General features: G+C 33.2%; 54 protein-coding genes, 2 tRNA genes, 1 pseudogene and 1 riboswitch. Of the genes and pseudogenes, 36 read left to right on the forward strand and 21 right to left on the reverse strand.

The annotated features are described in order from the left end of the window. Positions 1 to 101: 101 nt before the first annotated feature. From GSY47_RS25325 to GSY47_RS25335, 3 genes are all read left to right on the forward strand, one after another. A tRNA-Leu gene (locus GSY47_RS25325) sits at positions 102 to 184 on the forward strand. Between the two features lie 128 nt (positions 185 to 312). Continuing rightward, positions 313 to 385, forward strand: a tRNA-Lys gene (locus GSY47_RS25330). A gap of 146 nt (positions 386 to 531) precedes the next feature. Further along, positions 532 to 927, forward strand: a complete 396-nt coding sequence (locus tag GSY47_RS25335; protein ID WP_179006443.1) for a DUF5367 domain-containing protein — start codon at positions 532 to 534, stop codon at positions 925 to 927. Between the two features lie 102 nt (positions 928 to 1,029). On the opposite strand, the gene GSY47_RS25340 is transcribed toward GSY47_RS25335, so the two are convergent. Then, on the reverse strand, positions 1,030 to 1,719 hold the full coding sequence (locus GSY47_RS25340; protein WP_179006445.1) for a hypothetical protein: 690 nt from the start codon (positions 1,717 to 1,719) through the stop codon (positions 1,030 to 1,032). Between the two features lie 171 nt (positions 1,720 to 1,890). Between GSY47_RS25340 and GSY47_RS25345 the strand changes: the two genes are divergently transcribed. The 7 genes from GSY47_RS25345 to GSY47_RS25375 all read left to right on the forward strand — a co-directional run bounded on the left by GSY47_RS25345 (position 1,891) and on the right by GSY47_RS25375 (position 8,568). After that, positions 1,891 to 2,394 carry a tetratricopeptide repeat protein gene (locus tag GSY47_RS25345; RefSeq protein ID WP_246611390.1) on the forward strand — a complete coding sequence of 168 codons (504 nt, stop codon included), beginning with the start codon at positions 1,891 to 1,893 and terminating at the stop codon, positions 2,392 to 2,394. Positions 2,395 to 2,600: 206 nt separating this feature from the next. Then, a complete protein-coding gene (locus tag GSY47_RS25350; protein ID WP_219071619.1) occupies positions 2,601 to 3,500 on the forward strand; it encodes a MerR family transcriptional regulator in 900 nt (299 codons plus the stop codon). 39 nt (positions 3,501 to 3,539) lie between these two features. Then, a complete protein-coding gene (locus tag GSY47_RS25355) occupies positions 3,540 to 5,006 on the forward strand; it encodes a phytoene desaturase family protein (RefSeq protein ID WP_179006457.1) in 1,467 nt (488 codons plus the stop codon). A 4-nt stretch (positions 5,007 to 5,010) separates the two neighbouring features. Continuing rightward, a complete protein-coding gene (locus tag GSY47_RS25360) occupies positions 5,011 to 5,850 on the forward strand; it encodes a phytoene/squalene synthase family protein (RefSeq protein ID WP_179006459.1) in 840 nt (279 codons plus the stop codon). A gap of 247 nt (positions 5,851 to 6,097) precedes the next feature. Continuing rightward, entirely contained in the window at positions 6,098 to 6,538 is a 441-nt protein-coding gene (locus tag GSY47_RS25365) for a sterol desaturase family protein (protein WP_179006472.1), read from the forward strand. A 31-nt stretch (positions 6,539 to 6,569) separates the two neighbouring features. Then, positions 6,570 to 7,079, forward strand: coding sequence for an SRPBCC family protein (locus GSY47_RS25370; protein WP_179006474.1), 510 nt, complete (start codon positions 6,570 to 6,572; stop codon positions 7,077 to 7,079). Positions 7,080 to 7,272: 193 nt separating this feature from the next. Beyond that, complete coding sequence (locus tag GSY47_RS25375; protein ID WP_179006476.1) at positions 7,273 to 8,568, forward strand: cryptochrome/photolyase family protein; 1,296 nt, start codon at positions 7,273 to 7,275, stop codon at positions 8,566 to 8,568. A 243-nt stretch (positions 8,569 to 8,811) separates the two neighbouring features. Here the strand turns inward: GSY47_RS25375 and GSY47_RS25380 are convergent, their stop codons facing one another. Both GSY47_RS25380 and GSY47_RS25385 read right to left on the reverse strand, forming a co-directional pair. Continuing rightward, positions 8,812 to 10,116 carry an ABC1 kinase family protein gene (locus GSY47_RS25380; RefSeq protein ID WP_179006478.1) on the reverse strand — a complete coding sequence of 435 codons (1,305 nt, stop codon included), beginning with the start codon at positions 10,114 to 10,116 and terminating at the stop codon, positions 8,812 to 8,814. Then, positions 10,116 to 10,775: a TetR family transcriptional regulator C-terminal domain-containing protein gene (locus GSY47_RS25385; protein WP_179006480.1), complete on the reverse strand. Its 660-nt coding sequence runs from the start codon at positions 10,773 to 10,775 to the stop codon at positions 10,116 to 10,118. The genes GSY47_RS25380 and GSY47_RS25385 overlap by 1 nt, the downstream gene beginning before the upstream one ends. Before the next feature lie 98 nt (positions 10,776 to 10,873). On the opposite strand from GSY47_RS25385, the gene GSY47_RS25390 reads away from it, so the two are divergent. After that, positions 10,874 to 11,785: a TIGR01777 family oxidoreductase gene (locus tag GSY47_RS25390; RefSeq protein WP_179006482.1), complete on the forward strand. Its 912-nt coding sequence runs from the start codon at positions 10,874 to 10,876 to the stop codon at positions 11,783 to 11,785. Positions 11,786 to 11,789: 4 nt separating this feature from the next. Here the strand turns inward: GSY47_RS25390 and GSY47_RS25395 are convergent, their stop codons facing one another. From GSY47_RS25395 to rmuC, 4 genes are all read right to left on the reverse strand, one after another. Beyond that, positions 11,790 to 12,362 (reverse strand): YceI family protein, encoded by a 573-nt coding sequence (locus tag GSY47_RS25395; protein WP_179006484.1) that lies wholly within the window; start codon positions 12,360 to 12,362, stop codon positions 11,790 to 11,792. Positions 12,363 to 12,595: 233 nt separating this feature from the next. Continuing rightward, entirely contained in the window at positions 12,596 to 12,997 is a 402-nt protein-coding gene (locus tag GSY47_RS25400) for a VOC family protein (RefSeq protein WP_179006486.1), read from the reverse strand. A 40-nt stretch (positions 12,998 to 13,037) separates the two neighbouring features. Then, entirely contained in the window at positions 13,038 to 13,586 is a 549-nt protein-coding gene (locus GSY47_RS25405; protein WP_179006488.1) for an acyl-CoA thioesterase, read from the reverse strand. Between the two features lie 370 nt (positions 13,587 to 13,956). Further along, the gene (gene rmuC / locus GSY47_RS25410; protein ID WP_179006490.1) at positions 13,957 to 15,330 is read right to left on the reverse strand and encodes a DNA recombination protein RmuC; all 1,374 of its coding nucleotides are present in this window, start codon (positions 15,328 to 15,330) and stop codon (positions 13,957 to 13,959) included. Positions 15,331 to 15,525: 195 nt separating this feature from the next. Here rmuC and GSY47_RS25415 point away from each other — a divergent pair, with 195 nt between their 5' ends. The 5 genes from GSY47_RS25415 to GSY47_RS25435 are packed head-to-tail and all read left to right on the forward strand — an operon-like array spanning position 15,526 to position 19,613. Further along, a complete protein-coding gene (locus tag GSY47_RS25415; protein ID WP_179006492.1) occupies positions 15,526 to 16,404 on the forward strand; it encodes a protease complex subunit PrcB family protein in 879 nt (292 codons plus the stop codon). 7 nt (positions 16,405 to 16,411) lie between these two features. Then, positions 16,412 to 16,795 (forward strand): hypothetical protein, encoded by a 384-nt coding sequence (locus GSY47_RS25420; RefSeq protein WP_179006494.1) that lies wholly within the window; start codon positions 16,412 to 16,414, stop codon positions 16,793 to 16,795. 51 nt (positions 16,796 to 16,846) lie between these two features. Further along, complete coding sequence (locus GSY47_RS25425; protein WP_091497409.1) at positions 16,847 to 17,398, forward strand: RNA polymerase sigma factor; 552 nt, start codon at positions 16,847 to 16,849, stop codon at positions 17,396 to 17,398. Then, positions 17,395 to 19,050 carry a hypothetical protein gene (locus GSY47_RS25430; protein ID WP_219071620.1) on the forward strand — a complete coding sequence of 552 codons (1,656 nt, stop codon included), beginning with the start codon at positions 17,395 to 17,397 and terminating at the stop codon, positions 19,048 to 19,050. The genes GSY47_RS25425 and GSY47_RS25430 overlap by 4 nt, the downstream gene beginning before the upstream one ends. Positions 19,051 to 19,094: 44 nt before the next feature. Next, a complete protein-coding gene (locus GSY47_RS25435; protein ID WP_179006498.1) occupies positions 19,095 to 19,613 on the forward strand; it encodes a MepB family protein in 519 nt (172 codons plus the stop codon). A gap of 57 nt (positions 19,614 to 19,670) precedes the next feature. Here the strand turns inward: GSY47_RS25435 and GSY47_RS25440 are convergent, their stop codons facing one another. From GSY47_RS25440 to GSY47_RS25450, 3 genes are all read right to left on the reverse strand, one after another. Further along, positions 19,671 to 23,114, reverse strand: coding sequence for a T9SS-dependent choice-of-anchor J family protein (locus tag GSY47_RS25440; protein ID WP_179006500.1), 3,444 nt, complete (start codon positions 23,112 to 23,114; stop codon positions 19,671 to 19,673). 302 nt (positions 23,115 to 23,416) lie between these two features. Beyond that, positions 23,417 to 24,169 (reverse strand): SDR family NAD(P)-dependent oxidoreductase, encoded by a 753-nt coding sequence (locus GSY47_RS25445; protein ID WP_179006502.1) that lies wholly within the window; start codon positions 24,167 to 24,169, stop codon positions 23,417 to 23,419. Positions 24,170 to 24,325: 156 nt separating this feature from the next. Then, positions 24,326 to 24,700, reverse strand: coding sequence for a hypothetical protein (locus GSY47_RS25450; protein WP_179006504.1), 375 nt, complete (start codon positions 24,698 to 24,700; stop codon positions 24,326 to 24,328). A gap of 147 nt (positions 24,701 to 24,847) precedes the next feature. Between GSY47_RS25450 and GSY47_RS25455 the strand changes: the two genes are divergently transcribed. From GSY47_RS25455 to GSY47_RS25465, 3 genes are all read left to right on the forward strand, one after another. Then, positions 24,848 to 25,063 (forward strand): hypothetical protein, encoded by a 216-nt coding sequence (locus GSY47_RS25455; RefSeq protein WP_179006506.1) that lies wholly within the window; start codon positions 24,848 to 24,850, stop codon positions 25,061 to 25,063. A gap of 49 nt (positions 25,064 to 25,112) precedes the next feature. Then, positions 25,113 to 25,685 (forward strand): pseudouridine synthase, encoded by a 573-nt coding sequence (locus GSY47_RS25460; protein ID WP_179006508.1) that lies wholly within the window; start codon positions 25,113 to 25,115, stop codon positions 25,683 to 25,685. Positions 25,686 to 25,755: 70 nt separating this feature from the next. Further along, entirely contained in the window at positions 25,756 to 26,211 is a 456-nt protein-coding gene (locus GSY47_RS25465; RefSeq protein WP_179006510.1) for a tRNA (cytidine(34)-2'-O)-methyltransferase, read from the forward strand. Positions 26,212 to 26,322: 111 nt separating this feature from the next. Here GSY47_RS25465 and GSY47_RS25470 read toward each other — a convergent pair whose 3' ends face one another. From GSY47_RS25470 to GSY47_RS25480, 3 genes are all read right to left on the reverse strand, one after another. Next, positions 26,323 to 27,099, reverse strand: a complete 777-nt coding sequence (locus GSY47_RS25470; protein ID WP_179006512.1) for an ABC transporter ATP-binding protein — start codon at positions 27,097 to 27,099, stop codon at positions 26,323 to 26,325. 120 nt (positions 27,100 to 27,219) lie between these two features. Next, entirely contained in the window at positions 27,220 to 28,248 is a 1,029-nt protein-coding gene (locus GSY47_RS25475; protein WP_379786842.1) for a FecCD family ABC transporter permease, read from the reverse strand. 1 nt (position 28,249) lies between these two features. Then, positions 28,250 to 29,392 (reverse strand): ABC transporter substrate-binding protein, encoded by a 1,143-nt coding sequence (locus tag GSY47_RS25480; RefSeq protein WP_179006514.1) that lies wholly within the window; start codon positions 29,390 to 29,392, stop codon positions 28,250 to 28,252. Positions 29,393 to 29,501: 109 nt separating this feature from the next. On the opposite strand from GSY47_RS25480, the gene GSY47_RS25485 reads away from it, so the two are divergent. From GSY47_RS25485 to GSY47_RS25520, 8 genes are all read left to right on the forward strand, one after another. Then, entirely contained in the window at positions 29,502 to 29,849 is a 348-nt protein-coding gene (locus tag GSY47_RS25485) for a DUF5522 domain-containing protein (RefSeq protein ID WP_246611391.1), read from the forward strand. Between the two features lie 111 nt (positions 29,850 to 29,960). After that, complete coding sequence (gene cobU, locus GSY47_RS25490) at positions 29,961 to 30,470, forward strand: bifunctional adenosylcobinamide kinase/adenosylcobinamide-phosphate guanylyltransferase (RefSeq protein ID WP_179006518.1); 510 nt, start codon at positions 29,961 to 29,963, stop codon at positions 30,468 to 30,470. 124 nt (positions 30,471 to 30,594) lie between these two features. Then, entirely contained in the window at positions 30,595 to 32,274 is a 1,680-nt protein-coding gene (gene cobT / locus GSY47_RS25495; RefSeq protein ID WP_179006520.1) for a nicotinate-nucleotide--dimethylbenzimidazole phosphoribosyltransferase, read from the forward strand. A gap of 68 nt (positions 32,275 to 32,342) precedes the next feature. Beyond that, entirely contained in the window at positions 32,343 to 32,774 is a 432-nt protein-coding gene (locus GSY47_RS25500; protein ID WP_179006522.1) for a transposase, read from the forward strand. Positions 32,775 to 33,217: 443 nt separating this feature from the next. Then, positions 33,218 to 34,015, forward strand: coding sequence for an adenosylcobinamide-GDP ribazoletransferase (locus tag GSY47_RS25505; RefSeq protein ID WP_179006524.1), 798 nt, complete (start codon positions 33,218 to 33,220; stop codon positions 34,013 to 34,015). Then, on the forward strand, positions 34,000 to 34,533 hold the full coding sequence (gene cobC, locus GSY47_RS25510) for an alpha-ribazole phosphatase (RefSeq protein WP_179006526.1): 534 nt from the start codon (positions 34,000 to 34,002) through the stop codon (positions 34,531 to 34,533). The genes GSY47_RS25505 and cobC overlap by 16 nt, the downstream gene beginning before the upstream one ends. Positions 34,534 to 34,602: 69 nt before the next feature. Further along, a riboswitch (cobalamin riboswitch) is annotated at positions 34,603 to 34,804 on the forward strand. 29 nt (positions 34,805 to 34,833) lie between these two features. Further along, on the forward strand, positions 34,834 to 36,669 hold the full coding sequence (locus GSY47_RS25515; protein ID WP_179006528.1) for a TonB-dependent receptor plug domain-containing protein: 1,836 nt from the start codon (positions 34,834 to 34,836) through the stop codon (positions 36,667 to 36,669). Between the two features lie 4 nt (positions 36,670 to 36,673). Further along, positions 36,674 to 37,705 carry a YncE family protein gene (locus GSY47_RS25520; protein WP_179006530.1) on the forward strand — a complete coding sequence of 344 codons (1,032 nt, stop codon included), beginning with the start codon at positions 36,674 to 36,676 and terminating at the stop codon, positions 37,703 to 37,705. A gap of 70 nt (positions 37,706 to 37,775) precedes the next feature. Here GSY47_RS25520 and GSY47_RS25525 read toward each other — a convergent pair whose 3' ends face one another. Further along, positions 37,776 to 39,221, reverse strand: coding sequence for a S41 family peptidase (locus tag GSY47_RS25525; RefSeq protein WP_179006532.1), 1,446 nt, complete (start codon positions 39,219 to 39,221; stop codon positions 37,776 to 37,778). A gap of 166 nt (positions 39,222 to 39,387) precedes the next feature. Here GSY47_RS25525 and GSY47_RS25530 point away from each other — a divergent pair, with 166 nt between their 5' ends. The 5 genes from GSY47_RS25530 to yiaA all read left to right on the forward strand — a co-directional run bounded on the left by GSY47_RS25530 (position 39,388) and on the right by yiaA (position 42,021). Beyond that, positions 39,388 to 39,897: an RNA polymerase sigma factor gene (locus GSY47_RS25530; protein WP_179006534.1), complete on the forward strand. Its 510-nt coding sequence runs from the start codon at positions 39,388 to 39,390 to the stop codon at positions 39,895 to 39,897. After that, on the forward strand, positions 39,884 to 40,345 hold the full coding sequence (locus GSY47_RS25535; protein WP_179006536.1) for a hypothetical protein: 462 nt from the start codon (positions 39,884 to 39,886) through the stop codon (positions 40,343 to 40,345). Before GSY47_RS25530 ends, GSY47_RS25535 begins: the two co-directional genes overlap by 14 nt. A 16-nt stretch (positions 40,346 to 40,361) precedes the next feature. Then, entirely contained in the window at positions 40,362 to 40,889 is a 528-nt protein-coding gene (locus GSY47_RS25540) for a DUF4252 domain-containing protein (protein WP_179006538.1), read from the forward strand. A gap of 1 nt (position 40,890) precedes the next feature. Then, positions 40,891 to 41,430, forward strand: a complete 540-nt coding sequence (locus tag GSY47_RS25545; protein WP_179006540.1) for a DUF4252 domain-containing protein — start codon at positions 40,891 to 40,893, stop codon at positions 41,428 to 41,430. 192 nt (positions 41,431 to 41,622) lie between these two features. Further along, the gene (yiaA, locus tag GSY47_RS25550; protein ID WP_111424582.1) at positions 41,623 to 42,021 is read left to right on the forward strand and encodes an inner membrane protein YiaA; all 399 of its coding nucleotides are present in this window, start codon (positions 41,623 to 41,625) and stop codon (positions 42,019 to 42,021) included. Between the two features lie 72 nt (positions 42,022 to 42,093). Here the strand turns inward: yiaA and carB are convergent, their stop codons facing one another. Together carB and rpmH are read right to left on the reverse strand one after the other, a co-directional pair. After that, positions 42,094 to 44,949, reverse strand: a complete 2,856-nt coding sequence (carB, locus tag GSY47_RS25555) for a carbamoyl-phosphate synthase large subunit (RefSeq protein WP_179006553.1) — start codon at positions 44,947 to 44,949, stop codon at positions 42,094 to 42,096. A 148-nt stretch (positions 44,950 to 45,097) separates the two neighbouring features. After that, the gene (gene rpmH, locus GSY47_RS25560) at positions 45,098 to 45,259 is read right to left on the reverse strand and encodes a 50S ribosomal protein L34 (RefSeq protein ID WP_008464848.1); all 162 of its coding nucleotides are present in this window, start codon (positions 45,257 to 45,259) and stop codon (positions 45,098 to 45,100) included. A gap of 169 nt (positions 45,260 to 45,428) precedes the next feature. Between rpmH and GSY47_RS25565 the strand changes: the two genes are divergently transcribed. After that, positions 45,429 to 45,944: a hypothetical protein gene (locus tag GSY47_RS25565; RefSeq protein ID WP_011921618.1), complete on the forward strand. Its 516-nt coding sequence runs from the start codon at positions 45,429 to 45,431 to the stop codon at positions 45,942 to 45,944. Positions 45,945 to 46,244: 300 nt separating this feature from the next. On the opposite strand, the gene GSY47_RS25570 is transcribed toward GSY47_RS25565, so the two are convergent. Then, complete coding sequence (locus GSY47_RS25570) at positions 46,245 to 46,904, reverse strand: alpha/beta hydrolase (RefSeq protein ID WP_179006556.1); 660 nt, start codon at positions 46,902 to 46,904, stop codon at positions 46,245 to 46,247. Positions 46,905 to 47,196: 292 nt separating this feature from the next. Here GSY47_RS25570 and GSY47_RS25575 point away from each other — a divergent pair, with 292 nt between their 5' ends. Further along, positions 47,197 to 47,499, forward strand: a complete 303-nt coding sequence (locus GSY47_RS25575; protein ID WP_244165434.1) for a GNAT family N-acetyltransferase — start codon at positions 47,197 to 47,199, stop codon at positions 47,497 to 47,499. Here GSY47_RS25575 and GSY47_RS25580 read toward each other — a convergent pair. The 3 genes from GSY47_RS25580 to GSY47_RS25590 form a co-directional block, all read right to left on the reverse strand. Continuing rightward, positions 47,496 to 48,926, reverse strand: coding sequence for an anion permease (locus tag GSY47_RS25580; protein WP_179006558.1), 1,431 nt, complete (start codon positions 48,924 to 48,926; stop codon positions 47,496 to 47,498). The two genes, GSY47_RS25575 and GSY47_RS25580, sit on opposite strands and share 4 nt — an antisense overlap. A gap of 20 nt (positions 48,927 to 48,946) precedes the next feature. Continuing rightward, positions 48,947 to 50,098, reverse strand: a complete 1,152-nt coding sequence (locus tag GSY47_RS25585) for a porin (protein WP_179006560.1) — start codon at positions 50,096 to 50,098, stop codon at positions 48,947 to 48,949. A 232-nt stretch (positions 50,099 to 50,330) separates the two neighbouring features. Next, on the reverse strand, positions 50,331 to 51,965 hold the full coding sequence (locus GSY47_RS25590; RefSeq protein WP_179006562.1) for an ABC-F family ATP-binding cassette domain-containing protein: 1,635 nt from the start codon (positions 51,963 to 51,965) through the stop codon (positions 50,331 to 50,333). A gap of 244 nt (positions 51,966 to 52,209) precedes the next feature. Between GSY47_RS25590 and GSY47_RS25595 the strand changes: the two genes are divergently transcribed. Next, on the forward strand, positions 52,210 to 52,653 hold the full coding sequence (locus GSY47_RS25595; protein WP_179006564.1) for a PepSY-like domain-containing protein: 444 nt from the start codon (positions 52,210 to 52,212) through the stop codon (positions 52,651 to 52,653). Positions 52,654 to 52,732: 79 nt separating this feature from the next. Here the strand turns inward: GSY47_RS25595 and GSY47_RS25600 are convergent, their stop codons facing one another. Further along, the gene (locus tag GSY47_RS25600; protein ID WP_179006566.1) at positions 52,733 to 53,908 is read right to left on the reverse strand and encodes a GlmU family protein; all 1,176 of its coding nucleotides are present in this window, start codon (positions 53,906 to 53,908) and stop codon (positions 52,733 to 52,735) included. Positions 53,909 to 54,102: 194 nt separating this feature from the next. Here GSY47_RS25600 and GSY47_RS25605 point away from each other — a divergent pair. Continuing rightward, positions 54,103 to 55,303: pseudogene (locus GSY47_RS25605) on the forward strand (IS3 family transposase); the annotation flags it as partial.

The following is a 55,303-nucleotide window of genomic DNA, read 5'->3' on the forward strand; positions in this document are numbered from 1 at the left end:
TCGGTAGAGCACATCACTTTTAATGATGGGGTCCTGGGTTCGAGCCCCAGTCGGGTCACAAAGGTCGGGTAATTTATTTTACTCGACCTTTTTTCATTTTAGGCCACGTGGAGAAACGGTAGACTCGCCATCTTGAGGGGGTGGTGCTCGTAAGGGCGTGTGGGTTCAAATCCCACCGTGGTCACTAAAAAAAGAAAGAGTCTATTTTATTGTAAAATAAGTCATTAGAAATTATTCTAAAAATCATTTCAAAAAACACTTGAAAAACTAAATAAAGTGCTTATCTTTGCACCCTCATTGAAGAAAACAAAAGACTCGATAGCTCAGTCGGTAGAGCACATCACTTTTAATGATGGGGTCCTGGGTTCGAGCCCCAGTCGGGTCACAAAAAAGCAACTTTTAAAAGTTGCTTTTTTTATACCTTGTATTTTGTAAGTTTGTAATCAAAAAACTAAAGCTTAAAACTAGAACTGCAGAAATCACAAACAAACCATCTGTAATTCAAGACAATAACCAATTTATTGATTCCCAATGAAGACATATAAAGATAATTACCTTCTGATTAGTTTTATTGTTGGTTTTTTAGTGTGGTTTACAGCCACTATATTATTCAGAATTGCAGGTCACTATTTTTTTATAGTTGACAATCCCTTAATAATGCTTGTATTGTATATCATTCTCATCCCAGCATTAGGCTTCATCTCAACCTCAGTCTTTAACAAATTTAACCTAAACAATCCTGAAAGTATAAAAGCGGCAGTCGCCATGGTTTTACCAGGAATGTTGCTGGACACATTATGCATACAGTTTTTTGAAAAGTTATTTCTCAATATGCCTGAAAGCTACAGCAAAACTTTCGCTTCATGGCTAATGTTTGCATATTCTGTTGTTTTACTTTTTGGGCTTTTTAGAAAAAATAAAAAATAGATCAAAATAAAACTTCTTTTTTACCACTGCCCAAAAGACGCTATAATTCATTTTCTTTTAAAATCTTTACTTTAAAAACAGAAACGGCATAGTGACTAAAAATCAGATTTTTAACAATTTATTTTCATACAACAATTCTAACTGCGTTTCTCTCATATCAATTCCCACAATAAAACCAAGCTTGTTCTTGTATGCAACATCCAGTAATTCAAGAAAAGTGTCTGCCCGTTCATTATCTTCAAAATGCAAATTTTCTTTGTCGTAAAAAAGAAGTTCTACGTCTTCATATGTAATCCAATTTGCAATTCCCATTCTGTCTTGAGACAAAAAATCATTCCAATTATCAAGCTCTCCAATGATGTCACAAGAAAGAGTTTTCATAGGAATATTAAAATTTCGGAATACTCCACCCTTACCCAGCCCTAAATGCGGATTATAGTCGGCACAAGTCTTAAAAATATAATATTCCAGGAATTTGCAAAACTCATAATGACCATCGAGCTTTCCTATAAAACTAATCTGAGCATCATAATTATTAATCTTGTGAAATTCATGATGAATTTTAAAGGACTCATCAAGAGAATTTGAAATGAAAACAATTTTTCTAATATTCTCTTCAATAAGACTATTGATTTCCCCCTCAGAGAAACGAGAAATACCTCCAACAAGATAATATTTCAAAAATTCCCGACAAGCTTCGGTCAAATCTCCAATTTCTCCTTTTAATTCTGGAACCACTTTACTATAAAATTTCTTATCGTCAAATAAATGCAGACTGCACCAATATCCCATTTTAATAATTTTATTACGAATGTATAAATAATATACTCCGCCTAACACATTCTCTTTCCATCAAATGTTTAATTTTTCTAATGATAATTTAAAAAAGAAATTATCTGACAAAATAAAAACTTTCCTAAATTCGTTTAGAAAATAATGAATCACTAATCCCAAATTAGTCTTATGAAAAACCTACTATTATTATCATCTCTTCTGATGATGACGTGCTCTGTATGGGCACAATCTGCCACTGGCTATTTTGACAAAGCCATGAAAAAAGCTGAGGCTGGAAACAACAAAGGCGCTATCGTCGATTACACTAAAGCTATCAGCATGAATTCTAAATTTGTCGAAGCATACCAAAATCGCGGTGTTGCAAAATACAAACTAAACGATTTAAAAGGTGCTGAAGCCGATTTTAGCAAAACCATCGAATTGGACAACATGAATGCCGATGCTTTTACTGGCAGAGCCAATGTGTATTACAAACTAAAAAATTACAAAAACGCCATCGATGATTGTACATCTTCTTTGGGTTTAAATCCGAAAGATTATATCGCTTACAATTTAAGAGGTTTGGCGTATAATGAAAATGGCGATAAAAGAAATGCCTGCAAAGATTTTACTAAAGCAATTGAATTAGGAAGTCAGAGCGCCATAAAAAACAAAGCGAATTACTGTAAATAATCAACTTTAAAAACAGCCTTCAGATAAAATCGTGAAGGCTGTTTTCATTTTATTGCCAAAGTAATAATTTTCTTAAGAAAAAAATACCTGATTTTAGGTAAAAAATATATTTTAAATACATAAACCTCTAATTCTCTATCTTTTTAATGTGGTTTTAAGGTTGTTTATTAGATTTTGTTTTACATTTGTCGACCTAATCGCGAAAAATGATAAACAATATAAAAACTGTTTTCAGCATAAAAGATCTTGAGAACTTATCTGGAATTAAAGCGCACACCATACGCATCTGGGAAAAGAGATACAATATCCTTGAACCAATGCGAACGGATACCAACATAAGATTTTATAATCTGTATAACCTACAGAAACTTTTAAACATCACGTTATTACACGAATATGGTTATAAGATTTCTAAAATAGCAACATATCCGGAAGAAAAGATACCCCAATTGGTACGCGAAATCATTTCTAAGAAAAATTCACAAAACTACGCCATCACTTCATTCAAAATGGCGATGATGAATTTCGATCAGGAATTATTCTTTAACACATTTGACTGGCTTATTTCTGAAAAGACTTTCAAAGAAGTTTTTAAAGAACATTTTTTACCGCTTTTAAAAGAGCTTGGGTTGTTGTGGCAATCTGAAACCATCACACCTGCAAATGAACATTTTATGAGTCATTTGATCAAGCAGAAAATATTGATTTACACCGAAAGTCTTCAAATCAGAAAACCAACCAAAACCGATAGAATTTTTGTTTTATCGCTTCCGCTAAATGAAATTCACCAAATCGGATTATTGTATCTGCAATACGAAATTCTTGACAGAGGTTACAAAACCATTTATTTAGGCGAAAGTATGCCGATTGAAAACCTTCAGGATTTAACGAGACATTTTGAGAATATTACGTTTATTTCTTTCATGACCGTTCAGCCGGATCGAAGCGTAATCAATCAGTACGTAAAATCGATGGGACAGAAATTGTTGCAGAAAAACAACGAAATCTGGCTTATGGGTAAAATGGTAGAACATATTGATCAAAATGGCTTATCAGAAAGAATCCGCATTTTTGATTCGATGGAAGAAACTATTAACATGATCTAGTTTTATTTTGTTTAAAGTTTTTCTATATTTGTTAAACAAATGAGAAAAACAATCAAAATAATAGGATCTGGCTTTTCCTCCCTAGCCGCCGCTTGTTATCTTGCCCATCAAGGAAACAGCGTCACTATTTATGAAAAAAATCCAACGATTGGAGGACGTGCCCGTCAATTCAAAAAAGACGGTTTCACTTTTGATATGGGACCAAGCTGGTATTGGATGCCTGATGTTTTTGAACGTTTCTTTCGGGATTTTGACAAGAAACCTTCCGATTATTACGAACTAGTAAAACTCAATCCAGCTTATCGTGTTTATTTCGGCGTAAATGATTTTATCAGCATTTATGATAATCTGGCAGCAATTAAAAACACATTTGAGAAAATTGAAAAAGGAAGCGGTCAAAAACTAGAAACCTTTATCAATCAATCCAAAAGCAATTATGATATTGCCATAAAAGATTTGGTTTACCGTCCGGGAGTTTCTCCATTGGAATTGGTTACAAAAGAAACCGCTCTAAAACTCAATCAGTTTTTAGGAAATGTCAGTACTGATATTCGCAAGAAATTCAAAAACAAAAAACTGATTCAAATTCTAGAATTTCCGGTTTTATTTCTCGGAGCAAAACCAACCAAAACACCTTCGTTTTACAATTTTATGAATTATGCCGATTTCGGTCTCGGAACCTGGCATCCAAAAACGGGAATGTTTGATGTTATTCGCGGCATCGAAAAATTAGCTTTAGAACTAGGCGTAATCATTAAAACCAATTCTCCAATTGAAAAAATAATCGTTGAAGATAAAACCGCAACCGCAATTGTAATTAATGAAGAAATACTAAAAGCCGATATTATTTTAAGCGGCGCCGATTATCAGCATACGGAAACTTTATTAGAAAAAGAACATCGTGCTTATTCCGATGAATATTGGGAAAGCAGAATCTTTGCGCCTTCTTCGCTCCTATTTTTTATTGGCTTCAATAAAAAAATCGAAAACATTTCGCATCACGCTTTGTTTTTTGATACCGATTTTAATCAGCACGCCATTGATATTTATGACTATCCAAAATGGCCTGCTGAACCATTGTTCTATGCCAATTTTCCATCCAAAACAGATTTGACTTGCGCGCCAGAAGGAATGGAAACTGGTTTTTTCTTAATTCCGCTTGCACCTGGAATTGAAGATAATGAAGCACTAAGAGAAGAATATTTCGAAAAGATAATCACTCGTTTTGAACAACTTACGCAACAAGAAATTAGAAATAACATTATCTTTAAGGAATCGTTCTGTAAAAATGATTTTGTAGCCGACTATAACGCTTATAAAGGAAATGCTTACGGAATGGCTAATACTTTATTACAAACAGCTTTTCTGCGACCGAAACTAAAAAGCAAAAAAGTTCGTAACTTATATTTTACAGGACAATTAACTGTTCCCGGCCCAGGTGTTCCGCCTGCGTTAATTTCTGGAAAACTAGCCGCTGAATTAATTCAAAAATCTTTAAGATCGTAAAAAAATGAAATCACTATTCGACGCCGTTTCTTTCAAATGCAGTAAGCTGGTTACCAAAAGCTACAGCTCCTCTTTCTCGATTGCAGTAAAAATGCTGTCACCAAGTATTCGCGATGCTATTTATAGTATTTACGGATTTGTTCGTTTTGCTGACGAAATTGTAGATTCTTTTCACGATTATGAAAAAGAATATTTGATAGACGATTTCGAAAAAGAGTATTACAAAGCAATGGAATTAGGAATCAGCCTGAATCCTATTTTAAACTCTTTTCAGCATACTGTCAAAGAATACAATATCACTGATGATCTCGTTCAGGCGTTTCTAAAAAGCATGAAACTCGACCTGATTAAATCAACATACAACACCCAAACAGAATATGCCGATTATATTTACGGTTCTGCCGATGTTGTGGGCTTAATGTGTTTGAAAGTTTTTGTTTCGGGGAAAGAACACAAATACGAACAGTTAAAAGAAGAAGCCATGCGTTTGGGATCAGCATTTCAGAAAGTCAATTTTTTGAGAGATTTAAAAGACGACAGCACGATTTTAAACCGCGCTTATTTTCCGGGAATCAACCTCAACAATTTCAATGAAGATTCGAAAGAACAAATCATCAAAGAGATTGAAGAAGATTTTCGCAATGCTTATCAGGGAATTGTAAAATTGCCAATCGAAGCCAAATTTGGTGTTTATACGGCTTATGTTTATTATAAAAAACTGCTCAAAAAACTAAAAAACACGCCATCACATGAAATTGGAAATTCGAGAATTCGGGTTTCTAATTATACCAAAGCGGGACTTTTAGCGCAATCTTTTGTGACTTATAAGCTGAAGCTTGTATAGTTTTTTTTTAAAAACACATAGAAACATAGTTTTCATGCCTTAGAAAAGGCGTTTCACTTTCATAAATACACATAGCTATGTGTTAGAAACTAGTTTCTTTCAATATTCTCCTTGCAAGAAAAATAAAATCTATGTTTCTATGTGTTTAAAAACTAATAAATAAAAATCTTTTAGAGTTAATCTTTTATCATCTAAGGCAAAACTCAAAAGAAATAAAATCATAATTTTAATTTACAACATTTATAAAATGATTTCTTTTTTAATCTTTATAGGCGTTTTTCTGTTTATGGAATGTGTTACCTGGCTTACGCACAAATACGTAATGCACGGTTTTATGTGGTATTTTCATGCCGATCACCATCAGCCGAAATACGAGGATACTTTTGAACGTAACGACATTTTCTTTGTCATTTTTGCCATTCCGAGTATTCTCCTGTTTTATTTTGGTGTTCAGGGCGGATTCAATTATTTGTTTTTCATTGCCTGCGGTATTACGCTTTACGGTGTCTGTTATTTTTTAATTCATGATGTCTTGATTCATCAGCGTTTTAAATGGTTTAAAAACACCAAAAACAAATACCTCATCGGACTGAGAAAAGCGCATAAAATACACCACAAACACCTTGGAAAAGAAAAAGGAGAATGTTTCGGAATGTTGTTTGTGCCGTTTAAGTATTATAAAATGTAACTGAATAAGTAACATTTACAACAACTGATTTATGAAATTATACAAAATAGCAACCGTTCAATATGTAAATGCCAGCGTTGAAGACTGCTGGGATTTTTTCTCCAGTCCAAAAAACCTGCAAACAATCACGCTTGACAATATGAATTTCACCATTAAGGATTTTGACGACAAGCGAATGTATCACGGACAAATAATAACTTACACATTAAGACCACTTTTAGGAATCAAAATTTCCTGGGTTACCGAAATTACGGCTTGTAAAGAAAACGAATACTTTATCGACGTGCAGCGTTTTGGTCCTTATAAATTATGGCATCACAAACACTTTTTTGAACGAACTTCAGATGGCGGAACCAAAATGACAGATATTGTTCATTATGCTCTTCCTCTTGGAATTTTGGGACGTTTAATGAATAAATTAATTGTTAGAAATAAACTGAAAACCATTTTTGATTTCAGATACAACAAAATCGAAGAATTATTCAATTCCAAATCACAACCCAAGATTATTCAAATTAACGCAGAGCAAAAGAGTATATAAATTTATTTTAAACACATAGAAACATAGTTTTCATTGCGTAGAAAAAGGTGTTTCAATTGCATAAAACATCCCGATAGCTATTGGGACTATGTGTTAGAAACTAGTTTCTTTCAATATTCTTTTACAAGAAAAAATAAAACCTATGTTTCTATGTGTTTAAAAAACAACCATTCGCTGAGCGAAAACATACACAATGACAAAACAAAAAGTTTCCTTTTTCTGGTTTAGACGTGATTTACGTTTAGAAGACAATACCGGATTATTTCACGCTTTACAATCTGATTTTCCCGTAATTCCATTATTTATTTTTGATGATGATATTCTGGATAATTTACCAAAAAATGATGCGAGAGTTAGTTTTATTTATGATTCCCTTCAAAAAATAAATACCAAATTAAACACTTTCGGATCGTCCATTTTAATCAAAAAAGGAAAAACTACAGTAGTCTGGAAATCGCTTTTAGAAGAATTTGATATTCAAAATGTATTCTTCAATAAAGATTACGAACCGTTTGCCATCAAACGTGACATTGCCATTTCTTCTCTTTTAAAAGAAAACAATATCGAATCTTTCTCTTTTAAAGATCACGTCATCTTCGAAGAAAAAGAAATCACAAAAGCTGATGGACTTCCATATACCGTTTATACTCCATACAAAAATAAATGGCTTGAAAAGTATCATTTTTCAGGTTCAGCTCCAGAATATGATTCAGTTTCATTGCATTCTAATTTCGCAAAAAATCAATTTAAATTTCCTGATTTAGCTGAAATTGGCTTTGAAAGAAGTGCAATAAAAGTACTTCCTCACAACTTAACTCAAATTGCCAATTATAAAGAAACTCGTGATTTTCCGGCTTTAGACAGCACATCTTATCTTTCGCCACATTTACGTTTTGGAACTGTAAGCATTCGTAAACTGGTAAATTGGGCCAATAAAAAAAATCAGACTTTTTTAAGTGAATTGATTTGGAGAGAATTCTTTATTCAGATTCTTTTTAGTTTTCCGAATTGCGTTAATCATAATTTCAAGTCGGCTTACGACGGAATTCAATGGCGAAATAACGAAGACGATTTTAAACGCTGGTGCGAAGGAAATACAGGTTACCCAATGATTGATGCCGGAATGCGTCAGCTTAACGAAACAGGCTATATGCACAATCGTGTTCGTATGGTTGTGGCTAGTTTTCTCTGCAAACATTTATTAATTAACTGGCAATGGGGTGAAGCTTATTTTGCTGAAAAACTTCTAGACTTCGAACTAGCATCAAATGTAGGAAACTGGCAATGGGCAGCGGGAACGGGTTGCGACGCCGCACCCTATTTCAGAGTTTTTAATCCCGAAATCCAACAAAAGAAATTTGACGAAAAAGGCGAATATATCCGCAAATGGATTCCTGAGTTTGATTTTGGTTACGCTGAACCTATGGTTGATCACGCTTTTGCGAGAGATCGCGCAATTGCCACTTATAAGGCGGGGATAATTAAGTAAAATTCCAATTCTTTAAATTCCAAATTCCAATTATGCGCAATCTCGTTATCCTGACGGAGGAAGTATCACACAAGAAATTCCGTGCAGTATGTCGTTAATCTTTGTAGAGCTACGTGTGTGATCTCTCCTTCGTCGAGATTGACAAACTGGGTAAAAAAAAACTTTGTCAAAGTTTTGAACTTTGACAAAGTTGTACAGTATATGATTGGAATTTGGAATTTAAAGAATTGGAATTTTACACTTCTAGTATTTCAAATAATTCTCCACTACAATTTTCGCTTTCAAATCGAACATTAAATTATAAAGTCCAAAGAAAGTGCGGTTCATGTAGATAAAATGTTTAGAACCACGATTTCCATTCATTTTTTTCAGATTGGTGTCTTCAGAGAAACGTTTTCCTAATTCGGCTATTGCGTTGAAAAAAGTTTCATCGGCAAAATCGAAAGTTTCGTTTTGGAAAGGCCTTGTAAAAAGCGATAACAAATCATGAAACATATCAGTAAAATATTCTACCTCAGCAGGTGTATCGTCTGGACGAAGAATTTCTAACTCGAATAACTTTTTGTTAAACAACGTTTGGTCTGTAATTACATTTTTGTTGATTAATTCAAAGTATGGTGTGTAGAACTCTTCTGGAATTTGTTTCATACAGCCAAAATCCAAAGCTATTAATTGATTTTGATCGTCAACCAAGAAATTTCCCGGATGCGGATCAGCGTGAACTTTTCGCAAAACATGAATTTGGTACATATAAAAATCCCAAAGTGCCTGCCCTATTTTATCGCCCACTTCCTGATCTGTATTTTTGGCTGTGAATTCAGAAAGATGAATTCCTGTCATCCAATCCATTGTAATGATTTTCTCTGATGAAAACTCTGGATAGTAATTCGGGAAAGTGATATTTTCAATTTTACTACAGGCATCAACTACTTCCTGACTTTGTTTTAATTCCAGCAAATAATTGGTTTCTTCAATCAATTTATCTTCAACCTCTTTAAAATATTTATCCGAATCTTTTCCCTGCAGATTAAACATTCGAATTGCAATTGGTTTTACCAAAGCCAAATCCGAAGAAATACTATTGGCAACACCCGGATATTGAATTTTAACCGCTAGTTTTTTATCATTTTTCTTAGCCAAATGTACCTGACCAATACTCGCTGCATTTACCGAATTTGGATTGAACTCATCAAAGATTTCATAAGGTGTCTTACCAAAATTATTTTTGAACGTTTTTAAAACCAAAGGCGCTGACAAAGGTGGAACAGAAAATTGCGATAATGAAAATTTCTCTACATAAGCCTGAGGCAGGAAGTTCTTGTCCATGCTTAACATCTGCGCCACTTTAAGAGCACTTCCCTTTAAGCTTTTTAGTCCGTCGTAAATATCTTCGGCGTTATTTTCGTTTAGTTTATCTCGGGTCAAATCTGGATTAACTACTTTTTCAGCATAATGCTTAATGTAGTTTACTCCAATTTTTGCTCCGGTTTGAACCAGTTTTCCGGCTCTTTCTATTTTTGAAGTTGGAATATAATCGATTGTTTTCATTATCTGCTGTGTATTTTTTCTTTAAATAGAAATTTTCCAAAATCTATTAAATGATTCATTGGCGCTACATTCATCAATTCAAATGAAGCATTAACCGATTTTTCGATAAAAATATCTGTTTTCTCAAATCCAGCCGATTCGTCTTCCATCCAGAATTTAATCGTCATCATCAATTGTAACCAGGCCGATTCCTGAATGGCTTTTTCCTGAAACTTCTGGAATTTTTCCTGTTCCAGTCTGTAATCATCGGTAAGGATTTCAGAAACATAATCTTTAAAGCTTTCGCGAAGTGTAGTTAGCTGCACTAAATTTTTAAGCGGATTTCGGTCTATTTTAAGCGTCTGCAACACATAACTTCTGTTTGCCGTTAAAACTTCAAAGAAAGTAAAATAAAAACTCAGCATTTTATTTTTCATATCATATTGCTGATATTCTTCGTTCTTGTGAAGCAAACCAACTGTGTTTTCAAAAAACAGTCGGAATATTTCTTTTTCTAAACCTTCAAGTGTTCCAAAAAAGGAATAAAACTCAGCTTCTGTAAAATCATTTTCTTTGGCAAAATGATAAACCGATTTTGGCTTTTGTCCTTTTTCTAAAACTTCTTCCATGTATATTGAAACGATGTCATCTTTGGTAATCACCTTTTTTTTAGTCGCCATTTTATTAAAATTTAGAATTTGCCATAAAGGTAAACATTGTTTAAGTACCTTTACTAATCCTTAAACAAGTTAGACTGTTAAATATATTATAAACTATTATGTCTCAAAATGTTCTACTAACAGGCGGAAGCGGTTTCATTGGAAAACATTTAACAGATGTTCTTCTTGAAGCTGGTTTTACTGTGTCTGTTTTGAGTCGTTCTGCAAAAGAAAATTCTCCTGCCATAACGTATTATAAATGGGATTTAAATAAAAACTACATTGACGAAAATGCGGTTTTAAATGCCGATTATATTATTCATCTTGCCGGCGAAGGAATTGTAGAAAAAAGATGGACGGATAAAAGGAAAAAAGTCATTTTGGAAAGCCGTGTAAAACCTATTGATTTAATTCTTTCGGTATTAGAAAAAAACAATAAAAAACTGGAGGCTTTTGTCTCAGCTTCTGCAGTTGGGATTTATGGCGCTGTTACCAGTCATAAAATATGTACCGAGAATACGCCTCCGGCAGATGATTTTTTAGGCACAACCTGCCAAAAATGGGAAAGCGCCGTGGATAAAATTGGCGCTTTAGAGATTAGAACTGTTAAAATAAGAACCGGAATTGTTTTTGGCAAAAACGAAGGTTTTTTAAAAAAACTAACTCCGAGTTTTAAATCGGGTTTTGGTGCCGTTTTAGGCACTGGAAAACAATATCTTCCCTGGATTCATATTGACGATTTATGTACTATTTATTTAAAAGCTATCGAAAATACTAGATTAGAAGGTCCATATAATGCCTGCATTACTGACAACACTACAAACTCAAGATTTTCTAAGACATTCGCCAAATTGTTTGACTACAGTATTTGGTTACCCAAAATTCCTCCTTTCTTTTTAAAAATAGTCTTAGGCGAAATGAGTGAAGCTGTGTTAACAGGACAACGAGTTTCTTCTGAAAAAATCCAGAAAACAGGTTTCGAATTTCAGTTTACCGATTTAGAAAAAACTCTGATAAACTGCCTGAGATAATTTCTTATTTTAAAGTAGCGTACATTCCTTCCTCCTTGCTATGAACTATTCCCGTCAATTCTGTATTGGCCGTTTGGGAAATTTTCGACGCTATTTTACTTGGAATATTAATATTGAAATCTGAAACCGTTATCGGAAAATCTGAAATTACCTGAATTCCTTCGGGAACTCTTTTGATCAAAGCATTTACGACAATTTCTTTTGACTTGCCTTTCATATTTAATTTTCCTTTGATCTCGTATTTCTTTTCGATTTCATTAATATCTTTTAAATCGAATTTTTCGATTTTACCTTTAAAAACCGCTTTTGGATAACGGTCACTTTCTAAATAATTTTCGTTGAAATGCTCCTGCATTAAATCTAATTTAAAACGAAAGTTTTTGATCATAACCGTACAAATAAATGTACTGGTTTTAGGCTCCAAAAGAATTATAACCTGTCTGTTTACTGCTTTTATCTCTTCGAATAAAGGAACGGAAGCTTCAAAATTTACGGTTCCGGTATTGGTAAAAAATCTGTCCTGAGCGAGTACAGAAAAAGCAGTTAAAAGTAAAAATAATAAGGTAGTTGTTTTCATAATCGTCTGCATTTAAACAATTATGTCATTCAATTTGTCTTGGTTAACAGAAGGTAAAAAATTAGATTCCGACTAATCTGGAAAAATCGAACGGCAGTACTCCGTGAATAAATTTCGTAACCCTAATGATTACACTTAAAGTTACGAAATTTATGCTTGAAAAGTTCTCTGTTAATGCTAAATATTTGTGAATATTTTTAACCTAAAGTACCTTTAGTCGATGTAAAATGTATTTAAACTACATTTTCAACTTCTGTACAAATTTCAATCAAAAAACCATTCAAATCTCTTACGTAAGCAACGACTTGTCCCCATGGTTTTTCTACTGGTTCTGAAATAATTACGGCTCCAAAAGAAGTAGCTTTTTGTAGAACTTCAGGAACATTCTCTACAATAAATCCAATTTCTATAGCAAAAGGTTTGTCTTCCAAACTACTTTCTATAAAACCATCTGCGAAATTTTGCGATGCCAGACTTTTTGATGCGAATGCAAGTGTGGTTGTTCCTGTAATTAATTCACCATAATCATGTTCCGGGCTTATAAATTTTCTGTGAAACCCAAATGCATTCTCGTAAAATGTTACTGATGCTTCTACATCTTCAACGTACAATATTGTATATCCAAACTTTATCATGATTTCTTTATTTAATGTGTTTGAATTAAATATAAGAAATTTAACTGATTTCTAAAAGAACATTATACTTTTCTAAACTTGCCAAATCTTCAATCGAATTGATATTAGTCAGTTTTTCGTGTTCTTCTACTTCTTTACGAACTTCGATATGTTTGATGGCTTTTCTAAAACGGCGCACTTCTTCCAGATTGGATAAAATTAATCCTGGAACCTGAACGCTTTTTCCTTCTTTATCTTTGGCAACCATTGTAAAATAAGAGGAATTACAATGTTTGATTACGCCTGTCTGAATATTTTCTGCTTCAACTCGTATTCCAACAATCATCGAACTTCTTCCCACATAATTTACAGAAGCTTTCATAGTAACTAATTCTCCGACTTCAATCGGTTTTAGAAAGTTTACCGTATCAACAGAAGCTGTTACGCAATAATTACCGCTGAATTTTGATGCCGAAGCAAATGCAATCTGATCTAACAATTGTAAAATATATCCTCCGTGAATTTTACCGCTGAAATTGGTATGCGAAGGAAGCATTAATTCTGATATACTAACTTTTGATGAGGAAACGGGTCTAAAATCTGTAGTCATGCTTTTTTGTTTTTTGGAATGGTTAGTTTTTTTTAAAAACACATAGAAACATAGCTTATTGGAATCTACAATAGGGCGTTTCACTTGCATAAATTCACATAGCAAACTATGTGTTAGAAACTAGTTTCTTTCTTTATTCTCTTAAAGACAAAGTAAATCTATGTCTCTATGTGTTTAAAATATTTTTCTTACTTCAATTTTTTTTTCGATGTTTAGTTTTTTAAACACATAGAAACATAGCTTATTGGAATCTAAAAAAAGGCATTTCACTTGCATAAATCCACATAGCAAACTATGTGTTAGAAACTAGTTTCTTTCTTTATTCTCTTAAAGACAAAGTAAATCTATGTCTCTATGTGTTTAAATATTTTTAATTTAATAATTCATTTTCATCTGAATTTAAAGCTCTTGAAATAATGTTCTCTGGAAGTGATTTCTTGGCCTTCGCTCCCATTTTTTTGAGTCTTTCGACACTTGTAATTAGGTTTCCTTTTCCCTCTACCAATTTATTCATAGCACTTTCGTATTCTGTTTTGGTGTCTTTAATTTTATTTCCAATTCGGACTAAATCCGAAACAAAACCTTCGAATTTATCGTATAAAGCTCCTGCCTGTCTTGCAATTTCAAAAGCATTTTCCTGCTGTTTTTGGTTCGTCCACATGCTGTCGATTGTTCTTAAAGTTGCCAGCAATGTACTTGGCGTTACAATAACAATATTTCGGTCGAAAGCTTTTGTGTATAAAGCTGGATCTTCGTTTAAAGCAATCGCAAAAGCAGGTTCCATCGGAATGAAAAGCAATACAAAATCCGGACTTTCCATTTGATACAAATCGTGGTAATTTTTACTGCCAAGCTGTTCCACATGTCTTCTTATCGAATTGACATGTTCTTTTAAAAATTCAATTTTTAAAAGTTCCGACTCTTCGTTAATCCATTTTTCGTAAGCAGCAAGCGAAACTTTCGAATCGACAATCATTTTCTTTCCATCCGGCAGATTAATGACAACATCTGGTAAAACACGATTTCCTTCGCTATTCGTAAAACTCTGTTGTACTTCGTATTCTCTTCCTTTCTCTAAACCTGATTTTTCCAGAACGCGTTCTAAAACCAATTCGCCCCAATTTCCCTGCATTTTATTATCACCTTTTAATGCTTTGGTTAGGTTTAAGGTTTCTTTGCTCATTTGCGCGTTCATTTCGCTTAAGCCTAAAATCTGCTGACGCAGCGCGGCATGATAATCAATGCTTTCTTTGTGCGTCTGATCTACTTTTTGTTCGAAAATATGGATTTTATCCTGAAGTGGCAACAGAATACTTTTCATATTCTCACTATTCTGCTCTGTAAACTTCGCCGATTTTTCTTCTAAGATTTTATTAGCCAAATTTTCAAATTCCTTGGTGAATTTTTCCTGAAGTTCGTTGATTTCGCTTTTTTGTTCTTTATGGCGTTCCCATAAATTTTCAAAATCAACTTCTTTTTTAGAAAGCTGAATCGCTAAACTGTCTTTTTCTGTTCGAATGCTTTCCTTTTCTGAAATATGCAATTGTAATTGTCTCTGAAAATTATTTTTTTCATTTTCAAATTGGTCTTTCTGCATCTGCAATTGCGCATTCAAAGCATTTAATCTTTCTTCAAAAATGCCTTTTTCTGACTGATTTTTTGAGTTCGAAAGTACCTTTCCTAAGTACAAACCAATAAATAGCGCTACAACAAAACCCAATAAAAATGGTAGATAATCAAACATAACTAAGTTTATTTTACGTAAAAGTACGCAATAATACGTAGTACTTAGTTTTAAAAATAGAAATTTCACGAATTCATAATCAATCCAAACTAAACCAACATTTTAGTTAGAATAAAAAAATAAAAAAAATTACATCCTCACGCAACCTTTTTTTAAAAGCACTATCTACAAAATATAAACCTATTAAAATAAATTATGAAAAAATTAATGCTGAGCTTGTTTGTAGCTTTTGGATTTAGTGCCTGCTCACTTAACAATGGAGATAGTTCTTATATGGATTGCGGTACCTATGCTAATGTAGAATTTACTGGATTTCCATTTTCATGCAATTACACGGTAAAAAGCCCGCCGTCAATTGCATCTGTAACTGTTGTATCTTCTGAAGAGAAAATGAATGCCTTGTTTACAAAAACTGCTGGCAGTTGTCCTGTTGCAAGCGATCCTAATATTGATTTTACAAAACAATATTTAGTTGGAATTTTTGCAGGCACCAAAACAACTACTGGTTATGCAATTAAAATTACTTCGATTGTAGAAAATAACTGCCAGATTATCGTTAATTATTATGAGAAGTCTCCAGCAGCTGGTGAAACTGTAAGCCAGACTCCAACCAATCCAATGGATTTTGTACTAGTACCAAAAACTGCAAAAGGCTTTATATTCAATAAGACAGACGAAAACCCTGATAACATTGTTATTGGAAGTTTTTACAATCAATGTACTGGGGCAGATTGTCAAAAATTCTATCAAATTAATGATTACAGCACTTTAAAATTCTTAAATGTTGTTGCTGGACAATATGAATTCAACCAATACAAATACACTCCAACAATTAAAAAAGGAGAATACTCTTTACTTTTAAAAGAAGTTCCTAATGAAATTCTAACTTTAAAAGGTCAAACTAAAACGTATGGTTCTCCAGATGCTGCAGATCAAGGTGGTATTTATTTTGAATTACGCCAAGGTGCTGCTGTTACTAAAATTTACATTGATAACAACGACACTGACGATCAAAGTGCTGCAATAAAAACTTTCAAGAAAGTTATTCAAGATAAAATCACAAGTTTAAAATAATTCGATTATGAAACATCTTTTTATATCTTTTACTGTCTTTTTTCTTTTTGCCAGTTTTAACACAGCAGATTCAAGCTCAATTATAAACACTTGGACTTGGGAAAAATCTGTTGGAGGGTCTAGCAATCCTTATTTGGCGACGCCAAAAACGATTGGTTTTACTAAAAAAGTAATCTTTACTTCTAATGGAAGAGTTATTACTTATAAGAACAATGTTGAAATTAGAAACAGCGCTTATCAGATAGAAAAAGGAATAGGTTATGTAGATCAGGCAGAACACGACTTGGTAACCTTTGAAGGCAAGACTTATGTGATAGAAAAACTTGATAATCAAAACCTAACGATTGTAAGTAACAATCAAGATGGTTCTAGAACTATATTTAAAAGATAGTTTTGTAAGCTATTTAAAACTATTTTTGCAAAATCAAATTTGAACCATTTCTTGAAAGACAATTTAGAAAAATACATCAAACTGTGCATAAAAAATGACAGAGAGGGACAACTGAAAATTTATCAGTTGTTCTCTCCTGTTTTGTATGGTATCTGTTTGAAGTATATGAAAAATGAAGATGATGCTAAAGATGTTTTTCAGGAAGCTTTTGTGATTGTATTTCAGAAAATAAGCCAATATAAATTTGAAGGAAGTTTTGAAGGATGGCTCAAACGAATATTCATCAATAAACTCATAGAGACTTTAAATAAAAAGAAAAAGGAGAGTTTCTTTTTAGATGTTTTTGATCCCGACACCGATTTTATTGAAGAAGAGGAATTGGAAGTGATTCCGATGGAACAGGAAAAGCTTCTAGAGTATATTCGGGATTTACCAGATCAATACAGGACCGTTTTTAACTTGTATGTTTTTGAAAAAATGAAACACAAAGAAATAGCCGAACTATTAAAAATCTCCGAAGGAACATCAAAATCAAATTTAAATCGCGCCAAACACATTTTACAAAAGCGAATTTTGAGCATAAAAAATTTTAAGACAGCATGAAGAAGCATAAAATAGAAGATATTTTTTCATCAATGGAAGACTTTTCGAGTGTTCCGCCTCCAGAATTGTGGGCACAAATTGAGGAAAAATTAGATAAACCTAAAAAGAAGAAGAGAGCTATTCTTTGGTGGTCGGCTGCTGCATGCTTATTATTAGGGCTGCTTCTGCCTTCAATTTTACATTTTACTTCTCTTGATAATAAAAACTTTAATACAAACGGATCTGATACAAACAGTGTAGTTTTGGAAGAAAAAGCAAAGGATGCTTCTAAAAACAATAATACTGGAAAAAATGAAAATACGAATGAAACAAAAGACGCTCTAAAAAATGTTTCACCATCTGAAAAACAATTAAATAGTTCTGATACAAAGGGAATTCAAGAACAAGAAACGGCTGTTGCAGTTAGCAATTCTAAAAACAAAACCAGCAAAACTGGTTCAGAATCTAAGATGCAGATGCCAAATAGTGCAAACACACCAAATCAATCACTTGCGATTCAGAATTACAATACTTCTGAGGATAAATCTAAAACTGCCTCTTCTAAAAAATCTATTTTAGGGAATAGTAAACAAACCAATATCAAAGGAATTTCAGAAGAACGAATTGTTTTTGGAAAAGAAAACAAATTTAATGCTAATGCTAAAAAACAGCTTTCCAATTCAATCTTTGAAGACTTATCTGGTGTAAAAAACAATAACAATATCGCTTTTTCAAAACAAAACAATGCTTCAAACAATTCAGCATTTAAACAAAATTCGGTAAAAACACCTGCTGAAAATACCTCTACAGAACTGGCATATAAAACCAATCCAAAAGAGAATAATACTAAATTTAACAACAATGCTTTAAGCAAAGTAGATTCAATGCAGCTGGCAGAACTTCAAAATCTGGAAAAAGGCATTTTGACTCCTGAAGCTAAAAAGGAAGAAAAAGAGAAAAAAGATAAACTAATCGACAAAAAAGAAAAATGGGCTGTCGCTGTTTTTGCTGGTGTGGCTAGTTCTGAAAATACTAAAAACGAAAAAACACTTGGTAATACAGTAGATTCTAAACAATCCAATTCTTATGGCGTTAGAACAAAATACAGTATCAATAAAAAATGGGCTGTAGGTTCTGGGCTAAAAATTAATGAATTGGGACAAAGTGTTGCACATGTCTCTTATGTAAGTGCAAAAAGCAATGCACTTTTTATTCCTGGCGTAGCTGCATCAAATGTAGCATCCTCACCTGTAGTAAGCAATAATGCAGATTATCTTTTTGTTTCTAACAGTACAAAAGAAGCATTAAAAAATGATAACAGCGTACAAACTGGAAAATTAGATCAGAATTTACGATATATCGAAATGCCTCTTGAAGTTTCTTATTCTGTTTTCAACAGAAATAAAGCCAGCATTAACTTAAATACAGGAGGTTTTGTAGGGAAATTAATTTCGAACAATGTTGCTTTGGACGGACATTCGATTGGTCAAAACGTAAGTGCAAATGATTATGTTTATGGTTCAACTCTAAGTAGTACAGTTCAATATCGTGTTTACAAAAAGACCAATGTATTTGTAGAGCCGGCTATGAATTATTATATCAATCCGTTAAACAGTCAGTCTTTCAATCAATTTCAATGGGGATTAAATTTTGGTTTAAATGTTTCATTCTAAATTTAGTTTAGCGTAATTTTCTAGAAAAATTAATGCTTGCTTTTATGAATGATATTATTTCTCCCTCTATTCCAACTGATTTAAAATTAGCTAAAGAAGTTGTTTTTGACAAAGCACATTTGGAACTGACTAATCTTCAAAAAGAAGATGAAAGTGACGAATACAGTGCTTATCGTTTTCAAGTAAACAACAGTAAAATCTGTTATAGAGAAGCTAAAATTACTCCAACTAAAACAGGACAATTTGTTACTTTATGGAAAAGAAATCAATCAGGAATAATTGAACCTTTTGATCATTCGGACCCAATTGATTTTGTAATTGTGAGTGTTCGAAAAGATTTAAACTGGGGACATTTTATATTTCCAAAAAATGTACTCTTAGAGAAAAGCATTTTTTCAACTTCAAATAAAGAAGGAATACGAGCGACAAGAGTTTATCCGCCATGGGATGAAACTACGAGCAAACAAGCTCAAAAAACTCAAAAATGGCAATTAGATTATTTTATAATGCTTACTAATTCAAATGAAATTGATTTCAATCAATTGAAAAAAATCTTCGCATAGATTTTTAATAAAAAAGGCTTCCAAAATCTAGAAGCCTTTCTTTTACATTGAAATTATTTATTTCTTGATAATCTTATCTTTAAAAATAACCTTATTATTCTCTGAAACAGTATAGAAATAAACTCCCGACGCTAGATTATTAACCGAAACTACTGCTGTACTGATTTCTGATTCATTTTTAACACTTATTGGAGTTCCAATTGCTCGTCCGTTAAAATCATACAATCTAATTTTTAAGTCTCTTCCTTGTGTCGTTTTTACATCAAAGCTTACAAGATCAGTTGCTGGATTTGGATACGCTTTTACATAATATTTGTTTTTTCCAAAATCTGGAGTAGAAAGCACATCTTGTTTCAATTCGAAACGAGCAATTACAGGTGCATGATCTGAAGTTGTGCTTGTATAGTTTGCAATGTCATTTCTTGGATCATAAACTTGAATCGAATTAGTGATATATTGATCTGACAATTCATTAGAAACAATGATATGATCTAAGAAACTAGGTGGAGTAAAATTTAAATAAGTAACAGCTCCTAAGTGGCTAATGCCTAATGTCAATGGATTATAATTTGTAGTATCCTCCACATATTTTTCATATGACGAAGGTGTACTTGCATTTCCTACCCACGCTTTTACATCATCATTTAGATCTCCTAACAGAATTAAATTTGAGTCTGCATATTGAGAATCTAAAGCATCTTTTAAATATTCAACATCATATTTACGTTGGTTATATTCTTTTATACTTGTACCGCTATTGGCACGCGCATGAAGATCGATCAAAGTAATGTCTTTTTTAAATCCTCCAATATTAGTTTCTAATTCCACTACATAAGGCAAACGTCCAGATGAGAAAAAACTGTTATCATTCACTTCAGGAGTATCAGTACCAGGATAATTAGGCAAAACTAAAGTATTGTCTAGAACTTGATCATAAATTTCTTTAAACAATACTTTTGTGCTTTTTACAGAAGTTGTTTGCGTATTATAAAGCACAACTAATTTCTGAGGCGGAAACTTTGGATCAGGAAGTCTCCATGAATAAGACCATGAAGAACAAATTACTTTATCAAAAGTTTTTCCGTTCACATTTATTTTTTGAATTAAAACATCAATTGAAGGATCATCTGAAACTTCTTGAAGAGCATAAACATCTGCATTCAATTTATTCATCACTTTGGCTACATTCTCAATTTGTAATGGATCATTTACTGGACCAAATTCTTGTCCATTACTTCCCACTACATCTGTCCCAAAAAACGACACATTATAAGTCACTACATCAAAAGTATCAGCTTTAAGCCAAGAAGAAGCTGTAAATGCCCCTATTTGTTTATTTAACGAAGTTCCAGTAATGGTTAAAACACCAGAAATTATTGGTTCTTTTGTTGTTGGCGCAAATCTTGCGTAAATTGTTTTTCCTACCTTGGCATCTGCAGAAAAAACTACTACGTTTGAAGCAAATGAAACATTATCTAATGATAGTTGATACGAAGCTGGAGCCTGAATCGTAATATCATCATAACCTGCTGCTGTAAAAACAAAAGACTGGCTTGCTGAGAACGAATTTGGACTTACATCTGCAAAATCTAAAATTGGATTTGAGTCTACATATTTCGTTTCATTGGTAATAGCAAAATCATCAAAAGACCATTCTGCCGCATTACCACTTCCACCAGAAGCTGTTTCGTAAACCCAAGCTAAATAAATAGGGCTTGTTTTATAAGCAGTTAAATTTATGTATTCAGACTTTATATAGGTTTCTTTAATTTTTGGAAAACGTCCATCAAGCTCCGTCCATGTTGCTGTATTAGGGGCACTTACACCATCATAATCTGTAGAAACCATTAATTTTAAAGAGGGACCATCATAATATTGACGAGAATAAAAAGATAATAACGGAATTTGTGTAAAACTATCTAAACGTAATTTTGGTGAAATCAGCCAGTCTTTACTCGCTCCAGAATCAGAAAAACCATTCATAAGAACTGCACCCGTTCCTGAATTTATATTTCTTGCTTGAGTAGTGTGAGACCATTTGTTAGTTGGTCCAGCCTCATTGTATTGCGTCCATACATTCTTTAAAAGTACATTTGGATCATCAAAGTTTTGTACGAAAGGATTTATTCCATAAGCTGTTATAGTAACTGTTTTTGTTGCACCTCCAGTAGTTTCATGAGTGATTGAGCCCGTAAAACTGCCAATTGCAGCTGGAGTATATTTTACATAAACTGTTGGCGTTGCATTAGAAGCAAAATCAGCAGGAATGAATGTTAAAGAGGAGGAGAATGCAACCTTATCTTTTGAAATTAAAAAATCAGATTGAGCAGTAACCACAACATTCCCAGTAAGATTAGAAGCGCCTATTTGGTAACTTCTAATTACAGATTCATAATTTGGTTCAAAACCACCTAAATTTAATTCATCAACTGTTGTAGATATAGCAGGAGGAATAACACTTAATGTTGTAGCATCAACCTTATTTACTACTGTTTGAATATTCCCAACCTGATCTTCTGAAACAGAAAAAACAGAATACGTTGTCCCTAAACTTAAGTTTGAAAAAGTTTTTACATATTCCTGAGATGCATTTGTAATATCTAAAACTCCTGACTGTAAAGCTGAAGCTCCGTTTGAATCTTGACCCGCTTTTACTTGTACTGCCGTTGGTGCAGCACTTCCATTTGGAAGTAATACAAAATAGGTTTTTCCAATTTCATTTATTTTATTGATGAAATCAAAACCTTGCGCCAAGATATTATCTGTTTTTGGATAACCAGAAACATTTACTGGCGGATTTTGATCATTACTTTCTCTAACATCAATATCATCAATTGCAAATGATGGACGAGATCCTCCTCCTGAAACTTGTCTCGTAATCCATCTTATCTGAACTATTTCTTGATTGTTACATGCTGCAGGAAGCATTACCGTTATATGCTCACTTTGTAATGTGGCGCTTTCACTTGTTCGTGTAGTTGTATTATTTTGAAAATAAGTTCCATCCAATGTTATAAAGTTTCCTGTTACACCCACTCGATATTGTAAAGCCATTTCATTAATACGAGTATTTGTACCAGTACCATATGGATTACGAATTACCATTACATCATATTGCACCTCTATGTCAGTATTACCAGTAGTTTTTAAAGCCAGAGCTATACATTGATCAAGAAAATTCCCAGCATTTAAAAAACCAATTCTCTCATTAAAATTATAAATATTCCCTGATGCAGAAGTAGCTGAACCGCCAGCAGACATGGTTTTATCTGATAAAACTGTAGTAGTAAAAGATGAAGGTGTAGTTATAGCTGAGCTTGAAGGCGTGCTTGCATTCCAGCCTTGTATCCCAGCTGGATAATCTGCCGCTAAATTAGTAAATTCTTGTCTATAGGGTAAAGTCTGCGGCTCTGGCATCGTCTGTGCAAAAAGATTTCCAGAAACACAGCCAAAAAAACATAGTAAAGCCAAAAAAAGGCGTGATAAGTAAAGTTTTTTCATACGTTAAATAATAGAGTTTTAGAAGTCAAATTTATCTCCTTTAAAGTTAAGCCAATATTATAAAACCATAAACTTAATGGTTGATGTTTTATAAATATTACACAATAAACTTCAACATTACTTTAAATATACTAAAATAAAAACAACAAAAAGCAAAATATTCAAAACATAATTCAAAACAATCTCATCTCATCTCAATTTTCAAGAACACCATGTTTCCTACAAATGATGAGGTTTTAAAACAAAAAAGCAGTAAACTTTCGCTTACTGCTTCTTCATTAGTCATGTATTTATATAAAATATTATACCGCTGTATAACCTCCGTCGGCAATAATATAACTTCCTGTTGTGAATGATGATTTATCAGAATTTAAGAAAACTACCAATTCAGCAATTTCTTCGGCTGTCCCTAAACGATTCATAGCCGATTTTGCTGCGACAGCATTCATCATATCTTTATTTAAATTGTCTTTTAAAAGAGCTGTTTCAATATATCCAGGTCCAACAGCATTACAGCGAATGTTTTTCTGTGCATATTCAACAGCAATATTTTTGGTCAACCCCACAACACCGTGTTTACTTGCTGTATATGCTACGCTGTTTGGTGCTGCAACTTGTCCGTGAATAGAGGCAATATTAACAATACTTCCTCCCCCATTTTTTTCCATTTGTTCCAATTGATAACGGCACGCATAGAAAACACCGCTTAAATTCAACGCAATCACTTTGTCCCAAGCTTCTGGTTCATATTCTCCAGTTGGTTTTGCAGGACCTCCCATTCCAGCATTGTTGCAGGCGATGTCTAGTCGGCCGTATTTTGAAACTACAACCTCAACCATACGCTTGTTGTCACTTGCGCTTGACGAATCCCCTTTTACGAAAAAAGCTTCTCCGCCTTTTTCTTTTATAATTTTTACGGTTTCTTCACCGTGTTCTACGTTTATATCAGATACTACTACTTTTGCTCCTTCTCGGGCGTAGGCTTCTGCCACTGCGCGTCCGATTCCGGAACCTCCGCCTGATACAAAAGCTACTTTATTTTCTAAAAGTGCCATTTTATATATGTTTTTAAATTGATATCTTAAATTTACGAAGATATCCCAGCATTTTCAAGCTTTGACAAGAGTTTACAATAAGATTAACGCTTAGCGCTAATGTTATGTTATTTGATATTAAAATGACCGTTATTTCCTGAAAATTTCGTATTACTATTACTTGTCTTCATCCAATTTCATGTTGCCTCTGTCTTTATGACTTTCAGGGTTTGAATTCGGATATCGATTTGGCGTTATATCAGAATTACGGTCTTTGTTTTCTACTGTTTTTTTTGCCTCTTCATCTGTACCAACTCCTCTATTTGAATTTGGATTATCTGATGTTGTATTTGAAAGTTTGGTTTTGATATCTTCATTCTCGTTTCGGGCGCGATCTACTACCTTTTTATTTCCATCGGTATCAGTTACCACTTCTTTATTCAGTTTAGTATCTTTCAGTTCTTTATCGTGAGAAACATTTTTTCCTTTAGATTCATCAATGTTTTTCTGAGTACCGTTTATTTTTTTCGTTCCTAAATTATTCGTTTCCATGGCTTTATTTCTTTTACATTATACATTGATAATATTACGAATTCCAGCTATGAAAAAATTATGATTTCGTAATTCTTTTCTTTCATAATTGCCATCTGCTTTTTTTTATTTATTACCTTTATTCCACGCAACTTAACAACCTTACTTATGAGTTTCTTCAAAATCACAACCACCTGGTCTAATGCCGAATTTATTCTTATTAAACTTTGTATGGCTTCTGCCTATATTTTAATTGGAAGTTATTTTCATGATTTTTTCGACAATTATTATGCTGTTTTAATTGTCATTTTTATTATTACCGCAATTTGGTTTGTGTATCAGTGGTTAAAAAAAATGAAATCCCATTCAGACTTACCATATTAAATGTTCGCTTTTTATTTTATGAAAGAACTATCTTTGCAAAAAATTAAAAATGCACCGACACTTCATTCTTTTTAAACCTTACGGCTATCTGAGCCAATTTATTTATGAATTAAAAAGAAAGAAAAAGCTTTTGGGCGAATTACACAATTTCCCCGAAGGAACAATGGCAATTGGAAGATTAGACGAAGATTCTGAAGGCCTTCTTCTCCTGACGACCGACGGAAATATGAGTGAACTCGTGCGAAGCAAAAAAGTCGACAAAGAATACTACGTTCAGGTTGACGGATTAATTACGCCCGAAGCAATAGAACAATTGCAAAAAGGTGTCGAAATCGGACTTGACGGAGGAAAATATAAAACCAAACCCTGCAAAGCTTTTATCGTAAACGAAATTCCTGATTTTGGGGCAAGAGCTAAAAAAATCCGAGACGAACGTCATGGTCCAACTTCTTGGGCTTCGATTACAGTTAGAGAAGGAAAATTTCGTCAGGTCAGAAAAATGACCGCTGCAGTTGGTTTTCCAACCTTGCGTTTGGTTCGTGTACGAATAGGAAATGTATATTTGCAAAACTTAAAAGCGGGAGAAGTTCTTGAAGTTTCCGATTTTCAATTAGATAATTAGAAAATATGTCAATTTTATAATTTTTGAAAACTTATAACTTTTACCCCATAACTTATAACTTTAAAAAAAAATGCTAAACGTAGTTCTCGTAGAACCAGAAATACCTAATAATACCGGAAACATTGGAAGGTTGTGTGTGGGTACAGAAAGCCGACTTCATTTAATTCATCCTTTCGGATTTGTCATTAATGATAAAAACTTAAAACGTTCGGGATTGGACTATTGGGTACATCTTGATGTTACCGAATATCAAAACGTTGAGGAATGGATTGCACAGATTCCGGATCAGTCTCGTGTATTTTTAATGAGTTCCCATTCTGAAAAGTCGTATTTGGAAAATGAATTTCAGGATGGCGACTGGCTGGTTTTTGGAAAAGAGAGCGTTGGTCTAAGCAAAGAATTTATGGGGAGATTCGAAAATCATCTAACAATTCCGATGTCATCACTGATTCGTTCTTTTAATATTGCAAATTCTGTGGCTTTTGTGGTTGGCGAAGCTAAGAGACAAATTGGATTGAAGAAATAGTCAACTACATTCCTGCAAGGTTTTCCAAACCTTGTAGGTATTTGTTATTTTCCATCAAAATCTAAAATTTAAACCTACAAGGTTTGGAAAACCTTGCAGGAAGAGTTGAAATTAATTCACAATAAACTTTCCTTTTTCTGCATCAAAAATTATATGTTCGTCCTTGAACAAATTATTAAAACTACCATTCGAAATTAAATTACAAGGCTGGTCTTGGACAATGCTTTCAGGTGTCATAATAATCATTTCGTCACTTAACTGAATGGCCAGATCAATATCGTGAGTTGAAAACAAAATACATTTCTCAGTTTCTTGTGTTAGTTTCTTCAATAATTTAAATAAAGAAACTTTATGCAATAAATCCAAATGTGTTGTAGGTTCATCTAAAATAATCAGCGGAGTATCTTGTGCTAAAGCTCTTGCAATTAAGACTTTCTGCAATTGTCCGTCACTAATTTCGAAATGTTTTTTTGAAGCTAAATGTTCTATCTGTGCCAATTTCATCGCTTCATGAACTTTCTCAACATCTTCTTTTGACAAACTATCTACCCAATTGGTATATGGCTGACGCCCCAGCGCAACTAATTCAAAAACCGAAAGATTACTTGGAGGTAGTTTTTCTGTTAAAACTAAACTTAGATTTTGAGCCAGTTCTAAAGGTTTATAGTGTGATACTTCTTTTTCATTCAAGTAAACATTTCCTGATAACGGTTTCTGAATTCCGGTTATAGTACGAAGTAAAGTCGATTTTCCAATTCCGTTTGCTCCTATTAAAGTAATCAGCTTTCCTGACCCCAAATTTAAATTCAGATCTTTAGCAATGGTCGTAACACCTTTCTTGGATTTATATCCAATATTTAAGTTTGATGTTTTTAAAATGTTTTTCATTTTTTAAAAGATGCTAAGATTCTAAGATACTGAGGTTCTAAGTTTTTTATTTTGCCACAGATTAAGGGATTAAAATGATTAAAAAATCTGTGCAAATCTTTTTAATCTGTGGCAAAAAAATTATTGAAAATTTCTTTTCCTTACTAAAAGCCAAATAACAACCGGAGCTCCAATAATAGACGTTATAGCATTGATTGGAAGCGTAACTTCAAATCCTGGCATTTGCGAAACAATATCGCAAAACAACATTATAATCGAACCAAAAAATAAAGTGCTCCAAAATAACACGGTGTGATTGCTGGTTTGAAAAGTCAGTTTGGCAATGTGTGGCACTGCTAATCCAATAAAAGCGATTGGACCCGCAAAAGCCGTAATCGCTCCTGACAATATACTTGTGGCAAAGATGATTATTAATCTTGCTTGTTTAAAATTCAGTCCCATGCTTTTAGCGTAGTTTTCTCCAAGAAGCAATGCATTTAAAGGTTTTATACTTTTGGCACTTAAAAGCAACCCGATTCCAACGCAAGTTGTCAAAATACCAATTGTTGGCCATGAAAGATTTCCTAGACTTCCCATTGACCAGAAAGTGAATTTCTGAAGCTGTTCGGCTGTGCTGAAATAAGTAAGCACGCTTACAATTGCTGTGGTGAAGCTTCCAAACATTAATCCTACAATGAGAATAGCCATCGTGTCGCGCAATCTTTGTGAAACTATTAAAACCAAAAGTAAAACCAATGTACTTCCGGCTGTAGAAGCTAAAACAATTCCGTACGAAGACAAGGCAATTACACTTAAAAAAGAAGGCAGAAATCCTGCTCCTAAAATCACAAAAGCAACTCCTAAACTCGCACCAGAACTCAATCCTAAAACATAAGGGCCAGCCAGCGGATTACGGAATAAAGTCTGCATCAAAAGTCCGCTGATTGAAAGTCCGCTTCCAACCAAAACTGCAGTAATCGCTTTTGGCAGGCGATAATTTATAATAATATATTCCCAAGTTGATTTTGTCGCATGTCCTCCTGTTAAACTGGTTAAAACATCTTTTACAGGAATCATAACAGAACCTAAACTAATGCTTGCGAAAAACATCAGCAAAAGTCCCAACGCCAAAATGACAAATAAAATGGTATTTCGTTTTTTATTCGCCAATTTAGTTCAATTTTGATGCGAAAGTAAATTCGTAACCTGATAATAAATCAGGATGAAAAATTTTGATATAATCCTTTAAAACCAAATCCGGACGGCTTGGAGCCAATTCATAATAAACTGTACCTCCTTTTGCTCCCAATTTACCTTCGAAACTGTAAATACTTTTATTTTTAAAAGCATCAAATTCTCCATAATGTGGATTTGCTTTCTGTAATTCTTCTAAACTTTTAAATGAACCAGATGCAATCCAGATATTAGCCGTTTTCGCTTTATCCAAAACCTTTTCAAAAGATAAACCTTCGCTTCCAGTTCCTTTTAAATCAGCCCACAAATAATTGGCTTTTGCATCTTTCATAAACTCGGCAACCCAACTGTTTCCTTTAGCCACATACCAAACATCCTCATACATAGAACCGTATAAAACTTTTGAAGTTGCAGGTTTATCTGCCACCATTTTTTTCGCCTGATTATAACTTTGAACAATTTTATCAAAAAGTTCTTTTGCCTGCTCTTCTTTACCAAATAAAGCACCGTAAAGTTTAATCCACTCTGCTTTTCCAAGCGGAGATTGTTCCATCCAGTCGCCTTGGATTAAAACATTTAATCCGCTTTTTTTCAGATTATCCAACATTGGGTTATTGTTATCTACTCCAAAAGTGACAATCAAATCCGGAGATAATTCGATTAATTGCTCAATATTTAGTTTTTCATTTTGTCCAACGTTTTTCACAGAACCTTTGTCAATTAAAGCTCTGGTTTTTTCTGAAGAAATATAATCAGTGTGTGGAAAACCAACTAAATTATTTTCTACTTCCAACATTTCTAAAAAAGGAATATTAGTAGTTGAAGTTACCACAACAGAAGTTAACGGAACTTGAATTGTAGTATAACTTTGAAGGCTGTCCGGAACTTTTGCTTCTTTTTCTTTTAAAATGTATTTGAAATCTTTATTGGCATTTGGCCATGGATTTGAGACAGTTACAACGGAATAATCATCATATTTTAAGATAGAAAGTCCGCTCGCATATTCGATACTGTTTTTTGCGTCTTCAGTTTTTACAGTTTCCGTTTTTTCATTCTTCTTACAACCTGTCAGGATAAAAAAAGAAGCTACAAAAACCATTTTCGGTAATAAATGTCTCATGTTTCATGTTTTGGATAGTGACAAAGGTAAAGTATTTTATATTTTTTTTGTTTACCTTTATTCTTACAAATTTAAACAATTGTATCTTTACAACATGAATACCACAAAAATGAAAATTTGCTCAAGCTGTGAATCTGAATTCAGCTGTGGAGATATATCTGTAGAAAAAAAATGCTGGTGCAACGACTACCCGCCCATTTTTTCTCTTTCTGAAGGAGGAGATTGCCTTTGTCCAACATGTTTTAAAGAAGCGTGTGAAGACAAAATTGATGCTTATGTAGAAACCATAAACCCATCAAACGCTCCTAAAAACAAAGCTATTTCCTTACCCAAAACAAACACATTAATTGAAGGTATTGATTATTATATTGAAAATGGAAATATGGTTTTTAAAACCTGGTACCATTTAAAAAGAGGAACCTGCTGTGGAAATAACTGCCGACATTGTCCTTATTAAAAGTAATTTAGGTTAAGAGTTATATGTTATGGGTTGAAAAACTCTTCGTTATCTTTGTCTCACAGTCCAACACTTAACCCATAACTTTTAACTTATAACTTCCCTAAAAAAATGATTTATCTAATTACTGGCGGCGAACGCTCTGGAAAAAGCAGTTATGCACAAAACTTAGCCTTAACACTTTCCGATAATCCAATATACGTTGCAACTGCGAGAAAATGGGATTCTGATTTTCAAAACCGAATTGACAGACATCAGCAGGAAAGAGACGAATGTTGGACGAATATCGAAGAGGAAAAATATTTAAGTAAAATTGATTTTTCCGGAAAAACAGCTTTAATAGATTGTGTTACACTTTGGTTGAATAACTTTTTTGTGGATACTAAAAATGATGTTCAACTAAGTTTAGAAGAAGCCAAAAAAGAATTCCTTGCCATTGCCAATCAAGAAAACGCTAATATCATTATTGTAACAAATGAAATCGGAATGGGAGTTCATGCAGAAACTCATATTGGAAGAAAATTTGTAGAACTGCAAGGCTGGATGAATCAGTTTCTGGCGTCAAATGCTAATGAAGTGGTTCTGATGGTTTCTGGAATTCCAGTGAAAATTAAGGGTTGATGAAATTCAATGACAATATCAAAAAACAAATTCTAAATTTTTAAATTTCAAATTCCAATATCGTGGAGTATCTTTACATAAAGTGAAAATTGATATTTATATTGATTTTTGAAATTTGAAATTTATGAGCAATCTAGACGAAATACTAAAATCACGCCGAGACACCCGACATTTTACACCTGATGACGTTCCTGATGAAGTAATTCAGAAAGCTTTGCAGGCTGGTCATTGGGCGCCTTCTGTGGGGTTAACTGATGCGACTAGATATTTTCTCATCAAATCTAATGAAGTTAAAACCTCGATTAAAAAGCTGTTTTTAGATTATAACAAAAAAGCGGCTGAACTTACCGATAACGAGGAACAAAAAGAATTATATTATTCGCTTAAACTCGAAGCTATTGAAGAAGCGCCAATCGGACTTATTATTGCTTACGATCGTTCGGTTTTGAATCAATTTACGATTGGAACAATCGGCAGTAACGAAGCTGTAAAATTCAGTTCCGTTTGTGCAGCACAGAATATCTGGCTTTCGCTAACAGAACAAGGTTACGGCATGGGCTGGGTTTCGATTTTGAATTACTACCAATTTAAGAAAATCCTCGATTTACCTGAAAATATAGAACCGCTGGGTTATTTCTGTATCGGAAAACCGGCGACGAATTATAATAATCAACCAATGTTGCAGCAATTGCATTGGAAGCAAAAATCAGAAGCTCCAATCTGCAAAGAGATTTCGGAAATTCATAAAATAAGCATTGCTGATTTTGGGTTAAACACAAAAACTGAAAGCGAAAATAAAATTGATTTTCAAAAGCTTTTACAAGAAAAAATAGATTCAAAAACAAAACCTATTGGTTCACTGGGAACTTTAGAAACCTTAGCTTTTCAAATAGCAACTGTTTTTGAAACTTTAAATCCAAAAATCACCAATCCCAACATTGTAGTTTTTGCAGCAGATCATGGAATTGCTAATCACGGTGTAAGCGATTATCCACAAGATGTGACACGTCAAATGGTCAACAACTTTTTGGAGGGCGGAGCGGCAATAAATGTTTTCTGCAAACAAAACGATATCAAATTATCGATTGTTGATGCTGGTGTAAATTATGATTTTCCAACTAATACAAAATTAATAGATTGTAAAATTGCAAAAGGAACTCAGTCTTTTCTTCATGTTCCTGCTATGAGCGAAACTGAAGTGCAATTGTGTTTTGAAAAAGGAAAATCTATAGTCGAAACTATTTCAAAATCAGGTTCAAATTGTATTGGTTTTGGCGAAATGGGAATTGGCAATACCTCAACAGCTTCTATTTTGATGAGTCTTTTAACTGGTTTACCTATTGAAGAATGCGTTGGAAAAGGAACGGGAATTTCAGACGAAAAATTAATTCAAAAGCAAAACATTCTAAAAAAAGCAATTGAAAGTTATTCCGGTCAAGCGGAATTATTGTCACATCTTTCTTATTTCGGAGGTTTTGAAATTCTTCAAATGGCTGGCGGAATGCTTTCTGCTTTTGAAAACAAAATGCTTATTCTAATTGATGGTTTCATTTGTACTGTAGCCTATCTAATTGCTTCTAAAATCAATCCTAACATTAAAAATAATGCTGTTTTCTGTCATTGTTCTGTTGAAAAAGCACATGTAAAACTGCTTGAATACCTTGAAGCTAAATCTATTTTAAATCTTGATTTGCGTTTGGGAGAAGGAACCGGCTGTGCTGTAGCTTTTCCTATTTTAAAATCGGCTGAGGCTTTTTTGAATGAAATGGCTAGTTTTGAAAGCGCGGGAATAAGTAGGAAATAACTTTCTTTTTATTGTTAATAGTTTTTAAATTTGAATCAAACTTGAAATAATTTTAAAACTATTTATCTATGCCATTTACTAAAATCTATGTTCATTGTGTTTGGAGTACCAAAAACAGATTTCCATTTTTGAATTCAGTCGATTTACGTGAAAAAGTCTGGAATCATATAAAAGAAAATGCCTTAAGAAAAGATATTTATCTAGATTTTATAAGTGGCTATTCTGACCATTGTCATTGTCTAATTTTACTAGGAAACGATCAGACAATTCAAAAAACAATACAATTATTAAAAGGAGAATCTTCTTATTGGATCAATAAAAATCAATTAACAAATAATAAATTTGAATGGCAGGATGAATACTTTGCAGTTTCTGTTTCACAATCAATTGTAGATAAAGTTCGAGATTACATCAAAAATCAGGAAGAACATCATAAAAAGAAAACATTTCAAGAGGAATATGATGAGTTTATGATTAAGTTTAGCTTTAAACATACTTAAAAAAAGTTTGGCTAAAGCCTTTATCTTTACCTATAAACCAACCAACATCTAAAGATGCTGGCAACTCAAACTATAAAATCCTCCATTTTTAGAATTTTTCTTCTTTGAATTGCCTCCAGATTTATCTGGAGGTCACAAATTTATTCACATAAATAGGCTTTAGCCAAATAATTACATTCCAAACAACAAATTAATTATCACCATATTTAAAACATCTATGAAAGTATTTACTCTATAAAGAATTCCAGCTAAACAACTTAAAGAGTTTGGCTGAAGCCTTCATCTTTGTCTACAAACAAACCAACATCTAAAGATGTTGGCAACTCAAATTGTGAAATTATTTATATTTTTTTATAATTTTCTTCTTTGAGTTGCCTCCAGATTTATCTGGAGGTTATAAATTTGGAAGATAGAAAGCCTTTAGCCAAACAACTAAAAACTAAATGAAAAAAGAACTCCATATTTTTTTTACCTGTTTAATGTTTTACACCCGAATCCCCTGTCCAAAAAACATTACACATCATCCAGATTATTTAAACAAAGCAACCAGATATTTTCCTTTTATCGGATGGATTGTTGGAAGTATTTCTTTTATCATTTATTCTCTATTTGCTCTGTTTCTTTCTACAGAAACGGCTGTTATTTTTTCAATTATCATTTCAGTTCTTACAACAGGAGCTTTTCACGAAGACGGATTTGCGGATGTCTGCGATGGTTTTGGCGGTGGCTGGACAAAAGAAAAAATCCTCATGATTATGAAAGACAGTGCAATCGGTGCGTATGGAGCAATTGGATTGGTTTTACTTTTTCTACTAAAATTCAAACTGCTTTCAGAATCTATTTTGCTATTTCAAGTTTATGATTCGATGGCAATATTCAAAATTTGGCTTTTGTTTATTTCTGCTCATTCCTTGAGCCGTTTAGCTGCAATTAGTATCATTTTTACACATGAATATTCTCGTCAAGATGCTTCGAGCAAAAGCAAACCCATTGCCAAACAATTTACCTGGAAAGAAGTTTTTGGATCATTCTTTTTTGGGTTGATTCCTTTACTTGTATTTTCTTATTTAGATCCTAAAGTTCTATTTTCAGTTATTCCAGTTTTCATAACAAGATATTTTTTAGCAAAATATTTCCAAAAATGGATTGATGGCTATACTGGAGATTGCCTTGGTGCCACACAGCAGGTTTGTGAAGTTATCTTTTACTTAAGCATTTTATTTTTATGGAAATTTATCTAGTCCGCCATACTGAAACCATTTGCGAAAAAGGAATCTGCTACGGACAATCGGATGTTGCTATTGCGAAACCTTTTGATGAAGTTTTCAGTAAGATTATTTCTGAATTGCCTTCTGAAGCCTTGATTTTTTCTAGTCCGTTAAAACGCTGTGTGATTTTAGCTAAACATATTCAAGAAAATATAAAGGTAATTTCTTATCAAGAAGACAAACGTTTAATGGAAATGAATTTTGGGGATTGGGAATTAAAAAACTGGAACGAAATTCCGCCAGAAGAACTCAATCCGTGGATGGAAGATTTTGTCAATCTTAAAGCGACAAATGGCGAATCTTTCACGGAATTACACGAAAGAGTTGGCGATTTTTTATCTGAAAAAATTTCTAAAATAAAACAACCGATAGTCATTGTTGCACACGCAGGAATCATTAGAAGTATTTTATGTCATCAAACTTCATTACCTTTAAAGGAAGCATTTCAGAATAAAGTAGATTTTGGACAAGTTATAAGAATCGAATTATAAATTTCTCATTTGTTTCACTTTTAAGGCTGAATAGTGAAACAAATTTGAATAATCCGTATTTTTAACTTTATCTTTGCGGCAAAATAAGGTTGTGTTTTGATAAACACATTAAAAGGGAATCAAGTAAAATCTTGAGCTGTACCCGCAACTGTAAGCTAAGTTCTTAAACGAACGCTTGTTGTAAACTGCAAAGCCACTGTCACGCCCTGCGTGATGGGAAGGAAAACAACAAGACGCAAGCCAGGAGACCTGCCTTTATAACCAAATTATCGAACTCTCGGGAAAAAGAGTGAAGAAATTATGACTATAAAATTAAAGGTTGCTTTTTGTTTTCTATTGTTGTGCCAGATTTCTTTGGCGCAGAATGATTCTATTAATAAACTGAAAGAAGTTGTCGTTTCCGATTCAAATCTTAAAAATTTCTCGAATACGCAGTCGATTCAACGTTTGAATGATTCTATCATAAGCAAAAATCAATCTTCATTAACTTCGCTTTTAAATTACAATACTGTATTATATTTTAAAGAAAATGGATTAGGAATGACTTCTGCTCCTTCTTTCAGAGGAACAACTTCGCAACAAACTGTAGTGGTTTGGAACGGTATAAATGTAAACTCTCAATTATTAGGACAAGCAGATTTCAATACCATTTCCACACGTGGCTTTAATTCAATTGATGTAAAAGCTGGAGGAGGAAGTGTTGTTTATGGAAGTGGTGCCATTGGAGGAACGATCCATTTAAACAATGATTTAAAATTTGCTGATACATTCAAAAATGATTTTCAAATCTATTATGGAGAGTTTAATACTTTAAGTGCTGTTTACGGTATTACAGCAGGAACTAAAAAATGGAGTTTTGATGCAAGTTTTACCAGAAACAGCTCTGACAACGATTTTAGATTTGTGGGGCAAGAAGTATGGAATAAAAATGGTCAATACTACAATAACACTCTTGATGCCGCCGTAGGTTACAAAATAAATGATAAAAACAGTATCAAATTTTACAGCGAAATATTTGATGGCGAAAGGCATTTTTCGCTCACTACTCCAAATCAAACCAAAACCAAATACCAGGATTATAATACACGCAACTTACTAACTTGGAGCAGTTCGTTTAGTAAATTCGACTCCAATCTAAAGCTTGCTTATATTTCTGAACATTATAATTATTATGAAGATATTAATCGGGACGGACATACTTCTGGAGGCGTGAAAAGCTTTATAGGAAAGTATGATCTCGATTATACCATATCTTCTAAAATGAAAATAAGTACCATTTTAGATTATACCAGAAATGATGGCAATGGTTCTGGAATTGGACAAAGCATACGCGAAATTGGAGGCGCAAGTCTTTTGTGGAAACATACGCTTACAGATAAATGGAATTATGAAATGAGCGCTCGAAAAGAGGTTTCAGATGCTTACAAAAGTCCTGTTCTTTTTTCTGTTGGTTCGCGATATGATTTTTCAGATTTTTATAAACTTAAATTTAATTTTTCTAGAAACTTCAGAATTCCAACATTTAATGATTTATACTGGGAAGGAAGCGGAAATCCTGATTTAAAACCAGAAAGTTCTTTTCAGGCAGAAATAGGGAATGAATTTAAATATAAAAATCTTCGCCTGACGATTACAGCGTACGGAATGAAGATTAAAGATATGATTCGATGGTTGCCAAATAGTTCCGGAAATTGGATACCCGAAAACACTGACAGAGTCACTATCTATGGTGCCGAAGCACTTTTAGGATGGAAAAAAAGCTTTAATAAACATACATTCGATTTTAACGGAACTTATGCCTACACGGTTTCACTAAACGATAAAACAGACAAACAGCTTTTTTATGTTCCTTATCATAAATTAACAGGTTCTGCATCTTATTATTACAAGAAACTTTCGGCCTATTACCAAATTATGTACACAGGAGAAGTTTTTACAACATCTGATAATAATCCAAAATACATACTAGACGCTTACAATGTTTCTAACATAGGTGTTGACTATAATTTCAGCAAAAAAAACATTTTCAAACTAGGCGTAAAAGCAGCCAATCTTTGGAACGAAAAGTATGAAGCACTTCCTAACCGCTTTATGCCGGCACGAAATTTAACCATTTATTTAAACCTTAATTATTAATAACATGAAATTAAAAAATCTTTATTTAGGAATTATAGCATCTGCTTTCCTGTTTGCATCTTGTAGCAGTGATAATGATGACAATAATGATGTTCCATTAGGTGCATACGACAACGGAGTAATTATTTTGAATGAAGGAAACTTTTTGTCTACAAATGCTTCTGTATCTTATCTTTCGAATGATTTAGCTACTTTTCAGAATGATATTTTTAATGTAGTTAATCCAACAGTTGTTTTAGGTGATGTAGCGCAATCTTTAAGTTTCAGCAATGATAAAGCTTTTATTGTGGTAAACAATTCTAATGAAGTAGAGGTAGTAAACCGTTATACATTTAAAAGTCTTGGTACAATTACTGAAAAACTTGAAAACCCTCGTTACAGTGTTGTTTTAAATGACAAATTATATGTAACAAATGCGATTTCTAAAGCAGTAACTGTTTATGATGCTAAAACTTATGCTTATTTGAATTCAATTTCACTAGGCAAAACAGCTGAAAAAATTGTAACTGCAAACGGAAAATTATATGTTACAAATGCTGCTTATGGAAGCGGAAGTGAAGTAACAGTTATCAATCCGTCTACTAATGCGGTAACTACAACTCTTACTCTTGAAAACGGAATCAACTCTATTGAAGCAAATAATGGAACCGTTTATGTATTAGCTGGAAATAGCACTAAAAGTAAATTATTTAAAATCAATACTTCTACTGATACTGCAACATCTATAGAATCGACTACTGTAAAAGGAGCTTTGAATATGGATATCGATGGAGACAAAATCTATTACACTCAAGGTTTAGGAGTTTATGCAATGAATTTATCTGCTACTACTTTTTCAGACAAAGCTTTATTTTCTGTAGCAGACAACAGTTGGTCAACTTTTTACGGTTTTGGTGTTATTGATGGGAAAATTTATTCAGGAGCTGCTAATGAATTTACTGCAGATGGAACTGTAACAGTATATTCCTCAACAGGTACAATATTAAAAACAGTAACTGCTGGTTTAGGACCAAATGGTTTCTACTCTAATAATTAGAATTAGATTATATTTTTGGATTAAAAAAGGCTTTCATTTCTGAAAGCCTTTTTAGTATTATAGAATTTACTTAAAATCCTTTTGGTGCATTTTTAATATACATACCATGTTTCAATCCGTTAAGAATTTTAGAATCTGTAAGATAAGGATGATTTGGTTCTGAACTATTATCCTGAATTGTTTTAGCTGTTGCACCAGTAATTTTCGAAATCGCCAGGTTCAACAATGGCTCAGATGCATCTCCTAAAACTCCAAAAGTTGATATCCTTTCAAGTTGTTCATACGTTGGTTTCAAACCTTGTGTATAATCTCCAAAATTAACCGAATTTGTAATTTTTAAAACCAGAGGTTGCATCGCATATTTATGATTTGGATTAACGTTTCTCTTCGTCAAAGTTTCAGAATCATAAACCGTAAACGAACCTACGTTTTTACCTGTAGTAGTTTCTCCAATCTGAACCACCTTAATATAAGGCGCCAATCCGTTAATGATTAATTCACTCGCAGATGCTGTACTTGCTGTTGTAAGGATATAAACAGTAGTCAGATTTAAACTGTTTAAGTTTTTAACAAATCTTACATTCAAATCTTCTAAATCTGCATCAGACAAACCTTTCATTTGCTTGGCATTAAATGTCATTTTTGAAAAAACCTGTGTATCAAACTGCCCTGTAATCATACTGGCAAGTTTAGCGGCAGAACTTACTGCACCACCTCCATTATAACGAAGATCTAGAACTAAATCTGTAGCTCCCTGCGCTTTTAATTCACCAAAAGCTTGATTTAACTTATCATCATATTCATCATAAAAGCCATTGTACATCAAATAACCAATTTTATGACTTCCAGAAGTTATTACTTTATTGATAAAAATTGGGTTTTCTTCTAAAATGGTTTTAGTTAAAGCTACCGATTTTCCGTTTAAAACAAAAGTAGTTCCATTATAATCTGCCAAATTCAAAGTATAGCTATCTTGATTTAATAATAAGGCCTGATAATTCGAAGTGGTCAATTTTGTTCCATTTACACTTGTAAATATATCACCACGTTTGATAGCTTTCGTCGAAGCATCAGAATTTGGAATAATATAACGAACATAACCAAAAACATCATTTGAACCAGACTCAACAAGGCTTAGCCTAAAATCAACACCATTGTTTTTTGTAATACCGCTTAGTTCCTGCTCTAAAACTGTATAATCATCCACAATCCAGCTGAAACGATCAACAGCGGTTCCGCTAGGATATTTACTTATTGGTTTATTCAACAAATCCTGAAACAAATCTTCTGGCTTAGAATAACCTCTCAAGAAAGAATTAAAGTCAGATTTTAGATTACGGCCGTCAGCTAAATTAGGAACATCTTCCTGCCATAAATAAACTTCGTTTAAACCTCGCCAGATAAAACTATTAATCTGGACATCTGCTGGAGCTGCAACATCGTCATTATCTTGACAAGACTGTAAAGAAAAGGCGAATAAAAAAAGAAAAAGAATACTCTTTAAAGGTGTTTTCATATCATTAAGGTTTCTACAATAGAATAAACGTAAAAGTAGTATCTTTAGTTTTAGCTTTATAAAAAAGCAGTATTTTTTTTACGTAAAAAATATTTTAGTTTTTGTTGTAACAAATATAATTGTGCCTCGTCTTGAGTATATAAGCTAACGATTAACCATCAGATTAATGAACCAAACTGTATTTATAGAACTGATAAATCCTTTTAAAGACAAAGTTTTTCGTCTGGCAAAAAGGCTGCTTACCAGCACTGAAGAAGCTGAAGATGCGACTCAGGAGGTAATGGTTAAATTATGGAACAAAAAAGAGAATCTGGAAAATTACAATAGCGTTGAGGCTTTGGCTATGACCATGACTAAAAATTATTGTCTAGATCAGTTAAAATCTAAAAGAGCCAGTAATCTGCAAATTGTACATAATAACTTTACAGACCGAGAACCGAGATTAGATAAAAAAATTGAAGATGAAGACAGCTTGGAATGGGTTGAAAGAATTATAAATCAGATGCCGGAACAATTACAGCTGTTAATTCAGCTTCGGGATGTTGAACAATATGAATTTGATGAAATAGCTAAAATTGTCAACATGAACGAAACCGCTATAAGAGTGGCACTTTCGAGAGCAAGAAAAAAAATTAGAGAATCAATGATTAATACACACCTTTATGGAACTAAATAAAATAGAAGATATATTAGAAAAATACTTTCAGGGAGAAACTTCTATTGCTGAAGAAAATCAATTAAAAGAATACTTTTCTTCATCAAATGTTGCGCAGCATTTGGAGCAATACAAACCTATGTTTGGTTATTTCTCTTTAGCAAAAGAACAGAAATCGACGTATGAGATTCCACTACAATCTAAAAAACGTAACGTAGCGTGGTTATCGATTGCAGCTTCAGCTGTTGTTTTGCTGGGAATTGGAACTTACTTTTTTGTCAGCGAAAAAAATGATACTACTGCAGTAGCTTCACAGACAGAATTAGGAACTTACGATGATCCCGAAGAAGCTTTAAAAGCGACTCAAAAAGCTTTGGCTTTATTATCAAACAATGTTAATGTAGGTATTGAAAGTGTACAGTACATTAAAGAATATGAGCAATCAAAAAACAGAATTTTCAAACAGTAATTAAACAAAAATAGACATGAAAAATTTCATTATAACTTTAGTATTCGCATTCGTTTCCACCACTTTTTACGCGCAGGGAGCATTTGACAAATTTGACGGTCAAGACGATGTAACCTCTGTAATTGTAAACAAGAAAATGTTCGATTTAATGAGTAAAGTAAAAGTAGATGCTTCTGATAAAGAAACACAACAATACATTTCACTTATCAAAAAACTGGATTACCTTAAAGTGTTTACCACTAAAAACCCAAAGATCGAAGCTGACATGAAAGCTTCAGCAGATAAATATATCAAAACTGCAGGTCTTGAAGAATTAATGAGAGTAAATGATAGTGGTAAAAATGTCAAAATAATGGTAAAATCTGGCGCAACTGACACCCAAATTAAAGAATTATTAATGTTTGTTGACGGTGCAAAAAATGACGAAACGGTTTTATTATCTCTTACAGGTAATTTTGACTTAAACGAAATCTCAGTATTGACAGATAAAATGCAGCTTCCTGGAGGTACTGACCTTAAAAAAGCTTCTAAAGGCAAAAAATAAAATGAAAGCAACTGTTTTTACCTCGACCCTATTCTTCTTACTACTATTGGTAAGTTGTAATTCTGAACCATCACTTCAAAAATATTTTGTTGAGAATTCGGAGAAAAAAGATTTTATTGCCTTAGATGTTTCACCAAATATTTTAAATGTCGATAAAACAAAATTATCAACAGAACAAAACGAAGCTTTAAATTCGTTTGATAAAATGAATATTCTGGCTTTTAAAGCTGATCCAAATAATCAGGTTCAATTTGAAGCAGAGCGAAACAAAGTAAAAGCAATATTAAAAGATCCTAAATATCAGGAATTAATGAAAATTGGCTCTGGTAAAGACGGTGCTTCTGTAAGCTATGTTGGAAATGATGATAATATTAAAGAGTTTGTCATTTTTGCAAACAGAAAAGAAAATGGTTTTGCCGTAGTAAGAGTTTTAGGCGAAAATATGAATCCTAATAACATTATGACTCTAATGTCAGTTTTACAAAAATCAAAAATTGACATGGAACAGCTAAAACCTTTGCAGCAGTTGATTAAAAAATAAAAACATCTTACTTTTTACATTCAAGAAAGCCTCAATTATGAGGCTTTTCTTTTTTATTTTAAAGAAGATTATACCTACTAATTTTAACTTGGTTTTATTTTGCTGTTGATCAAAAATAATTACATTTACGAAATGAGATTCTCTATTCGCCAAAAAAATCAAATCTCAAAACCTAATTAAACCAGAATTAATATGATACAAAAAACATCAAATGCCTTTATTGCGGCATCTTGGGTTGCTCTTGGAGCAGGAACAATCGGATTTATTGTTGGACTTGCCAGAGCAGAAATGCTTTTAAATGAAAAAGGATATTATTTTACAGTTCTAATGTTCGGACTTTTCGCCGTAGTTTCATTACAAAAAAGTGTCAGAGATCGTCTTGAAAAACTTCCAGTAACTGATATTTATTATGGAATCTGCTGGTTTGGAACGTTGCTTTCAATCGTTCTTTTAGTAGTTGGTCTTTGGAATGCCACGATTCTTCCAAGCGAAAAAGGATTTTATGCTTTTGCATTCTTATTAGCCTTGTTTGGTGCCATTTCGGTTCAGAAAAACACTAGAGACAATATGAACTTCGGTCAAAACGAATAAGCTTAAAACTGTTTAAAATACAAAAAGCTCCAATTTTCATTGGAGCTTTTCTTTTTATACTAGAATTTGAGATTATTTACTCAAATACATTTTTCTTCTAGAGTACAATTCGTAGAATTGATCGTCTTTTAAGTCATCAATAAACAAGATGCTTTCTCCTGTTGACTTCATTTCTGGCCCTAACGCTTTGTTTACGTTCGGGAACTTGCTGAAAGAGAAAACTGGTTGTTTGATAGCATATCCGTTTAATTTCGGGTTGAAATCAAAGTCAGTTACTTTATTATGGCCTAACATTACTTTTGTAGCGTAGTTTACATAAGGCTCACCATAAGCTTTTGCAATAAACGGAACCGTTCTTGAAGCTCTTGGGTTTGCCTCGATGATGTAAACCGTATCATCTTTAATCGCAAACTGAATGTTGATTAAACCAACTGTTTTTAAAGCTCTAGCAATTTTATGCGTATGATCTTTAATTTGCTGCATTACAAATTCTCCTAAGTTGAAAGGAGGTAATGTTGCGTTACTATCTCCAGAGTGAACACCGCAAGGCTCAATGTGCTCCATAATTCCGATGATGTAAACATTTCCATCAGCATCACAGATTGCATCAGCTTCAGCTTCGATTGCTCCTGCTAAATAGTGATCTAAAAGTAATTTATTTCCTGGAATTGCTTTCAACAAATCGATAACGTGCTCTTCAAGCTCTTTTTTGTTGATTACAATTTTCATTCCCTGACCTCCTAATACATAAGAAGGACGAATTAAAAGAGGGAAATCTAAAGTATCAGCTAATTTTGAAGCTTCGTCAGCTGTTTCAGCGATTCCGAATCTTGGGAAAGGAATGTGTAATTCAGTTAATAAATCTGAGAAACGTCCTCTGTCTTCTGCTAAGTCAAGTGCATCAAAACTAGTTCCGATGATTTTTACACCGTATTTAGATAATTTGTCTGCTAATTTAAGCGCTGTTTGTCCACCCAACTGAACGATTACACCTTCTGGTTTTTCGTGTTGAATAATGTCATAAATGTGCTCCCAGAAAACTGGTTCGAAGTATAATTTATCAGCCGTATCAAAATCAGTAGAAACCGTTTCAGGATTACAGTTAATCATGATCGTTTCGTAACCACATTCTTTTGCTGCTAAAACTCCGTGTACACAAGAGTAATCAAACTCAATTCCTTGCCCAATTCTGTTTGGCCCAGAGCCTAGAACGATCACTTTTTTTCTATCGGTTACAATACTTTCATTATCTACAAAACGTTCTCCGTTTGCTTTTTCAATTTCAGCCTCAAAAGTTGAGTAGTAATATGGTGTTTTTGCCTTAAACTCAGCCGCACAAGTATCAACCAATTTGAATACACGGTTGATGTTCATATCTGTACGTAAAGTGTGTACTTCACTTTCCAGACAACTCATCATGTGAGCGATTTGTCTATCTGCAAAACCTTTTTGTTTCGCCTCAAGCAATAATTCTTTAGGAAGGTTTGAAACTTTGTAGTTTGAAATTTCTTTTTCTAAAGTATAAAGCTCTTCATATTGTTTCAAGAACCACATATCGATTCTTGTAATTTCGTGAATGGTGCTCAACGGAATTCCCATTGCAATTGCATCGTAAATTACGAAAACGCGATCCCAGCTTGCATAAGTCAGTTTCTCGATAATTTGCTCGTAATCTTTGTATCCTTTTCCATCAGCACCCAAACCATTTCTCTTAATCTCTAAAGATTGAGTCGCTTTGTGTAATGCTTCTTGAAAAGAACGTCCAATTCCCATAACCTCACCTACAGATTTCATCTGAAGTCCTAAAGTTCTATCAGAACCTTCAAATTTATCGAAGTTCCAACGTGGTATTTTTACGATTACATAATCTAAAGTTGGTTCAAAAAGAGCCGAAGTCGATTTTGTAATTTGGTTTTGTAATTCATCTAAGTTATATCCTAAAGCTAGTTTAGAAGCAATTTTAGCAATTGGATAACCCGTTGCTTTTGATGCTAAAGCAGAAGAACGAGATACACGAGGGTTGATCTCGATTGCTACGATATCTTCTTTTTCGTCTGGTGAAACTGCAAATTGTACGTTACATCCTCCAGCAAAATTTCCGATACTTCTCATCATTAAGATAGCGTAGTCACGTAATTTTTGGAAAGTTGTATCCGATAGTGTCATTGCTGGAGCAACTGTAATCGAATCTCCAGTATGGATTCCCATTGGATCCATATTTTCGATAGAACAGATAATTACAACGTTGTCATTTTTATCTCTCAAAAGCTCCAACTCATATTCTTTCCATCCCATCAAAGCTTTATCAATTAAAACTTCGTGAATTGGAGAAGCTTCAAGACCTCTTGTTAAAAGCTCATCAAAATCTTCTTTCTTGTAAACCACAGCTGCTCCAGTTCCTCCAAGTGTAAACGAAGGACGAATTACAAGCGGGAAACCAAATTCTTGAGCAATTTCTTTTCCTTCTAAGTAAGAAGTAGCCGTTTTTGCAGGTGCAGTTGGTACCTTAATTTTTTCTAAAAGCTGTTTAAACTGCTCTCTATCCTCAGTAATATTAATTGCGTTTACATCAACACCGATTAATCTTACTCCGAAATCCTGCCAGATTCCTTTCTCCTCAGCTTCCAAACACAAGTTCAAAGCAGTCTGACCTCCCATTGTAGGTAAAACAGCATCAATTTGTGGATGTTCCTTAAGAATTTCAATAATCGATTTTGTCGTTAAAGGTTTCAAATAAATATGATCGGCCATAGATGGGTCGGTCATAATTGTTGCTGGATTTGAGTTAATCAAGATAACTTCAATTCCTTCTTCACGAATCGAACGTGCAGATTGAGATCCCGCATAATCGAATTCGCAAGCTTGACCAATAACAATAGGTCCTGAACCTATTATTAAAACGGATTTAATTGATGTGTCTTTAGGCATTTTTTATGTATTGTGTAGTTATATAAAGTACTTTGAAAAAACATTCGTAGTCTATTCTAAACTAGAATGTTGCGAAATTTTTTACCGACAAGGTATAAAAAAAGGCGATACTAAAAAAGTAATCGCCTTATGTATGTTTATACAAACATTATTTTTTGTGTCTAGGCTCGCTAGAAACAGTTAATTTATGTCTTCCTTTTGCTCTTCTACGCGCTAGAACTTTTCTTCCATTCGCAGAAGCCATTCTGTCCATAAATCCGTGCTTATTTCTTCTTTTTCTTTTCGATGGTTGAAATGTTCTTTTGCTCATTGCTTTGTATCTTTAAAAATGGTATCTATTAACTCGTTTATTTGGTTTTGGATATCGTTGTTCAAAAACCGAGTGCAAATATACAAAGACTTTTTTTTCTGGCAAGTACTTTTATAAAAATATTTTTAATTCCTTTTACTATCTTTGCAATCACAAATTTACATTAATTATGTTTCATAAAAATATTAAACTTATTTTGGCCGGACTTCTAGTCGTAGCGGGCATTTGGCAATTTACAGAGAGTAATATTGGGAATGGTATATTCCTTATTTTATTAACTGCTATTCCAATTTTTCTTTATTTTAAAAACGAATTTATCCTTTTAGCCTTCCTTAAATTAAGAAAACAAGACTTCGAAGGTGCAAATAAATGGTTATCATATATCAAAAATCCAGAAGGAGCATTAGTAAGAAAACAACAAGGATACTTAAATTATTTACAAGGTATCATGTTATCTCAAACCAATATCAACCAAGCTGAGAAACATTTCAAAAAAGCAATCGAACTTGGACTGTCAATGGATATGGATTTAGCTGTAGCTAAATTAAACCTTGCTGGAGTTGCAATGTCTCGAAGAAGAAAGCTTGAAGCGACTAACTTATTAAACGAAGCTAAAAAGTTAGACAAACAAGGTATGCTGAAAGAGCAAATCTCTATGATGAAAGAACAAATGAAGAAAATCTAAATTCTTCGAATCAATTTTCAATATATAAAATCCCAAATTCCAAAAGGAGTTTGGGATTTTTTATTTTAGATTACTGAATTTAGATTTTAGATTTTTCTCATTTTATGTGTCTTCCTGAGCGAAGTCAAAGGACACGTAAAGTAAAAAAATACTGAATAGATTAAGCATGAGACCCTTCGACTTTGCTCGGAAAGATAAGCTTTGTGTTTACTTTAATCTAAATCTTTATCAAAATTTAAAACTTTGACAAAGAAATCTCAAATCAAAATTTTGGAATTTGGAGTTTAAAAAAAATAAATTTTAATCCTCCAATATAATAGAAGGCAAATTCTCATTCAGCCATTTATATTTATTTAAGATCATAATATGAGTTCCTCCTTTTACCAAAATGCATTTATCAATATATTTAATTGGAAAAACCTCGTCTTGATCTCCATGAATATGAATTACATTTTCGTCAATTTTATCTCGATCCCATAAGATTACAGTTTCTACTGCCCATTGTAGATAACCTAAATCACGAACAGCTAGAAATTTCTCATATAACTTAATTCTTTTATTTACTTTTTCTCCAAAAGAAAATTTGGCCAGTTTCTCTATATTTAAAATCAACTGCATTGGAATTAGTTTATATGCTTTTGTCCTCTTTCCTATTTTCATTCTTCTAGGAAACTCCAAATTGCTTCTAACACTCGATATAATAATTACTTTTCGTGTATTTATATGTTTTGCAATTTCCTGAACCAAAATCCCTCCAAAGGAAACTCCAATTAAAACAGGATTTTCATGCTTGATATTTTTACTAATGCGAAGCGCATAATCTGACAAGGATTCTTTAGGATTTGGAATTTCCCATTCCAAAAGACACATTTCAAAAACATTCTCATCCAATTTAATTCTTTCAAAAATAGATGAACTTGCCGCCAGACCAGGCATAAAATATACTGGAATTTTACTCATAACATTAAAATGAAATTACCATTACTACATTTATTCTTTAGAATAAATGTACTTTTTTTAATAGTATGACAATCAAATTTCAGACCTAATTTCTCATCAAATCCAAAAAAAACAAACTTAACAGCTATGTCTTAAAGTTTACAGCTTAAAAAAATAATTCAATATTGAAAATCAAATGATTACCTTTGCATCAGAAATAATTATGTCTTTAAAATCTTATAAAGAATTTTCTTTCATTACTATTTCGGATCCCAAATTCACTATTTACACATAACCTAATCAAGAAATTACTATGGAAACGTTTGTAACTATGGAAATCAAAGACAACACTTTTGCACGCCAATTTGAAACTGTCGTACCCGAAGGAATGCTGGCAGTTGAGTACTCATTTCAAGAGAAAAAAATTTTCTTAACCAAAATCAACACACCTGACTCTTACGAAAACGAAGAAGCAATTAACGCTTTGCTTAAAAATGTTCTAGAGTTAAGTTCTGAGAAAAACTACAGAGTAGTTCCAATTCATCCAAAGATTGTTTCATTCTTCAAAAAAAACCCAAGATACAAGGAATTACTTCCTCCAGGAATCAGGATTTAAAAATCCCCAATTAAACGGAGCCACAACCCTCCGATTACCATATAAATAAAGAGCATTACCAAACCAGTCACGAGTCCTTTGACCCACCAGCTCTTTAGATCAACATAACCGCTCCCAAAGAATACGGGTGCCGGACCGTGACCGTAATGCGTTAAAGTTCCGTAAAGCGAGCCTATAAACCCAAGCATAAAAGCTAATAACAAACCTGGAATTCCAAGCGAAATTCCAACTCCCAACAACGCCGCATACATTGCCGCTACATGTGCTGTTGCACTGGCAAAAAGATAATGGCTAAAGAAATAAACCAAAACAATTATCGGAAAAGCCATCTGCCAACTTAAACCTCCTATTTGCGCTTTTACTAAATCACTAAACCAAGCTATAAAACCTAATTCATTGAGCGAACTGGCCATCATTACCAGAACAGAAAACCAAACAATAGTGTCCCATGCTCCTTTTTCGGCTTTGACATCATCCCAAGTTAAAACCGAAGTTAAAAGCAGAATTACCAACCCAATAAATGCTGTTGTTGTGGCATCAATTGAAAACAAATCGCCTGTCATCCAAAGAAACAACAAGATGAAGAACGTCAAAAGCATCATCCACTCATTTCTGGTTATAGCACCCATTTCTTTTAATTTTTGCGCTGCAATCTGCGGAGCATCACCAGTTTTCTTTAATTCTGGCGGATATATTTTATACAACACAAACGGAATTACAAAAAAAGCACACAATCCTGGAACAATCGCCGCAATAGCCCATGACATCCAAGTAATTTTTATCCCCAAATTCAACGCAAATTTTTGACACATTGGATTACTTGCTGTTCCAGTCAAAAACATAGAAGATGCAATCAAATTCATATTATAACTGTTTAAAGTAAGATAGGAACCTAATTTTCTATGGGTTTCAGGCTGATCAGGCATCGATCCAAAACTCATTGACATAGATTTCATAATAGGATAAATAATCCCTCCTCCTCTTGCTGTATTACTTGGAACAGCTGGCGCCAAAACCAAATCAGCCAGTCCTAAACCATAAGCCAATCCTAAAGAACTTTTTCCAAATATTCTAATGAATAAAAAAGCAATTCTGTTTCCTAAACCTGTTTTTATAAAACCTCTCGCAATAAAGAACGAAATTCCAATCAACCAGATCACTTTATCTCCAAAACCTTTTAGCGCCAGTGTGATCGACTTACCTGGATCTCCAGGTGCCAAAACTTGTGTGAAAGCTGTTAAAGCAATTGCAATCATACACATGGTTCCCATTGGAGCCGCTTTCAGAATAATTCCTAAAATCGTAGCTACGAAAATGGCAAACAAATGCCAAGCTTCAGCAACAACACCATTTGGAGCTGGAATAAGCCAAATTGCAATTCCAACAGCAAGTGTAATCAGGGTTTGGGGAATCTGTACTTCTTTCATAATAGCTGGTTTTATATTAATTAAAGTCGGAGCTGTAATTGGATTAAAAATAATTCGTCGTTATAGGTTGACGTATCTGGTACATTTCTGTCGAATCTGTCAATTTCAAATCCCATCTCGATTCGCCCTGTGTAAGCTTTTCCAAATTCCAAACTGATCATTGGCGTGTAAGTCTGCCTTACATTGGAATTTACTTTATAACTTGGATCAAAAGTTTCATAACGACATGACAATTCGAATGCCGTTAGTTTTTTATAATTTACTACGTATCTTAGATTAGGCAGAAAATAAACACCTCGCATTTGATAATTGGAAACATCTCCAACTCTACTTTCAGCTGGAAGAGAAAAATATAAATTATGATTTGTTCCTTGTTTATATTCAATTTGAAGATCAAAACTCATTCGGTCAGTCAGTTTAAAATCACTGGTAATATCTGCTCCAACAGCGAAAACATCTTCTTTGAATACTTTTCCGAAACCTCCGTTTAAACCAAGATTTATTTTATGTTCTTTGGATAATTCAAAAACCCATCTTGTAGAATATTGCTTTCCATTATCCTTATCCATTTCAACATTTTTTCCGTTTCCATTTAAAACAGAAACCGCATAATTGACAGGGATTTTACCAATATCAAAAGCTCCAGTTGCCGAAGCTCCAATCTGGAAACTGGTCCATCCGTTTTTCCCAAATTCATAATACTGATTAGAAAAGTCAAAAGATTTAATGATATCAACAGGAACAAGCTCTTCTATACCAAACGCTGGACGAAATTGACCTCCTGTTAAAGCAATGTATTTACTAAAAGTATATTTTCCATAGGCATTTTCAAGAACTTTACCTTTGGTATCCGATTTGAAATCGGCTAAGTTGACTAAGATTACAACTTCTGTAGCTTCGCTCAATTTGGTATTTAAACCAACACGCATTCTTTTAATATCAAAAGATTGCTGCGTAACATCTCCTGTAGAATGATGAACTCCTAAAACATCGACATTATCGCCGAAACTTTCCAGATACCTTGCCTGTAAAAGACCTTTGAGCTGATATTGCGGGTATTTTATTTCGCTTTCTTCTTTTTTTTCTCCTGCATTAACATCACCTTGAGCATACAGAAATACTGGAGTAAGAAGAAAGAAAAAAATAATCGGAATTAGTAGAATTTTACTCATAGACTTCAAATAGATAAAATGTTATTTTTATATAATGAATTCAAAATCAGTATTCTGCTTTTTATTCTCAAAAAGCTAATTACCTACCGTCAACACGAAATGGGATTACTAAAATAACAAAAAAATGCGTGAGCTGTAAAAAAAATTGCATTAAAATTCTGTTATCAAAAAATCTAAATAAAAAAAGCACAAGAATTAACTTGTGCCTTTTCAATTATTTAGGTCTAAAAAATTACTTTTCTATCTCTCTCATAGAATCCATTTTCTTATGTGCAAGGAAACCTGCAACATCTTCAAAATGTTCTTTTACTCTTTTATTTCCAAATTCAAAGACTTTAGTAGCTAATCCGTCAAGGAAATCACGGTCGTGAGAAACCAAAATTAAAGTTCCATCAAAATCACGTAAGGCATCTTTAATAATATCTTTAGTTTTCATATCCAAGTGGTTCGAAGGCTCATCCAGAATCAATAAATTAACTGGCTCCAACAATAATTTAATCATTGCTAAACGCGTTTTTTCTCCTCCTGAAAGTACTTTTACTTTTTTAGTAATATCATCTCCTTGAAACATAAAAGCTCCTAAAATATTTTTGATCTGCGTTCTGATATCTCCAACAGCAATACTATCAATTGTTTCAAAAATAGTAGCATTCTCATCTAATAAAGCCGCTTGATTTTGAGCAAAATATCCAATTTGAGCGTTATGACCAATATCAACACTTCCAGAATCAACACCAATTTCTTTCATGATTGCCTTAATCATGGTCGATTTTCCTTCACCATTTTTTCCAACAAATGCCACTTTCTGACCACGTTCGATTACGATGTTTGCGTCTTTAAATACTACATGATCTCCATACGATTTAGACATTTCTTTCACAATAACTGGATATTGTCCAGAACGCGCTGCTGGTGGAAATTTTAAACGTAATGCAGAAGTATCTACCTCGTCAACCTGAACAATCTCCAGTTTTTCCAACATTTTTACACGAGACTGAACGGCATCTGTTTTAGAAAATGTTCCTTTGAAACGATCAATAAAAGCACGATTCTCTGCAATCATTTTTTGCTGTTCGTCATATGCTTTCTGCTGATGGATACGACGGTCTTTTCTTAATTCTAAGTAATGTGTATATTTTGCTTTATAATCGTAAATTCTTCCCATCGTAACTTCAATAGTACGGTTGGTAATATTATCAACAAACGCTCTATCGTGAGAAATTACTACAACTGCTTTTGCTTGATTTAATAAGAAATCTTCCAACCACTGAATACTTTCGATATCCATGTGGTTCGTAGGCTCATCCAGCAAAATTAAATCTGGTTTTCTTAAAAGAATTTTAGCCAATTCGATACGCATTCTCCAACCTCCAGAAAACTCAGAAGTCTGACGTGTAAAATCTTCACGTTCAAAACCTAAACCAATTAAAATCTTTTCAACCTCTGCTTCGTAATTCACTTCTTCGATCGCATAAAATTTCTCGCTTAAGTCTGAAACTCTTTCAATCAATTTCATGTATTCGTCACTTTCATAATCCGTACGAACTGTTAATTGCTCATTGATTTCGTCTATTTCAGATTTCATTTTAAAAATCTCACTGAAAGCTTTAGATGCCTCTTCCATAACAGTTGCACCATCTTCAGTCAACAAATGCTGAGGCAGATATGCCACTACAGCTTCTTTTGGAGCAGAAATACTTCCAGTTGAAGGTTTGTTTACTCCTGCAATTATTTTCAAAAGTGTAGATTTTCCTGCACCATTTTTACCCATAAGGGCAATTTTGTCATTTTCATTAATAGCAAAAGAAACATCGCTAAAAAGTGTAGTTCCACCAAACTGAACCGAAATATCGTTAACTGTAATCATTTGTTTTTGTGAATTTTATTTAATCGGTTAGCTTTTTATTGAACTACCCTGTTTTTTCGTGCTGCAAAGATAGATTTAATTAGATAATGTGCCAATTTGAAAATTAGATAATTTTGGAAATGTGTCAATTAGATAATTTACTAATTAATAATACCTTAAATTCTAATAAACGAAACCCTAATCGTTTTTTAATATTTTAAAATTTTAATCTTATCTTGTATAATAATTTTAAATGAAGCAGAATATGAAACCGAACTTAAAACTGACCGTTTACCTGATTGCAGGATTACTATTTGGAATTTCTGCGAATGCGCAAAAGACTGTTATTAAAAAAGAAACTTTACCTGCAAATGCACAGACTTTCTTAAAAACTCATTTCGGATCAAAAAAACCGAGTTATGTATTAGAAGACAAAGAATTTCTTTCTACAGAATACAAGGTTCAATTTGACAAACAGCTTGAAATTGAATTTGACAAAAAAGGAAACTGGAAAGAAGTTGACGGTAAAAATGACAAAATTCCAAAATCTATTATTCCGAAAAAGATTGCTTCTTACATCAAAACAAATTTCCCTAAAGAACAAGTTACTAAAATAGAAATTGGAACTTCTGGTTACGAAACCAAACTAACCAACGGTTTAGAATTAAAATTCAACTTAAAAGAAGATTTCGTTAAGATTGACAAATAACAAAAAAATAAACCCGACAGGTTTTAAAAACTTGTCGGGTTACAAAATTATCTAATTTTCAAATTGCCTAATTATCTGATTAATCTTTTCTCCACTTTTTCGTTTCTTCGAAAACATGTTCTAAGATTGCCTGTTCCGTTTCATCAAAGTCAATATTTCTTCTTGACAAAACCAAACGTGCCGTTTCAAAAGCTTTTTTCGTTACATAAGTCGTAAAACCTGCAGCACCTCCCCAAGAGAAGCTTGGAACAAAATTCCTAGGAAATCCAGAACCAAAAATATTAGCACTTACACCAACAACAGTTCCAGTATTAAACATCGTATTGATACCACACTTACTGTGATCTCCCATCATTAAACCGCAGAACTGAAGTCCTGTTTTTGCGAAACCTTCTGTTTCGTAGCTCCACAATTTTACTTCTTCGTAATTATTTTTCAAATTGGAGTTATTAGAATCTGCTCCAATATTACACCATTCCCCCAAAACAGAATCACCTAAAAAGCCTTCATGTCCTTTATTAGAATTAGCAAAAAGAACTGAGTTTTTGACCTCACCGCCTATTCGAGATCCAGGTCCAACAGTTGTGGCACCATAAACTTTAGCCGACATTTTTACCATTGCATTTTCGCATAAAGCGAAAGGACCGCGAATTGTAGTCCCCTCCATAATCTCCGAATCTTTACCTATATATATAGGACCGTTCGAAGCATTTAAAGTGACGAACTCTAATTTTGCACCTTCTTCAATAAATATATTTTCAGGAGCAATTACGTTTACACTTTTAGGAATTGGCTGTGATTTTCGGTCTTCTGTTAAAAAGTCAAAATCCTGACGGATTGCAGCATCGTTTTTAGAGAAAATATCCCAAGTATGCTCGATAGTAATACAATCATCATTATACTGGATAATTTCATAAGAATCGAAATCGACTTCCTCTTGATTTTCGCTTGCAAAAAACGCTACTACATCTTCACCTTTAAATATGGCTTGATTAGTAGTCAAATTAGAAACCATCTCCGCAAGAGTATCATTTGGTAAATACGCAGCGTTGATCATTACATTTTCTTCCATTTCAACCATCGGAAATTTCTCTGATAAATAATCTTCGGTTATCGTGGTAATTGTAGAACCTAAACGTCTTTCCCATTTTTGACGAATAGTCATAATTCCAACCAAAATATCAGCAACAGGCCGTGTAAAAGTAAAAGGTAGTAAAGCATTCCGAACGGGGCCGTCGAAAAGAATGTAGTTCATAAATAATTGAGTGTTTGTTAAAATATTGATTTGGTTACCTGAGTCCAAAGTTACAAATATTTTACTGGTTTAATAAAAAACCATTTTAACGAAAAGTAATATTTAACGCATAAAAAAAAGCCTTCCAAATTTGGAAGGCTTTTGTATAATGTATGTCTCGTCCTGAAATAAGTTGACATAAAATTGACTTATTTATGAATAATCCAGAATTTAAAAAAGAGCGACGTAGTCAGCGAGATTACAACTTAGGCTTTAAATTAGCCGTTATTTCGCAGGTAGAAAAAGGCGAACTTACTTACAAGCAGGCGCAGAAAAAAATACGGAATACAGGGAAGAAGCACTGTTTTGGTTTGGTTACGAAAATTTGGTAACTTAGACTGGAGCAAACCTAATCTTCTTTTTATGTCAAAATCAAAAGAAACTCCGGCACAGATTATCAAAAGATTAGAAAAAGAACTGGCAGATGAAAAACTGAAAAACATGGTTCTTAATACTATGATTGATATTTCTGACAGTCAATATGGAACTCAAATCAGAAAAAAGTTTTCTCCCAAACCATCAGAAGCATCCGGCAGGAAAAAGGAATAAGTATGTCCTATGCCTGTAGATTATTTGGGATAAGCCGACAATCGATTTATCAGCATGAATCACGTTTACTAATACGCGAAGAACAATTGCTCAAAGTTAGGGAACTGGTTGAAAAACAAAGAAGAATAATGCCTAGATTAGGCACAAGAAAACTTTATTTTTTATTGGAGCATTGTTTTGCTGAAAATGGAATTAAAATCGGTAGAGATGCATTTTTCAAGTATTTAAAAAGAGAGCAGCTGCTTATAAAGCCTGCAAAGAGTTATATTAAAACAACTTTTTCTAAACACTGGCTTCATAAATATCCTAATCTTCTAAAAGATATTAATGTGCATAGGCCCGAACAGGTCTTTGTAAGTGATATAACTTATGTAAAATCATATGAAAGAACCCATTATCTCTCATTAGTTACAGACGTTTTCAGCAGGAAAATTGTCGGCTATCATTTAAGTGACGATATGAGTGCAGAGAATGTTGTTAAAGCCCTGAAAATGGCAGTTAAAAATAGAAAAAACAAACTTGCACTTATACATCATTCAGACAGAGGGCTTCAGTATTGTTCCCAGATTTATCAGAATGAATTAAGAAAGAACAATATTGAACCATCAATGACCGATGGATATGATTGCTATCAGAATGCTTTAGCAGAAAGAATCAATGGGATTTTAAAGCATGAATTTTTAATCTATAAATGTAAATCAGCAGTAGAATTAAATAAATTAATTAAAGAATCTATAGAATGCTATAATCAAAAAAGGCCGCATTTAAGCTTGAAAATGAAAACACCTAATTTTGTATATCAAAAAA

The organism is Flavobacterium quisquiliarum (genome assembly GCF_019308285.1).
Taxonomy (GTDB): domain Bacteria; phylum Bacteroidota; class Bacteroidia; order Flavobacteriales; family Flavobacteriaceae; genus Flavobacterium; species Flavobacterium quisquiliarum.

What these genes read in the sequence shown, in the direction of transcription:
- GSY47_RS25335 (WP_179006443.1), top strand. Translation starts at nt 532, where the DNA reads ATGAAGACATATAAAGATAATTACCTTCTGATTAGTTTTATTGTTGGT.
- GSY47_RS25340 (WP_179006445.1), bottom strand. Translation starts at nt 1,719, where the DNA reads ATGGGATATTGGTGCAGTCTGCATTTATTTGACGATAAGAAATTTTAT.
- GSY47_RS25345 (WP_246611390.1), top strand. Translation starts at nt 1,891, where the DNA reads ATGAAAAACCTACTATTATTATCATCTCTTCTGATGATGACGTGCTCT.
- GSY47_RS25350 (WP_219071619.1), top strand. Translation starts at nt 2,601, where the DNA reads ATGATAAACAATATAAAAACTGTTTTCAGCATAAAAGATCTTGAGAAC.
- GSY47_RS25355 (WP_179006457.1), top strand. Translation starts at nt 3,540, where the DNA reads ATGAGAAAAACAATCAAAATAATAGGATCTGGCTTTTCCTCCCTAGCC.
- GSY47_RS25360 (WP_179006459.1), top strand. Translation starts at nt 5,011, where the DNA reads ATGAAATCACTATTCGACGCCGTTTCTTTCAAATGCAGTAAGCTGGTT.
- GSY47_RS25365 (WP_179006472.1), top strand. Translation starts at nt 6,098, where the DNA reads ATGATTTCTTTTTTAATCTTTATAGGCGTTTTTCTGTTTATGGAATGT.
- GSY47_RS25370 (WP_179006474.1), top strand. Translation starts at nt 6,570, where the DNA reads ATGAAATTATACAAAATAGCAACCGTTCAATATGTAAATGCCAGCGTT.
- GSY47_RS25375 (WP_179006476.1), top strand. Translation starts at nt 7,273, where the DNA reads ATGACAAAACAAAAAGTTTCCTTTTTCTGGTTTAGACGTGATTTACGT.
- GSY47_RS25380 (WP_179006478.1), bottom strand. Translation starts at nt 10,116, where the DNA reads ATGAAAACAATCGATTATATTCCAACTTCAAAAATAGAAAGAGCCGGA.
- GSY47_RS25385 (WP_179006480.1), bottom strand. Translation starts at nt 10,775, where the DNA reads ATGGCGACTAAAAAAAAGGTGATTACCAAAGATGACATCGTTTCAATA.
- GSY47_RS25390 (WP_179006482.1), top strand. Translation starts at nt 10,874, where the DNA reads ATGTCTCAAAATGTTCTACTAACAGGCGGAAGCGGTTTCATTGGAAAA.
- GSY47_RS25395 (WP_179006484.1), bottom strand. Translation starts at nt 12,362, where the DNA reads ATGAAAACAACTACCTTATTATTTTTACTTTTAACTGCTTTTTCTGTA.
- GSY47_RS25400 (WP_179006486.1), bottom strand. Translation starts at nt 12,997, where the DNA reads ATGATAAAGTTTGGATATACAATATTGTACGTTGAAGATGTAGAAGCA.
- GSY47_RS25405 (WP_179006488.1), bottom strand. Translation starts at nt 13,586, where the DNA reads ATGACTACAGATTTTAGACCCGTTTCCTCATCAAAAGTTAGTATATCA.
- rmuC (WP_179006490.1), bottom strand. Translation starts at nt 15,330, where the DNA reads ATGTTTGATTATCTACCATTTTTATTGGGTTTTGTTGTAGCGCTATTT.
- GSY47_RS25415 (WP_179006492.1), top strand. Translation starts at nt 15,526, where the DNA reads ATGAAAAAATTAATGCTGAGCTTGTTTGTAGCTTTTGGATTTAGTGCC.
- GSY47_RS25420 (WP_179006494.1), top strand. Translation starts at nt 16,412, where the DNA reads ATGAAACATCTTTTTATATCTTTTACTGTCTTTTTTCTTTTTGCCAGT.
- GSY47_RS25430 (WP_219071620.1), top strand. Translation starts at nt 17,395, where the DNA reads ATGAAGAAGCATAAAATAGAAGATATTTTTTCATCAATGGAAGACTTT.
- GSY47_RS25435 (WP_179006498.1), top strand. Translation starts at nt 19,095, where the DNA reads ATGAATGATATTATTTCTCCCTCTATTCCAACTGATTTAAAATTAGCT.
- GSY47_RS25440 (WP_179006500.1), bottom strand. Translation starts at nt 23,114, where the DNA reads ATGAAAAAACTTTACTTATCACGCCTTTTTTTGGCTTTACTATGTTTT.
- GSY47_RS25445 (WP_179006502.1), bottom strand. Translation starts at nt 24,169, where the DNA reads ATGGCACTTTTAGAAAATAAAGTAGCTTTTGTATCAGGCGGAGGTTCC.
- GSY47_RS25450 (WP_179006504.1), bottom strand. Translation starts at nt 24,700, where the DNA reads ATGGAAACGAATAATTTAGGAACGAAAAAAATAAACGGTACTCAGAAA.
- GSY47_RS25455 (WP_179006506.1), top strand. Translation starts at nt 24,848, where the DNA reads ATGAGTTTCTTCAAAATCACAACCACCTGGTCTAATGCCGAATTTATT.
- GSY47_RS25460 (WP_179006508.1), top strand. Translation starts at nt 25,113, where the DNA reads ATGCACCGACACTTCATTCTTTTTAAACCTTACGGCTATCTGAGCCAA.
- GSY47_RS25465 (WP_179006510.1), top strand. Translation starts at nt 25,756, where the DNA reads ATGCTAAACGTAGTTCTCGTAGAACCAGAAATACCTAATAATACCGGA.
- GSY47_RS25470 (WP_179006512.1), bottom strand. Translation starts at nt 27,099, where the DNA reads ATGAAAAACATTTTAAAAACATCAAACTTAAATATTGGATATAAATCC.
- GSY47_RS25480 (WP_179006514.1), bottom strand. Translation starts at nt 29,392, where the DNA reads ATGAGACATTTATTACCGAAAATGGTTTTTGTAGCTTCTTTTTTTATC.
- GSY47_RS25485 (WP_246611391.1), top strand. Translation starts at nt 29,502, where the DNA reads ATGAAAATTTGCTCAAGCTGTGAATCTGAATTCAGCTGTGGAGATATA.
- cobU (WP_179006518.1), top strand. Translation starts at nt 29,961, where the DNA reads ATGATTTATCTAATTACTGGCGGCGAACGCTCTGGAAAAAGCAGTTAT.
- cobT (WP_179006520.1), top strand. Translation starts at nt 30,595, where the DNA reads ATGAGCAATCTAGACGAAATACTAAAATCACGCCGAGACACCCGACAT.
- GSY47_RS25500 (WP_179006522.1), top strand. Translation starts at nt 32,343, where the DNA reads ATGCCATTTACTAAAATCTATGTTCATTGTGTTTGGAGTACCAAAAAC.
- GSY47_RS25505 (WP_179006524.1), top strand. Translation starts at nt 33,218, where the DNA reads ATGAAAAAAGAACTCCATATTTTTTTTACCTGTTTAATGTTTTACACC.
- cobC (WP_179006526.1), top strand. Translation starts at nt 34,000, where the DNA reads ATGGAAATTTATCTAGTCCGCCATACTGAAACCATTTGCGAAAAAGGA.
- GSY47_RS25515 (WP_179006528.1), top strand. Translation starts at nt 34,834, where the DNA reads ATGACTATAAAATTAAAGGTTGCTTTTTGTTTTCTATTGTTGTGCCAG.
- GSY47_RS25520 (WP_179006530.1), top strand. Translation starts at nt 36,674, where the DNA reads ATGAAATTAAAAAATCTTTATTTAGGAATTATAGCATCTGCTTTCCTG.
- GSY47_RS25525 (WP_179006532.1), bottom strand. Translation starts at nt 39,221, where the DNA reads ATGAAAACACCTTTAAAGAGTATTCTTTTTCTTTTTTTATTCGCCTTT.
- GSY47_RS25530 (WP_179006534.1), top strand. Translation starts at nt 39,388, where the DNA reads ATGAACCAAACTGTATTTATAGAACTGATAAATCCTTTTAAAGACAAA.
- GSY47_RS25535 (WP_179006536.1), top strand. Translation starts at nt 39,884, where the DNA reads ATGGAACTAAATAAAATAGAAGATATATTAGAAAAATACTTTCAGGGA.
- GSY47_RS25540 (WP_179006538.1), top strand. Translation starts at nt 40,362, where the DNA reads ATGAAAAATTTCATTATAACTTTAGTATTCGCATTCGTTTCCACCACT.
- GSY47_RS25545 (WP_179006540.1), top strand. Translation starts at nt 40,891, where the DNA reads ATGAAAGCAACTGTTTTTACCTCGACCCTATTCTTCTTACTACTATTG.
- yiaA (WP_111424582.1), top strand. Translation starts at nt 41,623, where the DNA reads ATGATACAAAAAACATCAAATGCCTTTATTGCGGCATCTTGGGTTGCT.
- carB (WP_179006553.1), bottom strand. Translation starts at nt 44,949, where the DNA reads ATGCCTAAAGACACATCAATTAAATCCGTTTTAATAATAGGTTCAGGA.
- rpmH (WP_008464848.1), bottom strand. Translation starts at nt 45,259, where the DNA reads ATGAGCAAAAGAACATTTCAACCATCGAAAAGAAAAAGAAGAAATAAG.
- GSY47_RS25565 (WP_011921618.1), top strand. Translation starts at nt 45,429, where the DNA reads ATGTTTCATAAAAATATTAAACTTATTTTGGCCGGACTTCTAGTCGTA.
- GSY47_RS25570 (WP_179006556.1), bottom strand. Translation starts at nt 46,904, where the DNA reads ATGAGTAAAATTCCAGTATATTTTATGCCTGGTCTGGCGGCAAGTTCA.
- GSY47_RS25575 (WP_244165434.1), top strand. Translation starts at nt 47,197, where the DNA reads ATGGAAACGTTTGTAACTATGGAAATCAAAGACAACACTTTTGCACGC.
- GSY47_RS25580 (WP_179006558.1), bottom strand. Translation starts at nt 48,926, where the DNA reads ATGAAAGAAGTACAGATTCCCCAAACCCTGATTACACTTGCTGTTGGA.
- GSY47_RS25585 (WP_179006560.1), bottom strand. Translation starts at nt 50,098, where the DNA reads ATGAGTAAAATTCTACTAATTCCGATTATTTTTTTCTTTCTTCTTACT.
- GSY47_RS25590 (WP_179006562.1), bottom strand. Translation starts at nt 51,965, where the DNA reads ATGATTACAGTTAACGATATTTCGGTTCAGTTTGGTGGAACTACACTT.
- GSY47_RS25595 (WP_179006564.1), top strand. Translation starts at nt 52,210, where the DNA reads ATGAAACCGAACTTAAAACTGACCGTTTACCTGATTGCAGGATTACTA.
- GSY47_RS25600 (WP_179006566.1), bottom strand. Translation starts at nt 53,908, where the DNA reads ATGAACTACATTCTTTTCGACGGCCCCGTTCGGAATGCTTTACTACCT.